The following is a 57,671-nucleotide window of genomic DNA, read 5'->3' as shown; positions in this document are numbered from 1 at the left end:
GGATTAGCCGCAAACCAAAGGATTGATGATTTAATCGAGCAGGCTCATGAATTTCGCCCGACAATCGTATCCGTAGGTAATCGCGAACTGGCGCGAAAAGTTAAAGCTCAGGTAGATGACTCCGTAATGGTTTGTTATGGAGAGAAGGGGCTGATTGATGTTGCCTGCTGTGAAGAGGCGGACCTGGTGATGAACTCTGTCACGGGAGCAACAGGTATTATACCGACGATCAAGGCTCTTCATGCAGGAAAAGACGTTGCTATTGCCAATAAAGAAACCTTGGTAGCAGCAGGCTGTGTAGTAACCAAGCTGGCCAAGGAAAAGGGCTGTAAGCTTATACCTGTTGATAGTGAGCATTCCGCCATATATCAATGTTTGAATGGAGAGTCGAGAGATCAACTGTCCAAGCTGATTATCACAGCGTCGGGAGGAGCCTTCAGGGATTTAACCAAGCAGGAAATGACGGGATTGAGGGCCAGTGATGCCCTTAAGCATCCAAATTGGAGCATGGGAGAAAAAATAACGATCGATTGCGCCACCTTGATGAATAAGGGCTTTGAGGTCATCGAGGCGCATTGGTTGTTTGAAGTCCCGTATGAGCAAATCGAAGTGTTGATACACCGGCAAAGTGTTATCCACTCTATGGTTGAATTCGTTGACGGATCTATCATTGCTCAAATGGGCATGCCCGATATGCGAGTGCCGATTCAATATGCGCTTGAATATCCCAATCGTCTTAAAAGCGATTATCCCAAACTTGATTTATCCTTGATTTCACAACTCAATTTTGAAAAACCGGATATGGCCCGCTTCCCATGCTTGAGTTACGCCTTCGAAGCGGGGAAACAAGGGGGAACGATGCCGGCTGTCCTGAATGCCGCGAATGAGGTCGTCAATTTTTCTTTTCGCAGAAACGAAGCGTGTTTTTCGGATTTTGAAAAAATATTGGATGAGGTATTGTCGAGTCATCATAATATTCAAAATCCTCAACTAGAAGATATTCTTCATGCAGATGCCTGGGCAAGAGAAAAGGCGGAATTATTAATCAAGCGGCAAAGTTGACCCTATGCAGAGAGAATTCTATTCTCAAACATCTGATGAATAGATGAATATTTAGTTTAATGATTGATTTTGAAGACTTAATCAATAGAAAGGGAGGAAGCATAAATGAAATCCAAACCTAACATAAACTCCATTCATTCGGAATCCAAATTTCCCGCCTGGCTGCTTCTCCTGGGAGTTGTTTTGATTGCGGCCAATTTACGCGCCCCGTTAACTTCGGTAGGTCCCTTAATAGGGACCATCCAGGAGGATTTAGGCATATCGTATACGTTGGCGGGCTTAATTACCACTCTTCCTCTAATCGCATTCGCTTTGATGTCGCCGTTTGCCCCGAAGATAGCCCGTAAATATGGAATATCCTCTGTTCTGTTTGGATCGATGCTCCTTCTGATTCTTGGCATTGTGCTGCGTTCAGCGTGGAATATCGGTTTAATGCTGATCGGGACGGTCTTTTTAGGTCTGGCAATAGCCATTTGCAATGTATTAATGCCAAGTCTGATCAAGGAGAAGTATCCTTTGAAAATCGGAATAATGATTGGCGTTTATCTGGTGGCGATGAATCTTGGCGGCGCTATTGCATCTGGAATTAGTGTGCCGATGGCCAACCAGACAGGTTTAGGCTGGAAGGGAGCTTTGGGTCTATGGGGACTTCTTGCTGTGATAGCCATTCTCTTATGGATTCCTCAACTGGGGCACCAGCAAGAAAAAGCGAAGATAGCGACGTCGAGCCAAAAGCGGACGAATTTGTGGAAGTCCACTCTCGCCTGGCATGTGACACTTTTTATGGGGCTGCAATCCATGCTATTCTTTATCTTTATTTCATGGTTGCCTGAGATTCTCACAACCCAAGGGATAAGCTCGGATTACGCAGGGTGGATACTTTCGATTATGCAGCTCTCTTTACTTCCCGTTACTTTTTTCGTGCCTATTTTGGCTAGGCGTATGAACAATCAAATCGGCATTATTTTCCTGACGGCACTCTTCTTCTTCGTTGGTATTGGAGGGCTGCTTTCCAGAAATCATCTGGTTATGCTTTGGGCTATTTTTATCGGAATTGGTGCAGGCTCTGCATTTAGTCTTGCGATGACATTATTCGGATTGCGAACTACTAACATGCATGACGCAACTGAATTATCCGGGATGGCTCAATCGGTAGGATATCTGTTGGCCGCGGCAGAACCTATACTTTTCGGTTATCTGCATGATTTGACCAACGGATGGAAGGTTCCGCTTATCGTGCTGCTCGTCATAACCATTCTAATGCTTATTTTTGGTATTGCTTCCGGTCGCAACCGAGTAATCGAAGAGGTAAATTCATGAGCAAATCAACGGCGTTTACGTATGCTATGAGGTCCCATCCATTTAATAAACAGTCTGTTGTTCGAGAGGTTCTGTTGTGTTATGATTCAAACAGGAGATGATTAGATGAATTCGAAAATTTCATTTCAAACCATAAGCCGTCCGAAGCTGGTAGATGATGTTGTTAATCAGCTGCAAAAGAAAATTTCCGATGGGGAGATTCAGCAGGGTAGTAAAATTCCCACTGAACCCGAATTGATGGAACAATTTGGTGTAGGCCGATCTACCGTACGCGAAGCGGTAAGAGTGTTGGTCCATGCCGGTTTACTGGAGAAGAAGCAAGGATTTGGTACGTATTTAACGACAAATTCGGGCATTCAGGAGCCTTTGTCAAACCGGTTGCGCAGAGCAGAGATTTTGGAGGTTTATGAAGTACGTAAAATGCTGGAATTGGAAATTTCAAAATTAGCTGCAGAGCGTCGTGACGACAACGATCTCGCAAACATGCGCAGCGCATTGGACCAACGGTTGCAAGCATTGCAAAAGAGCGATATGGACGCCTATATAAATGCTGACATCTCCTTTCATTTGTCGATAGCAAAGGCAAGTAAAAATAGCGTTGCTGCTGATTTGTTTCAATCCTTCTCTTCTGTGCTTTCAGATGCGCTTCAAAAATTGGCGAAGGATCCGAATATCCATGATCCGCAGCATCCTGTTCATGAGAATTTATATCAGGCTATAAAGGATAAAGATATGACTGCAGCGGCACATTGGACATTAAAAAATTTAGATAAAACGGTATTGCAGCTAAAAGCTTTTCTTCAACAGGAGTAAGTTGTTCTCTTGCAACCTGAAACGTCAGATGATATCATGAATTGAATGGATGGAATGACTAACCAAATTCATAATGAACGGGGCGGATAGGCATTTCTTTCGTTCAGGGAGAGGGTGAAATGAAAGCAAAAGATCTGTTTCGAGCCTTGAATCGACCGAAATTGGTTGACGAGGTGGTTAAACAGCTGCAAAGGAAATTTTCTGATGGTGAAATGCATTCCGGGCAGAAAATTCCGACTGAGCCTAAACTAATGGAACAATTCGGCGTAGGACGTTCGACCATCCGGGAAGCGGTAAGGGTTTTGGTCCATTCCGGGCTGCTTGAGAAAAAACAAGGATTCGGTACCTATTTGATTGCCAGGCCAGTTATTCAGGAACCGTTGCTTCACCGGCTTAGAAGAGCGGAGATTCTCGAAGTGTATGAGGTAAGGAGAATGCTGGAGCTGGAGATTTCCGGATTGGCAGCTCTACGGCGAGAAGACAAGGATATTGCGCAGATGAGAAGCGCATTGGATCAATGTGTTCTGGCGTTGCATGCAGGGGACATGAGAACTTATCTGAATGCAGATATTGCCTTTCATCTCTCTGTAGCTGTTGCCAGTAAAAACAGTATTGCAGCTGATTTATTTCGATCATTTTCATCCGTCATCCTGGATGCAAACACAATGCTGTATAAGAATCAAAGCTTTCACCAATCACAGCACTTCTTTCATGAAAACCTGTACCAGGCCATTAAGGATAAAAACGTGGGCGAAGCCTTAAAATGGACGTTGAAGAATTTGAATGAAACCATTGATCAGCAGAAGTAACCATTTGTTTATCGCGCCTTTAAACATCAGATGATATCATGAATACTATGTTGCCGGCTTTTAATCTAATGAACACATTGTGCTAACTGCAGTTCATGATGGATGAAAGGGGGAATGCCCATGATCATCAAAGGCATTTCGGCATCACCAGGTATTGAGATAGGAAAAAGCTATATGTTGAATAAGGCTAAGTTAGCCGTCCCTCAATATACAATTTCAATTTCACAGATTGAGAATGAAGCGGCGCGGCTGCAGCGTGCGATTGATGCTGCGGCCGAAGAAATAAGACAGGATAAGCAAAAGGTCTTTTCCGTAATGGGAGCTGAACAGGCGGCTATATTCGATGCTTATCTCTCTTTATTGTATGACCCGGCTATTATTGCTGAAGTTGAGCAGCGCTTATCGAAAGAGCTGATGAATGTTGAATGGACTTACGAGCATGTGACGAGAGAGTTTTCAATTATTTTTGAAAAATTGGATGACGATTATATGAAAGAACGTGCTCCAGACGTGAGGGATCTTGCACAACGTGTCATACGGAAGCTGCTGGGTATTATGCCTGCGGCTAGTCATCGCCTGACACACCCGGTGATATTAATTGCGGACGAATTGGCGCCTTCGGATGTCGCACAACTAACGATTGACAAAGTTATGGGGGTCATATTGGAAACCGGCGGACTGACCTCGCATACTGTCATCATGATGCGTTCAAAAGGAATCCCCGTTATCGTGGGGGTTGAGGGAAGCGCACTGTCACATATAAGAGATGATGAGATGATTATTGTAGACGGAGATAAGGGAGAGGTTTGTATTGAACCAACCCAAGAGGAATGGTGTAAGTATCTTGGCTGCGTTGATGGAAAACATGTGTTAGAACAACGATTAGACTTAACGAGAAAAAAACCGGCTCAAACCCTGGATGGGCAAGTCATCAGGCTTTCCGCAAATATTAGTATGCCTGATGAAATCGTGGAGGCTCTTGAATTGGGGGTAGACGGGATTGGGCTTTTTCGTACAGAGTATCTCTTCATGGATCGCTATGCCCCGCCATCTGAGGAAGAACAGTTTATCATGTATCGCAATGCGATCCAACTCTTGCAAGGAAAGCCTCTTGTGTTCCGGATAATGGACATTGGCGGGGATAAGCAAGTCCGCTTTTATTCCTTTCCCCTGGAGGAAAACCCTTCACTTGGCTACCGCGGCATACGATTTTGTCTGGGGGAGCCTGATTTACTGGAGACCCAATTACGGGCGATCCTGCGGGCCAGCATGTATGGAAAAGTGAAGGTCTTATATCCGATGATCTCATCCTTACAACAAATACGCGCAGTTAAGGTATTGATGAAGGAAGTGGAGGCACAACTCCTGAAAGAGGGGATGGCATACGACCCGCATCTGGAAATTGGCATGATGATTGAAGTTCCTGCAGCAGCCCTGCTGGCTGATTTGTTCGCACATGAAGTGGATTTTTTCAGCATTGGGACGAATGATCTGATTCAATTCACATTAGCTGTGGATCGCATGAATGATAAAATAGCCACCCCGCATGATTCGTATCATCCGGCAGTCATCCGTCTGGTTAAACGAGCATTGGATGCGGGAAAACAGTCTGGAATTCCTGTCAGTCTATGCGGTGAAATGGCAGGGGATCCAGCAGCGGTTCCTTTATTGCTAGGGCTTGGGCTGCGAGAGTTTAGCGTGGGGAATAGTTCGGTTCTAAAAGTGAAAGACAGAATCGGTGAGATATCCATTGCAGATGCTGAAGCAACTGTGAATCATATTCTTGGTCTCACCGATAGTGAGCAGGTTATGCAGCAATTGACAAGCTATATGACTAATCCTATTCCTATTGGGAGGAAATAAAGATGAGCAATCAGGTTTTTGTATTCGATACAACGCTTCGGGATGGAACGCAGGGTGAAGGTGTCAGCTTTACTGCAGAGGATAAAATAAAAATTGCGCGCAAGCTTGATGAGCTTGGCGTTCATTATATTGAGGGCGGCAATCCTGGAAGCAACAAAAAGGATATCGAATTTTTTGAACGTGCGAAGAACTTGAAGCTGCGGGCAAAAGTAACGGCTTTTGGCAGTACGCGGCGTAAGGACACAATAGCGGAGCATGATGTTAATTTAAATCGAATTATGGAATCCGAGGTCAGTACGGCAGCCCTGGTGGGCAAATCATGGGATTATCAAGTGACAACGGCTCTGCAAACCACATTGGAAGAGAATCTGGCCATGATCTATGATTCATTTCGCTATTTGAAGCATAAAGGAATGGAAACCATTTACGATGCCGAGCACTTTTTCGACGGATTTAAACGGAACCCGGAATACGCCATCGCTGCGATCCGCAAAGCCGAAGAAGCCGGTGCGGATTGGATTGTGTTATGTGACACAAATGGCGGCAGTCTTCCTGGCGAAATCGCGGAGATTGTGGCTCATGTCCGTACGCTTGTTCACACGCCACTTGGCTTGCATCCTCATAATGATTGCGATCTGGCTGTAGCGAATACGATGGCAGCTGTGCAGGCCGGAGTCCGTCAGGTTCAGGGCACCATTAACGGATACGGAGAGCGATGCGGCAACGTGAATTTATGCTCGCTTGTACCCAACCTGCAGCTCAAGCTGGGATATGAGTGTTTCAGTGATGAACAGCTCGCCTTATTAACCGGGAGTGCACGATTTGTGAGCGAGATCGCAAATGTACACATGCCTGTCAATCAGCCGTACGTCGGAGCTGCCGCTTTTGCGCATAAGGGTGGCATTCATGTATCTGCCATTATGAAGGATCCGAAAACGTACGAGCATATCGCTCCTGAGCTGGTGGGCAACAAACAGCGAATTCTTGTATCCGAGCTATCGGGGCAAAGCAATATCATTGTAAAGGCCCAGGAGATGAAATTGAACATCAATTTGGAGAGCAGCGAAACGCGGTTGATTATGAATAAAATCAAAGATTTGGAGCATCAAGGTTATCAATTTGAAGGAGCGGATGCATCCCTGGAATTGTTGCTCAGAGAGGGCAGCGGCGAAATTGAAGAAATGTTCACATTAGAATCGTTTAAAGTCCTCGTTGAAAAGGCTTCCTCCAATGGCGTCAAATCGGAGGCGATAGTGAAATTGAAAGTTCGAGGACAAACCGTTTATATGGCTGCGGAAGGTAACGGCCCGGTCAACGCGCTCGATCGTGCTCTTCGTAAAGCATTACACCAGTTCTATCCGCAAATTGAGCAGATGCACATGTCCGATTACAAAGTACGTGTGCTGGATGAGAAGGATGCTACTGCGGCTAAAGTGCGTGTATTGGTCGAATCCTCAGGTTTCGGAAGTACGTGGAGCACAGTGGGCGTATCCGGGAATGTCATCGAGGCAAGCTGGAATGCTTTGGTTGACAGCATCCGTTATGCGCTGATTGGAAGAGCGTCAGCCAGTCATTTAAATAACAAACTTAATCAAGATAGGGGTTTGGTTAACCATTAATCCCATAGAAAGAGAAGAATTTGGACTGGAGTTAAACAGAAGGGAGCAAGAATATACATGACAAAATTGATCATAAACGGTTTGAAGGCATCGATCGAAGGCAAACAAATTTTGAAAGGCATTAATCTCGAGATCAATGGAGGTGAAGTTCACGCCGTAATGGGCCCGAATGGGACTGGTAAAAGCACGCTGTCTTCTGTTCTCATGGGACATCCGAAATATGATGTAACCGATGGATTCGCGAGTCTCGATGGGGTGGATTTGCTTGAAATAGATGTGGACGAACGTGCACGGGCCGGATTGTTCCTTGCGATGCAATATCCGAGTGAGATTACCGGCGTAACCAATGCCGATTTTTTGCGAAGTGCCATGAATGCTCGCCGCGGCGAGGGTAATGAACTATCACTTATAAAATTCATTCGTCTAATGGAAGCCCGGATGAAAAACCTGGAGATGAATCCGGAGTTTGCCCACCGTTATTTGAATGAGGGATTCTCGGGCGGCGAAAAGAAACGAAATGAAATCCTCCAAATGATGCTGCTGGAGCCAAAAGTCGCCATTTTGGATGAAATTGATTCCGGTCTGGATATTGATGCACTCCGCATTGTGGCCGATGGTGTGAATGCAATGCGAACAGAGGAACGGTCTTTCTTGATTATTACTCATTATCAGCGTTTGCTGACCTATATTAAACCCGACTATGTACACGTCATGATGCAGGGACGCCTCGTTAAATCCGGCGGCCCGGAGCTTGCTCATAAGGTGGAAGCGGAGGGTTATGACTGGATTAAGGAAGAACTGGGCATCACAGATGAAACAGTTGGGCAGGTGGAATAGCGATGAAGACTTCCGTTGTCCTTCCTACAACGTCCAATGCAGCAGCCGAGTTATCCCGAAATCGGGGAGAGCCGTCCTGGATGACCGATCTTCGTCTCTGTGCCCTTGAATTGGCGGGCGAACTGGAACTTCCGGAACTGGAAAAGACACGAATAGACCGTTGGAGCCTGGATTCGTATGGTCTTTACCATACACCTGAGCTATTGGACAATTACAATGATTTGCCTGAAAAAGTAAAGGAACTAATAGGTGGAAATCCGAATTCGAATCCTGTCATGGTGCACCGTGATTCCGGGCTCCTCTGGAAGAACCAAACCGGTACATTGGAAGAACAAGGCGTTATCTTTACAGATATGGAGACGGCTCTTCGTGAACACGAAGCTCTTGTGCACACTCATTTCATGTCTGTGGTGAAGGCAGATGAGGATCGCCTTACTGCCCTGCATGCGGCATTATGGAGTGGCGGGGTATTCCTTTATGTTCCGCGAAATGTTGAGGTAACGGTGCCGCTGCAAGCGATATTCCAGTCGGAACATTCGGATGCGACCTTTGCGCCTCATATATTGATCATTGCAGAGGACAATAGCTCGGTTGTTTATGTTGATCATTATGTATCCGGCCGGAATAACAATGCCGTTCATAATGGAGTTGTCGAGGTGGTCGTCAAACCGGGCGCGCGCGTGCATGTTGCTTCCGTGCACAACTTGAGCGGAGAAACAACCGCTCTGATCTATCGCCGGGCCATGCTGGACAATGACGCCATTATGCAATGGACGATTGGAGAATTGAATGCAGGCAATACGATGTCAGATACAAGCTCCATACTGAAGGGAAATGGTTCGCGTTCAGATGCCAAGGTGATTTCAATCGGCACCGGAGCCCAGAAGCTGAATTTGACGACGCGCGCGATTCATTACGGAAGAAATACGCCAAGCGACATGCTGGTGAAGGCAGTGGTCCAAGATGAGGCCACGGCGATTATTAATGGGTATACGAGGATTGAGAAAGGGGCATCCGGAGCAGATGCGGGACAAACTGAGCGGTTGCTTATGCTCAGTGATCTGGCACGCGGCGATGCGAATCCGATTTTGCTCATCGATGAGAATGACGTTTACGCTGGCCATGGGGCAAGCATTGGGAAAATAGATGCCGAACAAATTTATTATATGATGAGTCGCGGTGTAACAAGGCGTGATTCGGAACGTCTGATCATCTTAGGTTTTTTGCTTTCCATTATTCAGGAGATACCGCTCAAGCACATCGAAGAGCAACTATACGACTGGATTGAACGGAAACTGCGCAATTGAAAGTATCCCGGGGTTTAATTAAGGCTTTATCATCTAAAGGAGTGTGCTCATGATGGCTAAAAAAATGCCTGAAATGGAAGAATACCAATACAGATTTCGAGACGAACACAAGAATATTTTTCAAAGCGGTAAAGGATTGACCGAAGAAATCGTTGAAGAAATTTCGCGTATGAAGAACGAGCCGCAATGGATGCTCGATTTTCGTTTGAAGTCGTTGAAGCAGTTTTTCAAAATGCCATTGCCCCGTTGGGGAGGGCGCTTGGATGATCTGGATTTTGACGATATTCAGTATTATGTCAAGCCTTCGGAGAACCAAGGGAAAACCTGGGAAGAGGTTCCGATTGAAATTAAGCAGACTTTTGATAAGCTGGGTATCCCTGAAGCGGAGCAGAAGTTCCTGGCCGGCGTATCCGCGCAATATGAATCCGAAGTTGTCTACCATAGCATGCAGGAGGACCTGGTGAAGCAAGGCGTAATCTTCACGGATACAGATACGGCACTGCGCGAGCATCCGGATATTTTTAAGGAGTATTTCGGCACCATTATCCCCTATACGGACAATAAGTTCGCCGCACTGAACAGCGCGGTTTGGTCTGGAGGCAGCTTTATCTATGTGCCAAAGGGGGTTAAATGTGAAATCCCCGTTCAAGCGTATTTCCGCATAAATTCGGAAAACATGGGCCAGTTCGAACGGACTTTGATTATTGCAGACGAGGGCAGCTTTGTCCATTATGTAGAAGGCTGCACGGCACCCATTTATAGTACGAATTCGCTCCATAGTGCCGTCGTGGAAATTATTTGCAAGAAAAACTCGCGAGTCCGGTACACCACGATTCAAAATTGGGCGCCCAATATTTATAATTTGGTGACAAAGAGGGCAGTTGCGGAAGAGAATGCAAATATGGAATGGGTGGATGGCAATATTGGTTCCAAGCTGACTATGAAATACCCGGCCGTTATTCTTAAGGGCCGCGGAGCAAAAGGCTCGGTGTTATCGATAGCTGTCGCTGGACGTAATCAGCATCAGGACACCGGAGCCAAAATGATACATCTGGCCCCGGACACAACGTCCACCATCATCTCGAAGTCGATCAGCAAGCATGGCGGTAAGGTGAATTACCGCGGTCTTACTTCATTAGGGCGTAATTCCCAGGGCTCAAAATCAAATATTAAATGCGATACGCTGATCATGGACAATGAATCAACCTCGGACACGATTCCATACAACGAAGTCATGAATGACAACATCACATTGGAACACGAAGCGACAGTCTCCCGGGTTTCTGAGGAGCAGCTTTTCTACTTGATGAGCAGGGGCCTAACCGATGCTGAAGCTACGCAGATGATCGTGATGGGCTTTATCGAGCCGTTTACGAAGGAATTGCCTATGGAATATGCAGTTGAAATGAATCGACTGATCAAATTCGAGATGGAGGGAAGCATCGGATAATGATCATCAGATCCGCTTATATAGCGGATTTTTTTTTGCCTACTGATCATAAAGCTTCGGCATTATCGTACTGAAGATTTTTAACAGGTGATCAAGGAGCCAAATGACATGAAATCAACAGCTGGCACACATGCAGACTGACAGTTTTCTGGAGCTTAAAAATGTTGTTGACACGACACCAAATGGTGACCTATAATCAAACAGACACCAAATAGTGTCCAATAAGAAGTTGGTCTTTTGAAATGTTTGAAATCATTATGAGGTGGAAGCAATCGAGTACGCAATATTTAGGAGAGGGTGTTGTGAACGAGGACAACCAGTTGCGGGATGTGTTTGACGCGATTGCAGATCCAACCAGGCGCCGGCTGATTCGTCTGTTAGCAGAGGCAGAGGAGATACCGCTTCATGAATTAACGGCACAGTTTCAAATGGGCCGTACAGCGGTATCCAAGCATTTGACAATTCTTAAAGAGGCTGGAATGGTGCTTGACCGAAAAGTCGGCAGAGAAACGCGATTCAGGCTGAACGCCTCCCCGCTCAGAGAAATTCAAGACTGGGTGGCTTTTTACAGCAAATTCTGGAGTACGAATATGCTGCGCCTGAACCAACTATTAGAGGAGGAAGAAGAATGAGTTTAGCATTATCCTTGGATTTTCAGTACACGACATCGATCGGGAAGGCTTGGTCCGCTTTAACCGATTCAAGCAAGCTTGCCAAGTGGATCATGGAAAATGATTTTAAGCCCGTCGTCGGACACCATTTTCAGTTTCGCACTGAGCCGTCCGAATATTGGGATGGCATTATTGACGGCGAAGTGCTTATCGTGGACGAACCAAACCGGTTGTCCTATACCTGGGCCAGTGGAGGGGAGCAGCACACGGTCACCTGGACGCTCCAGGATTTAGGAGACGGAAAGGTTAACCTTCATCTCGATCAAACCGGGTTCACAAATGAGCAAGGACTCGAAGGCGCCAGATATGGCTGGGGTAATTGGTTCGGCGGGTTTGAAAACGTGCTGGAACAATAAACGCATTCGGTTACCAAACCTTATCCTTCCCCATGCTAAATTAAAAGGGACGATAGTTGAACCCTGCTTGACCCGAATCAACATAAACCGGCTGCATGTCAACTGCTGCCGGTTTATGTCTGCTTCTGAGTGCAAGTTCGGGCTGCCCGGCTTTCTATGCACGATGAATGGTACAATGTGAAGAATAAGCAGAAATTCACGTTATCGGAAGGATGTTAAGCATGAGCGAATCCAATCAGGAGTATATCGTAATCTCGGGTGCGAGGGAAAACAATCTCAAGAACGTATCCTTGCGCATTCCCAAGCGGAAGATCACGATCTTCACCGGGGTATCCGGATCCGGCAAGTCATCGATCGTCTTCGATACGATCGCTGCAGAATCCACGCGGTTGCTGAATGAGAACTTCAGCTTGTTCGTACGCAATTTCCTGCCCCGCTATCCGCAGCCGGATACGGACGCGATCGAGAACCTGAGCATGTCTGTTATTGTGGATCAGAAGCGGCTGGGCGGCGGTTCCCATTCCACAATGGGCACGATTACCGATATCTCTCCCATTCTCCGTCTTCTCTTCTCCCGTGTGGGTCAACCCTATGTTGGACAAGCAAACATGTTCTCGTTCAACGATCCGCAAGGCATGTGTACCGAGTGCAACGGGATCGGTCGCAGGCTGGGCGTCGACATGAGCAAGGCGCTCGACAAGTCAAGGTCGTTGAATGAAGGGGCAATCATGCTGCCGGACTATGCGGTAAACGGCTGGGAATGGAACATTATCGTGCAGTCGGGGTCCTACGATCTCGACAAGAAGCTGAGCGATTATTCGGAAGAGGAGCTGGATCGGCTGCTGTTCGCCAAGGCGAGGAAAGTGGAGATGGATTTCGCCGGGAAGGCAGTGAATGTTACAGTGGAAGGCATTATCGAGAAATTCACCAACAAGTACATCAAGCAGGATGTGAAGACGAAGTCCGAGCGCACGCAAAAAACTGTTGCGCCGTACATCTCCGAGGGCCCTTGCTCCAGCTGCCGCGGCGCGAGACTCAGTCAGGCTGCGCTCAGCTGCAGGGTCAATGGACTCAACATTGCGGAGCTGTCCTCCATGGAGGTCGGACAGCTCATCCGCGTCATACGGGAGATTGACGATCGCGCAGCCGCGCCGGTCGCCAAATCGCTGACGGAGCGGCTGCAGCATCTGGTGGATATCGGACTCGACTACTTGACGCTTGACCGCGAGACGGATACGTTGTCCGGCGGCGAGTCGCAGCGCGTCAAGATGGTGAAGCATCTGAGCGGCAGTCTGGTGGATGTCACTTACATCTTCGATGAGCCCAGCATTGGCTTGCACCCCCGTGATGTACACCGGCTGGTTGGGCTGCTTCAGAAGCTGCGCGACAAGGGTAATACCGTGATTGTCGTCGAGCATGATCCCGATGTGATCAAGGTGGCGGATCATATCGTCGACGTCGGGCCTCACGCCGGCAGCCGCGGCGGTACCATCGTGTACGAAGGAAGCTTCCAAGGCTTGCTTGAGACAGGTTCGCTTACAGGCACCCATATGAAGCGGCAGCTCCGCCTGAAGGAAGATTGCAGGCAGCCGTCCGGCAAGCTGTCCATCAAGGATGCCACGCTGCATAACCTGCGAAACGTAAGTGCAGATATTCCCACCGGAGTGCTGACAGTCATTACGGGCGTCGCCGGCTCGGGCAAGAGTACGCTGATTAGCGACGTATTCCTCAGTCAGCATCCGGATGCAATCGTTATCGACCAATCGGCGGTAGGGGTATCAACACGTTCGAATCCCGCGACCTACACGGGTATTATGGATGATGTGCGCAAAGCGTTTGCTTCCGCGAACAAAGTGGGCCAAGGCTTGTTCAGTTTCAACTCCAAGGGGGCTTGCGAGAACTGCCAAGGGCTGGGTGTTGTGTATACAGACCTCGCATTCCTCGACAGCGTGAAGCTGCCATGCGAAGTTTGCGGAGGCAGACGCTTCAAGGAAGAGGTGCTCGCGTACAAGCTGAACGGCAAGTCAATAGCAGAAGTGCTGGAGATGACTGTGGAGCAGGCATTGGATTTTTTTCAGCTAAAAGAGGTTGTGCGCAAGCTCCAGGCGATGAGCGATGTGGGGCTGAACTATATTACACTCGGCCAGCCGCTCAGCACGCTCTCGGGCGGGGAATGCCAGCGCATCAAGCTGGCAAGCGAGCTTCATAAGAAGGGCAGCATCTACGTGATGGACGAGCCGACGACCGGTCTGCATATGTCGGATATCGGTCACCTTCTGGAGATCATGAACCGCCTCGTGGATGCCGGCAATACGGTGATCGTCATCGAGCACAACCTCGATGTGATCAGCCAGGCGGATTGGATCATCGATATGGGACCGGACGGAGGCAGCAAGGGCGGCCAGGTGGTGTTCGAGGGCACACCTCCGCAGATCATCCATGCGGAGCAGTCGATCACGGGAAGATACTTGATGTAATCGGGTCAAGGGATACGTTCAATGAGAATTCATAGGTGTCAAGCCAGATAAAAAAAAAGTACATTCTCTCCAGTTTCTATGGAGAGAATATACCTTTTTTCAGTAGAATCAGGGCTAGCCGCGCAAATCTCAAACCGCATTCAGAGCAATATCTTCGTCTTCGTCACGGTTAAATGCTTCGCGGTCGAACTCGCCTTCAGAGGTTGCCACGAGCAGGGAGGTAACCGTCGTCCCGGTCGCGTTAACGGCTGTGCGGCCCATGTCGATGAGTGCTTCCACGCCTGCGACGATCGCGATTCCTTCAAGAGGCAGGCCAAGTGCCGTGAGCACAACGGTCGTGGAAATAACGGCTGGACCGGGGACGCCGGCAACTCCGATCGAAGAGATGATGCTGACCAGCACGAGAATGATATAGTCGGTCGCCGTCAAATCAATGCCGAATACTTGAGCGGTGAATACCGCCACGATAGCTGGCCACACGCCGCCGCAGCCGTTGAAGTTGACCGATGCTCCCAGCGGAGCAACGAAGCTGGCGATGCGCGGGGAGACATGAAGCCGCTTTGTAATGACTTCCAGATTGACAGGAAGCGTTGCATAGCTGCTGCGGGTGGTGAAGGCGACAGCGATGGTCGGGTAAATTTTGCGGAAAAATTTAAAAGGATTCACTTTGGCGACAAGCAGCACGAGACCGCCGAATACAAGCACGAAATGGATGATTAGAGCGACATAAGAGCTGACGATCACGCTGCCGAGCTCCTGCAGGGTGTCCCATCCGTAACGCGCCGCAACTCCCGCTATTAGGGCGAATACGCCATACGGAGTCAAGCGAATGACAAATTTGACGACCTGGTGCAGCACCTGCGTCAACGATGAAATCAGATCCCGGACGGGTTTTACGGCCTCCGCGTTTTTGGAACCGACTTTAATGATTGCAACAGCGAGGAAAATCGCAAAGATCAGAATCGGGACAACTTTGCCTTCCGCAGCCTCGTTGAACGGATTAGACGGTATAAGCTGCAGAATAACTTCCGAGAAGGTCGGAATCTCGCGGGCGGCAAAATCTGCCGGTACAGTCTGCTCGATACCGGCTCCCGGATTAAACAGCAGGGCAACCAACAGGCCGATTACCGAAGCGATACCGGTTGTTCCAAGAAACCAGGCGAACGTCTTGAAGCCGATTTTACGCAAATAGTCCAGACTGGTCAGCGACGCGATACTGTTGAGCACGAGGACGAATACAAGCGGAATAACGAGCATGCGAATTAAGCTGACATAGATGCTGCCGAACGTGCTGATCCCTTTGATTTCAAAGTTTTCCAGGTTTTGAAAAAGAATGCCTACAAGCAACCCGAGCCCGAGTCCGACCAGCACCCGTGTGCCGAAGCTTACCCGTCTTCGCGCCAGGAAGAACAGAAAACCGAATACAATAAGGGATATAACGAAGCTGTACCCATTTGTTTCGATGGCAGAGAGCAAGTTATTTTCAACGTTGTCCATCTTTAAACCCTCCTAAACCCAGTGATTTTATATGAATTAAGATTTGCAAATTCAATGTACAAAGTTCCAATCAGAAAGTCAAATGTTTTTTTATTTTACTGACATATGTTGTGGAAAAGTACTAAAAATTAATTCTGCTAAAATTACTGGGTAAAATCGATAAGAGGCTATAAACAAAAAGGATGTGGCCTTAGGGCTGCATCCTTTTTACGTTGAAGGTACTTGACAAATCGAAGCTCGTCGAATGGATGATTTCCTTCAATATGATCAGCTTCTCCTTTTCTTGAGCCCACCGATCAGAACAGCTTGGTCAAAGGCAGGCAATTCGCTCCGAGAGTTTGTCTTTTCAGGCCAAAAGTTCCCGATCAGAATAGCGCAATATCATAGTCGGTTAACCAGAGAGCTTCCCACTCGACTGGAAATTATAGTATTCTAAACTGTATGAGAGGAGAGGAATATTTATGGTCAAACAACTGATAGTCGGCGATGCAACGCATGAACTGGCTAATACGCGCCGCATTCTGGAACGCTTGCCCGAGGAGCATATGTCGTGGAAACCGCATGAGAAATCGATGACGCTCGGCGGGTTGGCCACGCACCTGATCAACCTGCTGAACTGGCAAATCGCGATTTTTCAGTACCCGGAGTTCGATCTTTCGACCGTGCCGCTGCGGCGGGAGCCTTTGGAAAAACCCACTGACATTCTGGAGGAGTTCGATGCGAACGTCGGCAAGTTTGAAAAGTTGCTCGCCGAATGTGACGAGAAAACGCTCGGCGAGGAATGGATGCTGCGCCACGGCGATCATATCATCCTCCGCGAGCCGCGGGCGATCGCGCTGCGCACCTTCGGATTAAGCCACATGGTCCATCACCGGGCGCAGCTCGGGGTATACTTGCGGCTTCTCGATATTCCGGTACCGGGCATCTACGGTCCCTCGGCCGACGAGGAAGCCTAATGAACTAAGTTTCTTGATCCGATACGCGCCAAAAAGTCGCAGGCAACGGCATGACCGCCGGTACTCTGCGACTTTTTTTATTGTCAGATGTCGGGTGACAAGAACATTATCCCATCCGTGTGGATCAGTCTCATAGGTTATGTGCGCCTGTCTGCTGCATATGGTAGCTGATTTACCATGATTTTCATCAGTTATGTCGCCGGCTCTTCTTCCCCATATAGCTCGTTCAAATGAGCGATATGATCAACTCCCCAGTCATTCATAGCCTGCAATAAAGGGGTCAATCGTTGACCGTACGCCGTAATGGAATATTCGACCTTCGGAGGAATCTGATGGTAGACCTCTCGATGAATGATATCGTGATACTCCAAATCCCTTAATTGCTGCGTGAGCATTTTTCTTGTAATGTCCGGGATCGCTTTTTGAAGTTCGCTGAATCGCATGGTGCCATTTGCAAATAGGCGAAGCAGGATAACAGGCTTCCATTTCCCGACAAAGATTTCTACCGCCGTTTCAAATTTACAATAAGTCGTCATGATGGCCTCCGATGCTTTATTTGCCTTAAGTTTCTTTTTATAGACTATGTTTATTTCTAGTGCCTACTTCCAAAAAGGTTTCTTACGAAATATTATATGCCTAGGCAGTGAACATGCACAAGCAGAGGGGCTAACGAGTTATGAATATCGCACTATGGATCGTGCAAGGGATTTTAGGAGCGGGGTTTATCTTTTCCGGATGGATGAAGGCATTTCAGGTTGAAAAAGCAGCTGCATCCTGGCATTGGGTGAAAGAAGTTTCGAGAGGGTTGGTTCTCTTTATCGGGATCGCGGAATTGGTAGGCGTAATCGGATTGATTGTGCCTCAAGCGATGAATGTCGCTCCTGTACTAACGCCGATTGCCGCATTTGGGCTTGCTGCAATTGTTCTTCTCGGAGCCATATTCCATGCGAAGCGGAAAGAATATCGAGAAATTGGCCTGAACCTCGTTTTCTTGGTGTTAGCAGTATTTGTAGCAGCAGGTCGCTTGTGAGTTATGACAATCCGGCCGTGACAAACTATGTGAGAATCGGACATGAGAGTTCAGGTCCACCAAAGCCTCGCCAAACGAAGAGAAAACGTAAGCATTTTAAAAACAGAATTGACAGACCTAATTGAGAAATATTATCATTTACAAAAAGGATCTCGCTCTGAGGCCTGCGCGACAGAGTCTGCCTCGAAAGGAAGTTTCCACATTGAAGGATACACCTAACCTTGCGCCAACGATCCTTACTTTGCTTCATGCTTATCAACGCAGAGGAGAACAAGGCGTTTGGCCTCGCTTGCCTCACTCCACTGGAATAAACATGCTCCTGATTGTTACAAAATCATCTTCGGTTCAATTGGAATCCGGCAAGGCATACTTTGCTTCCGCTCCTAACACTGAATTCGACGCTTCGGATGGGGAGCTTGATAAAGTGGAAGGATTCCTATTCCTAATCGAGCGGCAAGAAGCTGCCGGCATATCCGAAGCCCTGTCTCTGCCTGCAGCTGCACCGTATATAAGGCTTTGCGAGAATATCATTACATTTGCCAACTCGGGAGATGCATTGGAACGATTCCGCGGGCACGTTTACTTTCAGGAATTGCTGTATGAGCTTTACCGGCTGCGCGAACACTGGAAGCCTGATTCCAGAACGGCGGTGGAGCGAACCCAAGCCTATATCAACAACCATTATGCCGAGGAAATTTCCATCGAAGGTTTGGCATCCATGGCCGGTATCAGCCCGGCCTATTATATGGAGATCTTCAAAAAGATAGTCGGAAGAAGCCCTATCGACTATCTGACCTCTGTCCGGATCAACGCGGCCAGAAGGCTCCTGGATGACACAGGGGCACCTGCCTACCAGGTTGCGGAATCGGTCGGGTACAAGGACCCGTTCTATTTCAGCCGCCAGTTCAAACGGGTGACGGGTGTATCGCCCTCCCGCTACGCAAGAAGGAGCTCGCTCAGAATCGCCTCCCTGCATTATCCGATGACGGGGCACATGCTGGCGCTTCAGCACATTCCTTATGCGGCGCCTCTGGACAGAGAGTTCTGCCAGTTCTATAAACAGAAATACGAGCTGCAAATTCCGGTTCATCTGAGGGACCCTGCTGTGGATACCAATATGATCTTCAACCTTAAGGCACTGCAGGAAGCAAAGCCTGATGTGGTAATTGCCGGCAATTGGCTGTCTGAAGCTGATCAATCGGAATTAAATCATATGGCTTCAACATTATATATACCTTGGTGGGAAACAGATTGGCGCGAGCATCTGCTGATTGTAGGCCAGTTCTTGGGCGTACATGCACAAGCAGAACACTGGCTGGACAAATATGACAATCAGGCTGCTAAAATTCGCGGGAGGTTAAAAAATCGTATGGGGGAGAGCAGCGTGATGGCGATTCATGTGCTGCAGGGCCAAATTCACCAGTTTGGCAGCCGTAATCTGGGCACTGTTCTTTATGATGATCTGCAGTTAAGATTTGCGGGTCAGGACCGTAGCGGTAAGGTCTACGAGCCGATTACTTGCGAGCAGCTGCTGGCCTGTAAACCCGACAAGCTTCTGGTGGCAGTCGCGGATGACCCTCTGTCGACAGCGCTGTGGGCAACAATCATGGACAAGCCGGAATGGAAGGAATTGGACGCTGTTCGTAATCACTGCGTGTATCAGATTCAACCAGACCCTTGGTTTGATTATTCCGCCATGGGAAATGAACGAATATTAAAGGCGATCGACAAGCTGTTTTCCTAGGATCGTCCATCGTATTTCCTAACATTAACCATGGATTATCCATGGTCAGGGAGATATACTTTTCCAAGTGATAGTGATTATCAATATCAGGAGGAAAACATGCATATGCAGAAGAAACTTCAGCTCGCCATCGTGCTCATCGTATTATCCGTGGCTTTGTTCGGTTGCGGCAGAACAAACAACGCTTCTTCGACAGAAGCCTCACCGGCCGCCACCGATTCACCGAACGCAACCGATTCGTCTTCCGATTTGCCTTCCGATTCCCCGGCAGCGAGTTCGACGGAGGAAGCATCGCCTCGCACCGTTGAAGACGAGCTTGGCAATAAAGTCGATATCCCGGCCGATCCGCAGCGAATCGTCGCCCCTTATCTGGAGGATGCTCTGGTCTCGCTAGGCGTTAAGCCCGCTGCCCAATGGTCGGCCGGCGCTCTTCTGTTGAATTATCTGCAGCCGCAGTTGAAGGATGTTCCCAAGCTGGACTTCATCAAGCTGCTGCCTGAAGAAGTAGCAAGCTTCGAGCCTGATCTGTTCATCGTACCGTTCGCCGTACGTGCCCAGAATGGCGCCTATGATCAGTTTGCCAAAATCGCCCCGACCTATGTCTTTCAGGACGCTACGAAGGATTGGAGAAAGACGTTGCTGACCCTTGGCGATTTACTTAATCGGACCAATAAGGCTAATGAAGTCTTGAAAGAATATGACACGAAAATGGCTGGGATCAAGCAATTCCTGCAAGCTAAAACAGCTGGAAAAACGGCAGCCATCATGCTCATTTCTGACAAGTCCTTTTCGCTTATGCAAGAGCAGACCTATAGCGGCAATGTCGTGTATGGTGCGCTTGGATTCCAAGTACCGTCAATGGCCAAAGGAAACGATTGGAAGGAGATTTCCCTGGAGGTGCTTCCAGAGTTGAATGCCGATTATATCTTCCTTATGCAGGTTGACGGAGCCGATCCGCTCCAGAATAAAGATCTTGCTTCCATTTACGAAACTTTGATTTGGAAAAATCTTAATGCCGTTGAAGCAGGTCATGTGTACAGTGTGGATCGCGATTACTGGATTAACACCGGTTTGATTGCAAACGAAAAAGTAGCCGAGGACGTACAGGAACTCGTTTCCGAATAAATCCGGTGATCGGTGAAGAAGATAGCATACTTTGGGATTCCATCTAAAGGAACCGCGAGCAAGGAACGACCAATCGCGATCAGATCGAATTCACCGTCTTCGATATTTGGCTAAAAGTCCCCCAAACGCTTTGGGATCAGAAGCGATGCCGTTAAGTGACGGATCACGTTAGTGAGGAGCTTGCCGCGCGGCAGCTTCTTTTTCGTTTGGCGTGCCCAGAAGCACGCATTATCTAGTTGGTGAAAGTCCAACCAAGGGAGGGACCAAGCCACCCTTGTAGCTAGGATGCTTGCGCATGGCGAAATCTGTGCGTAAAAGCGCATCGACAAAGTACTTGTCGGAGACAAGGCGAGCAACATACCAGGCGTAACATGAAGTGAATCCTGCCGCATCGTCAAAAAGGCCTCGCGAGAGGAAAAAGGGGAAGCCGAGTCTTGCAAACGTAGACGAAGGCCAAGGAAGCTGTGCAGAACTTGGAACAACAGCGAAGGATCTCCCGGTGTAATGGGATCGGCATGGTAGGAAAGATAATGCAGTGAACTGGGGAGACCCTCCCCTGCACGAAAGTTTTTTTTTCGTAGCGAGAGACTCTATAAGTCAAAAAGACGAAGTGAGCCATCTGCAGGAAGGGAGTCCGAGGGGTGCATAGTACCGAAGAATGCAGGACAACACAACCTGCGGGAGGGAAGGCGCCCTGCTTTGTTCAAGCTTTTCAAGGAGGTACGAGTGAGTGATTGCCAAATGGCTAACGACACCTAGGGAAAAAGTTCAACAACTCCAAGAGAAGCTAGGTCATGCTGCCAAGATCAGCAAGCGTAGAAAATTTCATGCACTGTACGACAAGGTTCATCGACTGGATGTCCTTCAGGAAGCGTGGCGAAGAGTGAGGGCAAATAAGGGTGCGGCAGGCGTAGACGGTGAGACCATGGCTGATATTGCAAAGATAGGTGAAGATCAATTCGTCGCACAATGCCAAGAACAACTGTTGAAGAATAGCTACCGTCCCCAGCCCGTTCGTCGCCACTACATTCCGAAGAAAGATGGACGAAAACGTCCGCTGGGCATTCCGACGGTGAGAGACCGCGTCGTACAAATGGCAACGAAACGGATTGTCGAACCGATCTTTGAAGCCGATTTTCAGGAATGCTCGTATGGCTTTCGACCAAAGCGCGGCGCAAAACAAGCGCTCGAGCGAATCCGCAAAGCATGCAACCGTAAAGGCAATTGGGTGGTCGACGTGGACATCCAAGGCTACTTCGACAACATGAACCAAGAGAAACTGATGAAGCTGGTGGAAATGAGAATCAGCGACAGACGTATACTCAAGCTGATCCGGCAATGGCTCGGAGCAGGCGTGATGGAGGAAGGGCAAGTAAGACGGACCGACCTTGGCACGCCGCAAGGCGGCGTGATATCGCCGTTACTTGCGAACATCTACCTGAACTACTTCGATCTATTGTGGGAGAAACATGGCAAAGGGGTCGGAGAATTGACGCGGTATGCAGACGATTTCGTCGTGGTATGCAAGACAAGGAAGGACGCGCAACATGCGTGTAAGCTTATACAAACGATTATGGCGCGATTGGAACTGACCTTGCATCCGGAGAAAACGCGGATTGTGGGGCTATGGACGGGAGAAGAAGGCTTTGACTTCCTCGGCATGCACCACCGGAAGACAAAAGCGGAAACGGGACAGAAACGTGTGTATTACACGACCCAACAATGGCTCTGCGTAAAAGCAGAGAAGCATGTACGGGAAGTCGTAAAAGAACGACTCGCTCCGCCTAAGATGCGGCACGTTTCGTTCGAAGAACACGTGAGATGGCTCAACCTGAGAATACAAGGCTGGAAGAACTATTATGCGACGCCGTACAGCACGAAGTGGATGACGAAGCTAGATTGGTACATTCGGCAACGGCTAACGAAGTGGTACGCTAAGAAGCGCCAGCGTAGCAACTGGCGCAGTTCCGGACAAGAAGTGAAGTTGCTTAGCCACATGCATAGATTAAAGGCGCTTGCGTAAATCGCATGCACATGAATGACGAACATCGGAAAGCCGTATGAGGGAAAACCTCACGTACGGTTTGATGAGGAGGGGCTGAAATTATTCAGTCCCTTACTCTAGTTGGAGTAATGGGAAGTATAACGCTACTCGCAACTATTGGAAGCGTTAAATTCAAGAGCTGTATCTTGGAATCAACGTTAACTGATTCCAATCCGCGTAAACCGCTGAGACTGACAGTTTGCATCTGGAGTTTATAAAATTCATTGACACGACACCTTATGGTGTCTTATAATAAAAGCGTCACCAAATAGTGTCCTATCAGAGAATCAACAAACAACTTAGGAGGGGGTGTTGTGAGCGAAAACAACCAGTTGCGGGATGTTTTTGACGCGATTGCAGACCCAACCAGGCGCCAACTGATTCGTCTGTTGGCAGAGGCAGAGGAGATACCGCTTCATGAATTAACGGCACAGTTTCAAATGGGCCGTACAGCGGTATCCAAGCATTTGACAATCCTTAAAGAGGCCGGACTGGTCCTTGACCGAAAAGTCGGCAGAGAAACGCGATTCAGGTTAAACGCCTCTCCACTCAGAGAAATTCAAGATTGGGTGGGCTTCTACCGCAAGTTTTGGAGTACGAATATGCTGCGCTTGAGCCAACTATTAGAGGAGGAAGAATAATGAGTTTAGTATTATCCTTGGATTTTCAGTACACGACATCGATCGAGAAACTTTGGTCCGCCATAACCGATTCAAGCAAGCTTGCCAAGTGGGTGGTCAACATCCACAGTGGTCAGGCGATGGAAAATGATTTTGAGCCCGTCGTCGGACACCGTTTTCAGTTTCGCACGCAGCCGTCCGAATATTGGGATGGCATTATTGACGGCGAAGTGCTGATCGTGGACGCACCAAACCGGGTATCTTATACATGGGCCAGCGGAGGGGAGAAGCACACGGTCACCTGGACGCTGCAGGATTTAGGAGATGGAAAGGTTAACCTTCATCTTGAACAAACCGGATTCGCCAATGTACAAGGTCTCGAAGGCGCTAGGTATGGCTGGGGAAAATGGTGCGGCGAGCTTGAAAAGGTATTGGCCTGATTTGCCTTTGTGATTACTGTGATTGCAGCGGCTCTGGCCGTCGTGCACCAGACAGTATGAAGAAGAGCGGGTCAATGAAACTCGAGTCGCCATCAGAGCCGATAAACGCAAAATCGAGGAGCCGGGCGGCTGCAGGGGAGAGAGGCTCTCCCGGCTACGCGCGCTGATCAAGCAGGCGGACCCCGAAGATCAAAGGTGAGTATGCAAATCTATTATAGCAATATGTAGAGAGCCCCTATATGGAGGCTAAGATTCTGATCGTGGAAGATGATCCATAACAAGTCGCGTACATCGCGGCTTTTTTGTTTTATGGGACCAAGTTCCTTTCATTTATGGAAGCAAGTTCTTGTCAATTGCCAATGACAAGAGGTTGATCTCATTTCCGACAAAGGCAGAAGGGAGCAAGTCAGATTGAGGTCGAAATTTTGCCGCATTCAGCATCGGAACAAATCAGCGTAATTTCCTATCGTCCACGATGCGCGGGTTTGCCTGTGAGATGTATATTTCAGGAAGATTGAAGTCATTATAGATGGTAGCGAACCGGGGTGTATATTCGGATTAAAGGAGCAGGAAAATGGGAAAACTTGATGGCAAAGTGGCATTAATTACAGGAGGCAATAGCGGAATTGGTTTGACAACCGCCAAATTGTTCATCGCAGAAGGCGCGAAGGTTGTGATTACGGGCCGGAATCAGACTACCTTGGACTCGGTGGCAGAGGAACTTGGCTCCAATGTCCTTGCGATTCAGGCGGATGCAGCCGATCCGGCAAGCATGGAGAATGCGGTGTCCCAAGCAGTCGCAGCCTTCGGCGGATTGGACATCGTCTACGCGAATGCCGGCATTGCATCTTCTACACCATTAGGAGGCACAGCGCTTTCGGTTTTCGAGGAAGTCCTTAAGGTTAACGTGACCGGCGTCTTCTTCACGGTACAAGCCGCTCTACCCCATCTGAAGGAAGGGGCTTCAGTCATCTTGACCGGCTCAACGCGCGCAACGGACGGTGCGCCGGAAAGATCCGCCTACGCAGCGAGTAAAGGAGCCATCAGCAGCATGGCAAGAGTGTTCGTATCCGAGTTGTCGCCGCGTGGCATCCGCGTAAACACGGTGGTGCCAGGGGCAACACGCACACCCATTTGGAAAAAATCGACCTCTGAAGAAACCGCGAAACTGGAAGCCGCCCAAGCGCGCACGATTCCGCTTAACCGTATGGGCGATCCGGAGGAAATAGCCGATGCTGTCTTGTTTCTGGCTTCCGATGAGTCCTCATTCGTGCAGGGAGCGGAAATTACCGTTGATGGGGGAGCTCGCTCAGCACCCTTAGGGGCTCCCATATACCGTCAATGATAAGTATGGTTATCTAATTCTTCTTGTTGAAGAGGATATCAGGATAGCTTATCCCCTCTGGGGCTTGAAGGTTTCTAAGCGCTTTTTTTTGTTTGCTGGTTTGCATTTGACTCTTTCAATTATCCTGACTCCCGCGCCTCAGACTCATAACTATCAAGGCCAATGCAATGACTGTGAGGATAACCCCGAGCAGTCGAAAACCTCCAGCGCTGAACTGCTCCCCCATAACGAAGCTAGTCAACAATGAAGATAAAATGGTACCCAGATATCTCGATGTATTGAATAGTCCGGATGCTACACCGATCATTTCTTTTGGAGAGCTATTAAACAAAGTCGCCTGCATACCTACAGCGTTCATACCGTTGCTAATGCCAAATGCGGCTAACGCCAGGCTCACACTGATAATCGGCGAAGTTTGATTCAATGTAACGATCCACACAGAACCGAATGCCATCAGCAGTGCAGATACCAGCAAGGCTGGCCTTGGTCCTGATTTATCTATCCATCGTCCTGCGATTGGAGAAATAACGATCGAGCACAAGCCTAAGGTTAGCATGAGAATCCCTGTATCGAACTCGCTGGCATGACGAACCATTTGCAAGTAAGACGGAACCCCAAAAAAGACAGCGTAAAACAGCACATTGACAAGCATGAATTGCACATTGACCCAAATCATCGCAGGATATTTGGCGAATGTGCGCAAAGGAATGAAGGGTGATGTCGTTTTTAACTCATGTCGCACGAAAGCCCCCAGTGCAGCAAGTCCTATCCCCCCGACAATGATATGCCCTAACGAAACATGCCCAGATGATTTTGCTGAAAGCAATCCGATGAGCAGGGCGACCAGAGCCACTGTAAAAAGCAGGATCCCCAAGGCATCAATCAAATTAAACCATTTACGCAAGGACATGCCTCGTGCAGCGGGTGTTGGTGTTTCATCCTTGGGAATCGCCCGCCAGGCTAACAAAAAGCTCGCCGCCACGAATGGGATATTGACAATAAAAATAACAGTCCAGTCCCACCATTGAATCAAGACCCCGCCAACAAAAGGGCCGATTGCTGCCGCTCCGGATAGGAAAATCGACAAAACGGACAGCGCGGTCGCTTGTTTCTCCTTAATATGAATTCGTACAATAGCCATTCCAACCGCAACCATCATACTGGTTCCGATCGCTTGCACAATTCGGGACACGATAAGCCATCCAAAATTTGGCGATAAAGGAGCGAGTAAAGATGAAATGAAGGATACAACAAGACCGGCAAGAAATATCTTCTTGCGGCCGAATAAATCGCTTGCCTTTCCCATGACAGGCTGAGCGACAGCACTTGAAATGTAGAAGGTGAAAATAACCCAGGAAACAACGGTGAAATCAAGTTGGAACACATTTTGCAATTTGGGAATCGCAACAGAAATCATCGAAGAATTTAATGGGTTCAATAGTACCCCCAGTCCAACGGAAATCAACAACCATCTGCTGCGAGCATTCATTTTTGGTCCCCCTAAGCTGTATTGATATCATCGTACTTGAATTCAGATATTTACTCCAACGCATTTTATGTTATGATTTAATTGACTCAAAGGAATGAATGGGGAGTGCGAAATTGGAACTTCTTCAATTGCAATATTTTCTCGCGGTAGCCCGACTGGAGCATGTGACTGAGGCTGCACGAAGTCTGCACGTTACTCAATCGTCGCTAAGCAAAACGATTCAACGCCTGGAGGAGGATCTGGGGGTTCCTCTATTCGATCGAACAGGGAGGAAGCTGCGATTGAATGAGTTCGGAAGCAGATTCCTTCGCCGGGCGGAAAGAGCTTTGTTTGAATTGGAGCAGGGGAAGCAGGAGATTAGCGATTTGTCCAGCCCGGAGCATGGCACACTCGAGTTGGCGGTGACCACCGCAAGCCCGTTGCCGAATATCCTTCGGGAGTTTCGGAAAAAGCGGCCTAATGTCCTGTTTCATGTGCAAATGCTTAGCGCGCAGAATATGGTTACGCTTCTTCATAGAGGAGAGGTCGATTTTTGCCTATCTTCACCTCCTATATATGAGGATGGTATTGATTGTCAAATCGTGTACATCGACCCAATCCTCGTAGCGGTTCCAAAAGGGCATCGACTGGCAACCCGAAGCAGCGTATCCCTGACAGAGCTAAGAAATGAATGGTTTGTCGGTGTAAAGAAAGGCTATGGCGCTCGCGATTTCGTGGACTCCTTATGCCAATCGGTTGGATTTGAACCTAAGTATGTGTATGAGGGCGATGAACCTGCAAGGCTAAGCGCTCTTGTAGAAGCCGAAATTGGAATAGCCTTCATACCAAGCACGGCAAGGAATTCGCGGGAACATATCCATTATCTCCAAGTAGAGAATCACGAATTGGTACGGGAGATCGCTTTATTATGGAACAAGAGCAGGTACATTTCTCGGGCGGCACTGGAATTCCGTGAGGTCGTTGTGGAATATTTTGAAGTGATATCCCAAAAGACCATTTAATCCTGCCCCTGGAATATAATGAGGAGGACATAGCCTAAGCGAAGGCGCGGGAGCGGGAGCATCCTTTTTATTGAACGGCCGGGCGTAAAGTTGAGTAAATAAAATAAAACATAAAGGAGATAGAGATATGACGGAATTCTGGGAATCCAGTTTTATAGAAAAACAAACGATGTGGGGATTTGAACCTACAGACTCCGCAATCGTGACGAAGGACTTTTTCCTTGAAAGGAATGTAAAGGACATACTGGTACCAGGTATTGGATATGGCAGAAATGCTAAGGTTTTTATTGACAATGGAATAAAAGTAACAGGTATTGAGATTTCAAAAACAGCGATTGATTTGGCGAGGCAAAACGGGCTTGATAGCAGTATTTTTCATGGTTCCGTAACTGACATGCCTTTTGATGACAAACTCTATGACGGTATATTTAGCTATGCACTTATTCATTTATTGAATAATCGTGAGAGAGAAAAGTTTATTAAAGATTGCTATAATCAGTTAAAGCCAAATGGATATATGATTTTTACAGCTGTTTCAAAAAAAGCCCCCATGTTTGGACAGGGCAAACAATTGGATAAAGACTATTTCGAAATCATGGAGGGCGTAAAAATGTTTTTTTATGATTCTGACTCCATAAAACAGGAATTTGAGAAATATGGACTTGTAGAATTTTCAGAAATTGACGAGCCAACCAAGGACATGAAGAATAAACCTCCAGTAAAATTTTTAATTGTAAAATGTAAGAAAGAACTATAAGCACATCTGTTTTTAAGAGTATGCAGACATACGAAGGCGTTAGAGATACTCGTAGAGTACTATTGTTAATGATCCTTCTATTAATATCTCCAAAGATAAGCGAAAATAGTTTTCGTGTTTACGATAAGCAATTAGTTGAAAGAGGTATCTGCCGACGCAGTTCATAGTTGGTCATCGGAAAACACCTCCGGGTGTTTTTTTCTTGAGGCAAGCGCATATCCAAGCGATGAAATAAAAAGTTTTCTTATTTCAGGTTTTAAGGCTGCATTCGCTACATATATTTTTAACAATGATAGGAATACGTGAATGTATAAACGCCTTGATCGACATGCCAACAGCCAAGTGCCGGAAGCCGATACCTCAACCCGGGTATTGGCTTTTTTTAAATTCCAAGAATGTATAAGTTTCACACTTATTTGGGCTTAAAGGCAGGTGCCAGCATGTTGCCAATGGACGAAAGTACGGTGCTCGTTGACGGCGGAACGATGACGATTGAACAGGTGGTCCGGGTAGCCCGCTATAAGGAGCGGGTGCAAATTAGTCAAAGCTGCCTAGATCAAATGGCGATTAGTCGGGCGTACGTCGAGAAGCTGCTTCGTGAGAAGCGGGTGGTGTATGGGCTGACGACCGGTTTTGGCAAATTCAGCGATACTTATATTTCGGCCGAAGACACGAAACGCATGCAGCTGAATCTCATTCGAAGCCATGCCTGCGGGATTGGACCGCCGCTGACGGAGGAAGCGGTAAGAGCGACCATGCTGCTGCGCGTAAATGCTTTATCGCTGGGCTATTCCGGCATCCGGCCGGGAGTTGTTCAACTGCTGGTAGATATGCTGAATGCCGGAGTGACGCCGGTCATCCCGGAGCAAGGCTCGCTTGGGGCAAGCGGGGACTTAGCGCCGTTGTCGCATCTGGCACTCGTGCTGGTTGGCGAAGGAGAAGCCTGCTTTCGCGGCGATCGGTTGCCCGGCAGCGAAGCGGTGGCCAAAGCCGGCTTACAGCCTATCGCGCTGGAGGCCAAGGAAGGTCTCGCCTTGATTAACGGGACGCAGGTGATGACGGGGATTGGAGCGCTTGCTTGCTATGATGCCGTCAATTTAGCTGGATGGGCGGATTGTGCGGCCGCGTTAACGGCTGAGGAGCTTCGCGGCATTCGCGATGCCTTCGAACCGCTTACCCACGCGCTTCGCCCGCATCCGGGGCAGGGACAATCCGCTGCGAATATCCGGCGTTTGACTCAGGGCAGCCGATTGATGACGGATCAGGGAAAGCTGCGCGTGCAGGACGCTTATTCGATCCGCTGCGCTCCGCAGGTTCATGGCGCCAGCCGGGACGCGCTGCGATATATTCAAGAGAAGCTGGAAATCGAAATGAATGCGGCAACAGACAATCCGCTCATCTTCGCTGCTGAGGATCGTGTCATTTCCGGAGGCAATTTCCACGGTCAGCCGATCGCCTTAGCGATGGATCATCTTGCCATCAGTGCTTCCGAGCTCGCCAGCATCTCGGAGCGACGTACCGAAAGACTCGTCAATCCGTCTTTGAATGAGAAGCTTCCTCCTTTCCTGGCGAAGGACGGAGGAGTCCAGTCCGGCTTTATGATCGCCCAATATACGGCGGCTGCAGTTGTGTCTGAGAATAAGTCGCTTGCGCATCCGGCCAGCGTAGACTCGATCCCCTCATCGGGGAATCAGGAGGATCACGTCAGCATGGGGACGATCGCGGCCCGCAAGGCGAATCAGATTGTGCTGAACGCCTATTCGGTGATTGCTATCGAGCTTCTGTGCGCAGCACAAGCTGCCGATTTTCGCGGTCCGGAAAAACTGGGAAAGGGAACGAAATGGATGTATGACCGGTGCCGCGAGCATGTGAGCTTCATGGATGAAGACCGCGTATTGTCAGACGATATTCGCGTCATGGCGGAATGGATGAGAAAGACGAATGTGCGGGAAGCCATCGCGTCGGTCGTCCCGATTGTATAAATTGGATTGGAGGTTTGACGCTATGAAGGAACGAGTCGTTCGCGCGCCGCGCGGCGCTAGGCTGAATACGAAGGGCTGGGTCCAGGAAGCGGCGCTGCGCATGCTGATGAACAATCTGGATCCGGAGGTGGCCGAATATCCGGGCAAGCTGGTCGTGTATGGGGGAATTGGCAAAGCCGCGCGGAATTGGGAGAGCTTCGATGCCATCGTCGATACGCTGAAGCAGCTGGAGGACAACGAGACGATGCTGGTGCAATCCGGCAAGCCGGTCGCGGTCTTCCGGACCCACCGGGACGCGCCGCGTGTGCTGCTCGCCAACTCGAACCTGGTTCCGGCATGGGCGAACTGGGATACTTTTCACGAGCTGGACCGGAAGGGGCTTATGATGTACGGCCAGATGACGGCAGGCAGCTGGATTTATATCGGCAGCCAGGGCATCGTTCAGGGTACTTATGAGACGTTCGCGGAATGCGCAAGGCAGCACTTCGGCGGCACTTTGAAAGGGACGATTACCGTAACGGCCGGCCTCGGCGGTATGGGAGGGGCCCAGCCGTTAGCCGTCACCATGAACGAAGGCGTGCTGATCGGGATCGACGTCGACAAGACACGAATCATGAAGCGAATTCATTCGCGTTACTGCGATTGCATGCTGGAAAGCCTGGATGACGCGATCTCGCTTGCGGTCGAGGCCCGGAAGGAGGGGCGTGCGTTATCCATCGGTTTGGTCGGCAATGCGGCAGAGGTACTGCCGGAAATGCTCCGCCGCGGCTTCATTCCGGATATTATAACGGATCAAACCTCGGCTCACGATCCGCTGAACGGTTATCTGCCTCAGGGCTTATCGTTGGAGGAGGGCAGCAAGCAGCGCGCAGAATATCCGACGTCTTATGTCCGGAAGGCAAAAGAAAGCATGGCCGTGCATGTAGAAGCGATGCTCGAGATGAAGCGGCTCGGCGCTATCGCCTTCGACTACGGCAATAATATTCGCCAGGTTGCTTACGATGAAGGCGTGGAAGACGCCTTTGCTTTTCCGGGTTTTGTCCCTGCTTACATCCGTCCGCAGTTTTGCGAGGGGCGGGGTCCGTTCCGCTGGGCGGCGTTATCCGGCGATCCCGAGGACATCTACAAAACTGATGAAGTGATCTTAAAGACGTTCGCCCACCGTGAACATTTATGCAAATGGATCCGAATGGCGCAGGCCAGAATCGCCTTCCAGGGCCTGCCGTCCCGGATCTGCTGGCTCGGCTACGGCGAGCGGGCGTTGTTCGGCCGCATCATTAACGATATGGTCGCCTCCGGGGAGCTGTCGGCTCCGATCGTGATCGGGCGCGACCATCTTGACGCGGGCTCCGTCGCATCGCCGAACCGCGAAACGGAGGCGATGCGCGACGGCAGCGATGCGGTCGCGGATTGGCCGATTCTGAACGCGCTCCTCAATACGGCGGCCGGGGCAAGCTGGGTATCGCTGCATCACGGCGGCGGCGTAGGCATGGGTTATTCCATTCATGCCGGGATGGTGATCGTCGCGGACGGGACGAAGGAGGCGGAGGAGCGATTGGAGCGCGTCTTGACGACGGATCCGGGCATGGGCATCGTTCGCCATGCGGATGCCGGCTATGATCTGGCGATCGATAACGCTAAGAAGATGGGGATTCGGATGCCGATGGCGGGGAGACAGGTGACCGGAGAGGAGTGACGCTGCCATATGCTTTATATCAAGAACGCGGCGCAAGTCGCAACCGTAAGCGGGGGCAGCCAAGCGCCCAAGATTGGAATAGAGATGGAGAAGCTGAACATCATTGAGAACGGCGGTGTCGTCATGGATGCCGAACGCATCGTCTTCGTCGGAGCCGACGAAGAGGCAGCGGAGTATGTCTCGCAACATGGAGGCGAAGACGTCAACGTTATTTTGGCGGAAGGAAAGACCGTCACCCCGGGTCTGATCGACCCACATACGCATGTGGTGTTCGCCGGATCGCGGGAGCATGAGCTGACGCTTCGCTTATGCGGCGCCACCTATATGGAAATCCTTCAAGCGGGCGGAGGCATTCTCAATTCAACGATCAAAACCCGCGCCGCATCGGAAGCGCAGTTAATCAGCGAGACCCGCAAGCGGCTTGACCGCTTTCTTGCCCACGGCGTTACGACGATTGAGGCGAAGAGCGGCTACGGACTGCGGCTTGCGGATGAATTGAAGCAGCTGCGGGCGGCCCGTTTTCTTCATGGCGAGCATCCCGTCGATCTCGTCTCGACCTTCATGGGTGCCCATGCGGTTCCTCCCGAGTACAAGTCGGATCCGGACTTGTTCGTCAGAATCGTAACGGAGGAAATGATACCGGCTGTCGCCAAGGAAGGGCTGGCAGAGTACTGCGACGTCTTCTGCGAGGAGGGCGTGTTCACTCCCGAACAATCGAGGACGATCCTGGAAGCCGGCCTGAAATGGGGGCTGAAGCCGAAAATTCATGCCGATGAGATCGTCCCTTACGGGGGCGCCGAGCTGGCTGCCGAGATAGGAGCCGTATCGGCCGAGCATCTGCTGCGGGCGTCGGACGCCGGCATTCGGGCAATGGCAGAGAAAGGCGTCATTGCGGTGCTTCTGCCCGGTACGGCCTTCTTCCTCATGACGAAGCCGGCCAATGCCCGGAAAATGATCGAAGCGGGTGTGCCGGTCGCCTTGTCGACCGACCGGAATCCGGGCTCCAGCCCGACGGAATCGCTTCCCTTTATGATGAACCTGGCTTGCTTAACGATGCGGATGACGCCTGCCGAAGCGCTGACTGCCTGCACGATCAATGCGGCTCATGCGATCGGACGCGCAGACCGGATCGGCAGCATCGAGGCCGGAAAGCAGGCCGATCTGGTTATTTTCGATGCTTCGAATATCGAATATATGCAGTACCATTATGCCGTTAATTTGACGGAGACGGTTATCAAGAAGGGTGTTCCCGTCATTGTGCAAGGCCGAAGGAATTACGTATGAAGCAGCTGACGATCAATGCGGCCAGATTGGAGAAAGCCATTCATGAACTGGGCCGAATCGGCGTGAATGGGCAGGGCGGCTTGGACCGGACGGCGTTTACGCCTGCGGATTTAGCGGCCCGGGATTGGGTAAAAGAGAAAGCGGCTGCTCTCGGCTTGGACGTTCGCGTCGACGAAGCGGCCAATATTTGGGCTGCCCGGAGCGGCAAGCGCAGCGAGCTTCCGGCTATAGCGTTCGGTTCCCACGTCGATACGGTGCCGAACGGAGGCAAGTACGACGGAGCGCTCGGTGTCCTGTTAGCTTTGGAGATCATGCTTGTGCTGAAAGAGCAGGGGATTCGGACCCGGCATCCGCTCGAGCTCGTTTCCTTCAGCGCGGAAGAACCGAATCCGTTCGGACTATCGACATTCGGCAGCCGGACGGTAGCCGGAAAGCTGACAAGGCGGGACTTGGAAGGCGTCCGGGACGACACCGGCAGGCTTATTATCGATGCGCTGCGCCAAGCGGGCGGGGATCCGGAGCGTTACGGGCAGGCACGCCGGATGCCGGAAGAGCTCGCTGCCTTTCTTGAGGTGCACATCGAGCAGGGGAAGAGGCTGCTGAACCGCGGCATTCCGGTCGGCATTGTCACGGCGATCACGGGCATATACCGCGAGGAAGTGACCGTCCTTGGCGTGCCGAATCACGCGGGGACGACACTTATGCAGGAACGGACCGATGCTTTACTGGGAGCGGCCGAAGCGATGCTCGCACTGGAGCGGGTATGTCTTGCGCATCCATCGGACGAAATCGTAGGGACGGTCGGGAAGATCACGAACGAACCGAATGCGCCTAATATTATTCCCGGCAAGGTGCAGTTTCATATGGAGATCCGCGGGAAAACGAGAGCCGACATCCAGGAAGCAATCGATAAATGGGAGATGCAAGCGGCTCTCATTAGCTCCAGAAGAGGAGTGCGAATCGAGCGCCGCATGCTGCTCGACCAGCATCCGGTTGGCATGGATCCGCTCGTTGCCGGGACTTGCGCTTTGCAGGCGGAGAAGCTCGGATATGCGCATGCACCGCTTGGCAGCATGGCTGGACACGATGCGGCGCATATGGCGTCGCTTACCCGTTCGGGAATGCTCTTCGTCCCCAGCCTGGATGGAAAAAGCCATTGTCCGGAAGAGGCGAGCCGGATCGAAGATATCGAGAAGGTAGGCAACGTTCTTCTTCATGCCATTTTGGCGCTGGATGAGAAATTGGATGCTTAAGGAGGATTAGCGTGAGCAAGCGGAAGCTGTATGCAGCGGATTATGTCTATGCAAACGGATCGTTTCAGAAAGATTTTGCACTCGTGGAGGAGAACGGCGTCATCATGGAGGTTGGACCTTTGCCAGAGGTATCCGCTTCGTTTCCTGAAGCCGAGCTTATCCGCTGGGAAGGGAAAGCGATCGTGCCGGGCACGGTCAATGCGCATAATCATTCTTTTCAAAGCCTGCTGCGCGGCATCGCCATCGATAAACCTTTTCTGGAATGGAGGGATCAAGCGCTGTACCGGTACACGCCGCTGCTTGATGAAGAAGCGATCTATACGGGAGCACTGCTGGCTTTCGGAGAAATGATCAGGTACGGCGTCACGACAGTCAGCGACTTTTTCTATGTTCATAACGGCAGCACAGCCTATGACGAGGCGGTCATTCAGGCTGCGAAGGACGTAGGTATCCGGCTTGTTTTTGCCCGTACGATGTACGACTGGAACGGCGCTCCCGCGGCGTACAGAGAGACGGTGGTGGAAGCGGTGGAACGGACCCGTTCTCTTGCCGTCAAATACCAGGGGGACCCGATGGTTACGGTCCATCCGGCGCCACATAGTCCGCACGCGGCTTCGCCAGAAATGATTAAGGCCGGTCATCGTCTGGCGGTCGAGCTGGATACCCCTTTCCATATTCATGTCGCGGAAGAAATGTTCGAGGTCGAGGAGACGTTAAGGGATTACGGCCTTAGGCCGATTCATTATTTGGACTCGTTAGGCGTATTGGATGAACGGATGATCGCCATTCATTTGGTGTGGCTGGATGATTCGGAGGTCGAGTTGATTGGCAGCCGCGGCATCTCGCTGGCTTATTGTCCCTCCAGCAATATGTTTCTCGCAGACGGTGTCACCCGAATCCCGGACCTCTTGAAATCCGGCGTAAAAGTTTCCTTGGGGACGGATGGAGGGTGCAGCAACAACCGGATCAGCGTGTTTGAAGAAATGCGGATGTGCGCTTTGCTGCAAAAGGTTTCCCGGTTGGATGGGACCTGCATCACCGCGAATGACGTGTTCCGGATGGGAACCGCGAGCGGCGCCGAAATGTTAAGGCTGCAGACCGGTTCGATCGAAGCCGGCAAAGCGGCGGACTTCACCGCGCTTAACATTCAGGATTTGTCGCTGGCGCCAAAACGCGAATTATTTGCGAATATGGTCTATGCCATGCAGCCGAATGCGATTGCCCATGTCGTCATCGACGGCAAACCCGTCTTTAGCAAAGACGGATTACTGACCGTAGCCGAGCAAGACATTAGCTCGCGGGTGAACCGGTTATTCGAGAGGTGGGGCGGCGCATGAATGATCTACTAACAGTATAATTCTATAATATGGTATTCTACTTACGAATAAAATCGGGACACGAAGCCGCCGAGCCGGTTATGGAGGATCCTATGGACATTACAGGTTTACACGCTGATTGGAAAGTGGAAAAGATCGAGTTCGCCAAATTAACGGGCGAACGAGCCAGAAGCGCGGGGGCCAATGGCAGAATCGGCATTCATGGCAAAAGCTGCACAGTGGACATCGCCAGAATTACGATCGATGGGCAAACGGGTTACGGCAGCTCGATTCATATGAAGCCGGAATGGGCCGAAGAGATAATAGGCTGCCGATTGCTTGACTTATTCGACGACCGGGGCAGACTGCGCGAAGCGTATCGTTTGCAATTGGAATATCCAATTCTCGATTGGTTAGGACAGAGACAAGGCAAACCAGTTTATGACCTGGTGTCGGGTGCCCACTTGGAAAGGGGAGCCCCATTGGTTGTCCCCTGCTACGATACCTCTCTGTACTTCGACGATTTGCATCTGTCCGATGAGAGAGCCGCTGTCGCGTTGATGCAAGAAGAAGCGAGACAAGGATATGCGAAGGGCCATCGCCATTTTAAGATTAAAGTTGGCCGAGGCGGACGCCATATGCCGCTCCGGGAAGGGACGAAACGAGATATCGCGATCGTACAGGGGATCTCGGAAGTGGCAGGTCCCACAGGCAAAATCATGATCGATGCGAATAATGCCTATAATCTGAACTTGACCAAAGAGGTCTTGGCGGCTTTGGCGGATGTGAATCTGTATTGGCTGGAAGAAGCGTTCCATGAGGATGAAGCCTTGTACGAGGACCTGAAGGAATGGCTCCGGCAACGTGGACAGAATGTGCTGATCGCGGATGGGGAAGGGCTTGCTTCACCGCATCTTGTTGAGTGGGCGACCCGCGGCCGTGTCGATGTGCTGCAGTACGATATCATCTGGCCCGGCTTCACGCATTGGCTGGAATTAGGCGAGAAGCTGGATGCGCATGGTTTGCGGTCTGCGCCTCATTGTTACGGCAATGCTTACGGCATTTACGCGTCGGGGCATTTGTCAGCCGCCGTGCGCAACTTCGAATTTGTGGAATACGACGACATTACTATTGAAGGAATGGATGTATCCGGGTATCGAATCGAAAGCGGAGAGATTCATATTCCGGCCACTCCGGGTTTCGGGATCGTCTTCGACGATGAACTTGTAACAAACCTTATAAAACGATCCGGCTGGTCCTTGAATAGCCGATAGTTAGCCATAGAATATAATGATATTGGAGTACGGATTTCTATTATATGGCGGATAAGCGCTGCTGCGATGCTAAAGCGATTATTACTGTGGTCAAGTGCAGCGGGGAACGCTTATCAGGTGTCGGGTGACACGAACATTATCTCATTATTGGCCGCGTAAACTGCGGCCTTTTTTGCGTTATGAGATAAAGTTCTTGCTAAATTTGAATGACAATACCCTTATCCCATTCCCGATTTTGACAAGTTGGTTAAATCCCATCTCATGAAGAAGTGGGCCGAGTCGGCTATTGCGTACCTCCATTCAAGGCCCGATTCAGTTCGTGCTCCACCGAAAGCTAGCTGGCTGCAAAATAGATCAACCAGTAAGTTCTGGTTGATCCCCTAATACGAACGGGCAGATGTCTTCTTCGGAAGGTGTCCATGTCTTTTTTTTCAAGTTGACAGATTAATATTATAATATATATTATTATAAATAATAATTTTATAATAACTAATTATAGTGTAAATATCAGAGGAGTGAGTGCATGCCTATTTTATCAGTCATGGGATGAGGAACTTTACGGGATTGGTAGAAGTGGGGAAGGACGAGGCTGCTACGACAATATCTTCCCCAAGCATGCTCAATTAATCTCGGACCACTTGTCATTTGCGATAGATGAGGAGAAGCCCGAACTTATTCGCGTGTTGAAGAAAATCGGGTATGGTATCAAGAATCGTGAAAGCCATGCTAAAAATGATGGGTCGGATATTTTCTGAAATAAGGATTTTACTTTAACTTTATATTTAGGGGGATTTGAAAATGGAAATAGGTGTAGATACGTTTGTCGAAGCAACTCCGGATGTTCAAACGGGCAAGACGATAAGTCATGCGCAGCGCTTGCGTGAGGTTGTGGAAGAAATTGTCCTTGCCGATCAGGTTGGGTTGGATGTATTTGGGGTCGGCGAGCATCATCGTAAGGAATTTGCGGATTCCGCTACTGCTGTTGTGCTGGCGGCAGCGGCGCCTATGACTAAAAGGATACGCTTAACCAGTTCTGTTTCCGTGCTCTCTGCTGCTGATCCTGTACGTTTGTTTCAGCAATTTGCCACGCTCGATGGTATTTCAAATGGACGTGCAGAGATTATCGCGGGTCGAGGCTCTATGGTCGATGCGTTCCCATTGTTTGGTTATGATTTAAATGACTATGAAGAGCTTTTTGAGGAAAAATTGGAACTGTTATTAAAATTAAGGGACTCGGAGAAGGTAACCTGGAAAGGAGGGCATCGACCTGCCTTTACGAATCTTGGTGTGTATCCGCGTCCGGTTCAGAACCCTTTGCCAGTATGGCTCGGCAGTGGGGGCAATCCGGAATCGGTAATACGAGCAGGGGTACTTGGACTGCCGCTTGTTTTGGCGATTATTGGCGGAAGCCCCTTGCAATTTGCTCCGCTCGTGCCGCTCTATAAGAACGCTGCTGCCCGTGCAGGACATGATGCATCAAAATTAAAAATAGCTGTACACTCACTCGGGTTCATTGCAGAGAGTACCTCGCTTGCGGTCGAGAAGTACTTCCCTCCCACTCAGGCATCGTTTAATTATTTTGGAAAAGAGCGCGGTTGGGGACAATATAGCCGTTCAAACTTTGATGCCTCACGCAGCTTAGAAGGCGCACTCTATGTAGGCGATCCCGAAACGGTGGCCAACAAAATTATTCACATGAGCAAACATTTAGGCTTCACACGATTTTTCCTGCATTTACCCATTGGCACCATGCCGCATGAGGATGTTATGAAAGCTATTGAACTATTGGGAACGGAAGTCGCACCGCAAGTTCGGGAAGAGATCGCAAGATGGGAAGTTGCGGAAGGGATATCGAGATGATGACAACAGTCGTCTACATTCAACTCGGTCGAACCTCCAGTTGAAATGGGGTCCGCCCGCAACTCCGATTCGGAGGATGATAAAGCGGGCGCAACCCTGTAAGGAAAGAGCTTATTGAAGTTCTTCAAACTACTGTTTAACTTCAATTTGTCCAGTGAATGGTTTGGCGAAAATTTCATAATAATAAGTTTCAGACGACGAACAAGTCCAGGTGAGGAAAATGATTAGTAGTCCCCCTTCACAAACCACAGACCAGGAGGAAAAGTTATGGGGATACTTGATAAAAAGGTTGTGCTGATCACCGGCACCGGTGGAGGTCTCGGTCGCGTTGCGGCGCTGACCTTTGCGCGAGAAGGTGCAAGGGTCGTCGGATGCGACATCAATGTTGATGCCAACAACGAGACAGTCGAACTCTTGCGTCGCTCCGGCGGTGAGATGACTGGCATTGCGCCGGTTGATCTCACCAACCCGGAACAGGCGCAGAAGATGGTTGAGGATGCTGTGGCCGCCTACGGCGGGCTCGACGTAGTCTACAACAACGCGGCCATACAATACTTCGGTCCGATGCCCAATTTCTCCATCGAAGACTGGCGGAGAACCATTGCCGGCGAACTCGACATTCCCTTCTTCGTGTCGAAATTCGCATGGCCGCACCTGGTTCAGCGCGGTGGCGGTGTCATCATCAACGTCGCGTCCATGGCAGGCTTGATCGCCGGAGAGACCCCCCCGATGGTCGGGCACAGCGCAGCGAAAGCTGGCGTCATCGCCATGACGCGACAATTCGCGCTTGAAGGCGCGCGCCATGGTATCCGTGCGGTGGCGATCAGTCCAGGGCCTTTCCTAACCCCGGCAAGTGACCGCGACCTCGGCGACAACCAGGCGGCTCGGGATGAGATAACCAAAAAGACGCTTCTCAAGCGCTTCGGTCAACCCGAAGAACTCGTGGAGCTCGCGGTATTCATCGCTTCTGACCGGGCGTCTTACATTACAGGTGCCAACTACGTCGTCGACGGTGGCGCAACCGCTTGGTAGAGCTGCAGGGAGCTCGGTAAAATCGGGACCGCAACGATGATCGATTTGAGAAGTACGTCACTTCTTTCCCTCATATTGCTTTGAAGTTTGTTATAACATATCGGGAACGAATGGTAAAGAAAAATTTTACCAATCGTTCTCGTATAGGTTGTGAATTACCAATTAACGTTACGATAAACGGTTGCTCTAACCGGAAAGTATAACCCGTTGTTCTTTTTCCCTCGTGTCAACTCACTTATACGTTTTTAACTAGCCCCTGTGATAACGTTCAAATTTCAAATGTTAAAAAACCATCGCCAAGCATTGGCGATGGTTTTTTACAGTGAATTCGTTGAAGGAGAGGTAAGGCATGAGATAAGTTTTTTTTCAATTATGACATCAAGTTCACTTGAGTGACGCGGTTTGTAAGAAATTGGCCTATTAATTAGGTGCAAACGAGATTTCCACAAATTTCCTCACCCTCAAATTATGAATTTTATGTTATATAAGTTGACAGATTCAGAATGAATAATTAATATGAGAACGATCGATCTAATATACCTGCGCAGGTACTTGAAATTAAATTCCAACAAAGAGGAGCAAAGAATGATGATGAGTAACCAAAGTAAAGCAGGTATGATGCATCGGAATGCCAACAAAGAAAATACGTTCCTATTCCTTACAGACATTAATTCAATATTGGTAAGTGGTGAGGACACAAACGGGGAGTTTTGCGTGGTGCATTGTTCGGTCAATGAAAATGATGGTCCGCCACTCCATGTTCATAGAGATGAAGACGAATCTTTTTACGTGTTGGATGGAGAATTAGAAATGACACTTGGCAATGAAACTCTTCTGGTTAAAAGTGGAGATTATGTCTTCGCTCCTCGCGGCATTCCACATACCTTTAAGGTGAGGTCAAAAAAAGCTCATTTCCTGGTTACAGCCTACCCTGCGGGATTTGATTCATTTGTAAAGGAACTGGGCGTTCCTTACGTGGAAGGAATGGAAGCGCACATTGAGCCGCCCACTCCTGAATCGATACAGAAACTAATGCAAGTATCAAAAAAATATAATATTACTTATCCTGGTCTTTAAATTTTCCCAAGCCATTATCCATTACCAGTCATACCAATTCGTTTTATCACAGAAAGAAGGGATAATCGCTTATGAGAGAATCTTTCTCCAATTCATCCATTTATGATTCCAGAGGCGCGTTAGCACTTGGCGAGCATAAGCTTTCGATCGACGGAGTGGAACAAAGCTATTATGTAGCCGGCAGAGGGCCGGTTTGTCTGGTTCATGCAGGTGGTCCCGGTTTCCATTGGGATTATATGCGTATGCCGTTGCTTGAAAAAACAATGACCGTTGTCTATATAGAGTCCATAGGCACGGGGAGTTCAGGGATGTTGCCGGACGGAGATTACAATATGTCGCGGTACGCCTATTACGCCCATAAAGTCGCAGAACACATTGGAGCTCGGAGACCATACTTCTTGGGACATTCACACGGAGGTTTTGTCGGACTTCAATATGCTCTCGATTATCCGGATGAGCTCGGAGGGCTAATCGTCTATAGCAGTGCTCCGTGTATGGGACCTGATATTGGTATGGAGCAGGTTTGGCAAATTGAGCTCTATGCTCAGCGCTGGCCGGATCGTCCTGAGGCTCAGGATGCGAAGCAGGCTTGGATGGACTTAATAACAGGCGCAGCGCAAGACAGCGAATCGACCCTAAACATTTTACGGCGGTTATTACCCGCATTCTTCGGTGATTATTGGAACCTCCCGGAAGAAGTCGAGGAGTGGAAAGCCAATCTGAATTTTACCTTCGATCCGAATCGGAAGCCGCATACGTGGGATGTTAGGGATGTTTTGCATACGATTCTTGCTCCGGCACTCATCCTGGTCGGAGAAAATGATTTCAACTGCGGCCCACGATGGGCAACGGAAATGGCTGAGAAAATTCCTGGATCGCAGCTCTATACCTTCGAAGAGGGCGGGCATATGAGTCATGTCGAGAACCCGCAGGAATTTACGAGAGTAGTGAGCGATTTCGTCTCTCAGGTAATTAGGAGCAAGTAAATATAAAAGTCTATGAGCACCAGAAATCTTAAGGAGGGCTTTATTTATGATTAAAGTTTTTAAAAAGAAAGCAGCATCTTTACTGCTGGCAACCGCAGTCGCCGCAACTCTGCCAGCGGTCGTATCCGCAAACGGAGCGGATCTTTCAGTAATGGTAAACGGAATGGCATTGACTTCGTCCGCCAACCATATTTCCGGTGGAAGGGTGTATGTGGATCTGAAGAGCTTTTCCAGCATTACTGGTATGAATTTCGACTATGACAGCAAGAAGCACACTGCAATGATCAATGGAAAAGAAATTAACGTTGTCGAAACGAAGGGAATCCCTACGGTCTATATTAAAAATCTGGCCAATGTGGTAACCGCGAACAGCCTGACCTGGAATGGCAAAACGCATACGGCGCAGCTTAGCTTTAAATCCGAGTTGGTAGTCTTAGGCGATATCGTTTCCCAAAATGCAGGCTGTGTACTGCAAAACCGTTTCACTGTAGGTGACGGTATCGTTTTCCGAATGAAAGCTCTGAATCCGATCACAGGTATGCTGGCCGAAAATGCGACGCTGCAGGTTCATCTCGGTACAGGCGAAGTACTTGATATGCAGTTGGGACAACACCCGCCTGATGCCCCGGTTGGCGAGATGTTTTGGAGCGTGAATTACAAAGTGACAGACGCGACGCCGAAAGGAACGCTTAGCTACTACGTCACCGCCGAAACGCCTACCATGAAAGGTGAATATAAGCCGTTTCAAGTAGTGCCTTCGCTCATTACGATCGTCGCACCTGAGTCCTTGGCAACGGGAGAACAAGCCAATTAACACATACCAGGAAAAACAGAGAGAAGAGGTCTATACAATTGAAACCCATGACGTATCTGGTTACGTTCCTGAGTTCGTTTCTGGTGCTTGTTTCGTTCTGGATGATGCCATCCGCTAATGCGGAACCGAATGGGCAGCCCGTTGCACCGTCCGTTCAGATCTCACAAAGCAAGGGTACCGTCGGAGCTGCCATCCATTTTTCATCGGAAGGCTTGAAGCAGAACGTTCCAGTTAAACTGCTCTGGGAAACCGAGCAAGGGAGTTACGATATTAAGGGTCTATACAGCTTTATCGGTCCGGTGTATAAGCCCGAAGTGAACACGATATTGACCGGCATGTCCGATGAACAAGGTAAATGGCAGGGAAGCTTCATTATTCCCAGAGGCTTCGGCGGAGACCATACGATTTGGTACGGAAATCACGGTACAAGCCGAGGGAATCAGCTATTCGACCATGGAAAGCAACTGGCAATTGTCATACGACAACAAGATGACGGGCTTAATCTCCGCGGTATCCACGAATGGCAGCGCGACCGCTAGGATTCGCGCCTCAGGCCCGGCCGGCAAGCATACGATCACGATTTGGCATGGCTATTTGGGCATGCCGTACATGAACTACACAGAAGCACCGAATGCCTATCTACCTGTTCCGAGCTTCACGTTTAACGTAACGGACGAGGCGCCGGTCGTCAAGAATGAAGTTGAGTCCCAGCCAAAGGCGGTTGGCGGAGGTGTGCAAATGCCTGCGCTGACGAATAAGCCAGGCGTATCTGCTTCGCTCAGCCAGTCTTCTGGGCACGTCGGGGATAACGTGACACTGAAAGCGAGCGGCATTCCGGCCAGCAAAACGGTGAACCTTGTCTGGCATACGATGGAGGGCAGCCGAATATCCGGCAAAAATTTCGAGGAAAAGACGAAGAGCCTGGGAACGGCTCAAACGGACGTTAACGGCAGACTTAGCTACGACTTCCCGGTACCTGATGACCTTGGCGGCGTTCCACACCGGATTGAATTGAAGGTCGCGGGCGTTACCTATGCTGAAACTTACCTCTCGATAACACCGTCAATTGCCAAGATCACGCCAACTTCGGGACCTGCGGGCACTGAAATTACCGTTCAAATCAAAGGCGTCGGCTGGACGGAATACGATAACGCATACTACCTGGACTACGACAATGCTTACCTGGGCTATATGTGCGGCTTCAATAGCCAGGGAACGGTAACGTTCACTATTTTCGCTTCCGGCGAACCGGGTTACCACATTCTCGATCTGTATCCCGGGATATATAAGGGCAAGCAGGCGAACCCTGATGTCTACGTCGCACCTCAGTTGACTTACGGAGAGGACCATCCGGGATCAGCCATTCCGGCCATCCGGTTGGGTGTCACAATCACAGAATAAGAGGCCCAAGAGAAGGTTTCATGCATTGTATGACAAATTGTATCGCGAAGATTGTATGCGCGAGGCATGGCGACGAGTCAAAGCCAATAAGGGAAGCTCCGGGATCGACGGGATCAGTCTCGACCATATCGTGAAGGATTACGGCGAGGAGCGATTGTTACAGGAAACAATCGACCTGCTGAAAAGTGGAATCTATCAGCCACAGCCGGTACGACGCCATGAGATTCCAAAACCTGACGGGAAAATGCGACCACTAGGTATCCCGACCGTACAGGACCGACTGGTCCAAACGGCGACGAAGATTGTGGTTGAAAGCATCTTCGAGGCGGATTTTCGGGAATGTTCCTTCGGATTCCGTCCGAAACGAAGCATGCACGGTGCACTGCAGCGGATACGGAAAACAGTTAATGAGGGAAGCGTCTATTGGGTGGTGGATGTAGACATCACGGGATACTTTGACAATATTCCTCATGACAAACTCATGGCACTGGTTGAACAGCGAATTAGTGACCGCCGCATCCTTAAATTAATCCGGAAATGGCTAGAAGCCGGGTACATAAAAGATAATCAGTTCCATGTGACGGAAATCGGCAGTCCGCAAGGGGGAGTCATCTCTCCTCTACTGGCAAACATTTACCTGAACTACTTGGATACGATATGGGAAAGAAAGTTCTCTCACTTGGGCACCCTTGTCCGCTTTGCCGACGATCTCGTCATATTATGCAATCGGAAGGAGCAATCGCTTGAAGCCATAGATGTGCTGAAGGCGGTGTTTGCGAAACTAGAACTAACGATGAACACGAAGAAATCCAAACTTGTTAACCTCTGGATAGATAAGAAGGGATTCGACTTCTTAGGCTACCACCATCGACGCCTGCCTATACTACGTGAAGGCGGAAGGGTCGCCCACATCCTGCGTAGTTTCCCGTCGAAGAAAGCAATGGAGAAGATGCGGACGCAGGTGAAAGAAGTAACGGCTCGTCGGAACCGGTTAATGTGGTCACTGAACGATATGGTTAAAGTGCTCAACCCCAAAATACAAGGGTGGAGGAACTACTATACCGCAATTGATCCAGGGGTCTCAAACGGATTTTTGCGCAAAATCGATTGGTATATTCACAAACGACTCGCTCTATTCTGGAACAAGAAACACAAGAGACGTAAGTCTTGGCACATGGACTTCAACAGAACTCTTTCGCTTTCAGGTCTGAAGTCCGTTGCTTCTTGGACGAGTACGTACTGCACAAGGTGAAGAAAGTCGGAAAGCCGTATGTGGGAAAACCGTACGTACGGTTTGATGAGGAGGGGCTGGTATCTCCAGTCCTTTACTCTACAACGGAGGTTGAAGAAATTGGCGAGCTATAATGAAGCCATTCGCGAGAACATGATTCTGGCTTTTGAACATTTGAGCCATAATAACCCGCGCATGAAATTTGAACGCACTCTGACCGCCTGCCGGGTCGAAACTGATATTCCGTATCCGATTTTCAACCGCGTATTCGATTATCAGGCTTCCAAAGAAATTGACGTTGCTGAGGATGTGAAAGCCATCGCTGATTCGTACCATAAGCGCAGAATGAAGTGCAGCTGGCACATCTATTCCCATGATCGGGATGAAGCCGTAATCGAAGCGTTGCATGCGAACGCGTTTGTCAACGTGGGCAGTATGTCCGGGATGTCGCTTTCCCTTGAAGGCCGGGCGATCAAGAATGCCGAAGTACCGGGATTGCAAATTCGCACCATTCATACGAATGAGGAACTCGAGATATTCAAACAGGTCTTTATTGCCGAATATCAGCTTACGGATGAAGTGGCAGAGGCCGCTACCCGGATTTTCGCCTATGACCAGGAACGGAAATCGACCCGCTATTACCTTGGCTATTTAAACGAGATGCCCGTCAGTACCTTAATGACCTTCAGTCAAGGAGACGTTTCGGGGATATACACGGTTGCGACTCTTCAAGAATTCCGCTCAAGAGGCATCGGCGGAGCAATCGTGGCCCATGCCTTACGCGATATACATGCCTCAGGAGCAAAGCAGGCGATTCTGCAGGCAAGCTCCATGGGTCAAAGCATTTACCGCAAGCTCGGATTTGAAGAAGAAATCACGATTGACGTTTATTCTGGGTAATTAAACGCTTGCTTCGGCACCGATTTGCCCGTATTGGCAATAATGACCGAGATAAAGCAAGCACAATAAAACAGCGGAGATCCTAGGCTTTGGCATTCAAAGTCCTGGACCTCCGCTGTTTCGTTATTTAGTCATATGTCGTATGACAAGAACTTGGTCCGATTGCCGACGATAAATCTATTTACAAAATTACCCATAACTCAGTTCAAAAGAAAGCGCGATCCAAACGGAACTTTTGTTTCCTCAAAAAACCATAGATCACATCTATCGTTTTCATAGAAAAGATAATATTGATCTATAATTTTTAATCTAATACAATGAGGCATCAGGTGAGGTTGAGTTAATCGAAAGGAGAACGATAAAGGACCATTTGCTCATTGCGGCATATGGGAGATGGCATAAAATCGAATCGGAAGATGGATACTAATATTCATAGATGTGCATCAATTTATTAAGGTATAAAGCATGACGAATCAGCCTTGGTTTGGTTATTGGCCGAACTGGGGCTGACTTATTCTCCAAGGATTTCAGAATTTCCGTATGATGTTGCCACGACAACATAGCACGAATGCACTCTACATTCGATAAACAATAATTTGTATAGAAAGTGGTGATTATCCATGCAAACCATGGCTGCCGTACAGAAACAAAAAAGTTCTGTTCAATTCTTACCCGTTAATCTATTCGCGTCGGTTATGGGAATTTCAGGTCTGTCATTGGCTTGGAGACAAGCAAGCAAGCTATTCGGCACTTCCCCTGTCATCGCTGATATTATTGGAATTGTCGCAGTTCTGGTATTTGTCGCGTTAAGCATAGGTTATATTTCAAAATGGGTTCTTTATCCACAGAAAGTCAAAGATGAATTTGCGCATCCGGTTTTAGGGTTTTTTTTCGGTACGATCACGATTTCCATTCTATTGCTTTCCTCCGTGATAGGCGCCTACAGTGAGATATCGGGGCAAGTGATTTGGGTCATCGGAATTGTACCCACATTTGCGCTTAGTTTTGTCATCGTTACACGCTTGTTGAACGGCAACCATGAGCCTGGTAACGCGGTTCCGGCCTTGTTGATTCCTGTGGTAGGGACCATTAATATAGCTGTTACCGGCGGGACAATGCCGTTCCCATGGGCGCATGAAATTAATCTGTTGTCCCTGGCGATCGGAGGAATTGTTGCTTTAGTTTTCCTTTCCTTGATCTTATCCAGATTGATCCATCAAGCTCCACTGCCAGCAGGATCAACGCCCTCCATGATGATCATGATTGCGCCGTTTGAGGTTGGTTTTCTTGGCTATACGAATTTCGAGCAGCGAATTGATCCGTTCGCCTCCATCTTGTATTACTTTGGTCTGTTCCTGTTCATTGTCTTATTCTTCAAAGTATTTAAAAAATCCATCCCGTTTGGCGCTTCCTGGTGGGCTGTAGGCTTTCCAATGGCTGCTCTCAGCAATGCCGCTTTAAAATATGCGATGTTTGTGCATTCATGGCTGTTAATCGCCATTTCCGCGGTCGTTCTGGCTTTGTTAAGCATCGTTTTGGTCGTTCTCTTTATTCGAACAATAAACATGCTATTTAAAGGGAGTCTGCTTAAAGGATAATCATTTAACGATCTTAACAAAAAATGATAAGCAAGGACTGCTCTCTGCAGGAGTAGGAATTATAATATTAACATTTGTGATAATTAGATTCCCTTTTTAAAAAATGTGGGAGGCTAGAAAGCCACCAAATAAAGATATATAAGCTAACGTATCACGACAGTGGAGGAGCTTGCTTCGGGCAGCTCCTCTTCTAATTTATTGAACTTAAAGTATGATTGGACCGGATGAGATTATTCCCGAATCGTGTTCGTTAAAAGGACTGACAAGAACCTATCTCGTTCATATAGCAATTCCCAATTTGTGTATATATACAGGATGCGTGGACATAATATTTTTAGCAAACTGCGGTCAAGAACATGGATGGCAAAATCATAAGAGAATAAGATGGGGAGGCGCTAAGTTAATGTCGAATAGAAAAAGCTACTATGCATTTGAGAATCCGTCTGGCACTTCAATTGAATTTCAAGCCACCAGCTTACAACAGGCCATGGTGATTAAAAAGAAGAAGGCCCAAGAACTGGGGATTCCTAAAGAGGCTTTTGAACTCAAAAGCATACGCAAGAAACCAAGCCAAAGCGCATAAGAACATAATCTGATGGAAGTCCGCGGAAATCGCGGGCTTTTTTTAGTAAAGGTCCGTTTTCGAAAAATTGAATTGGATGGTTATTTAAAATTTGGAAAGAATAAAAATTGATTTACTCATCGAAAGGCAAGGGGAAACAAGTAATGAATAACTTCAGGAACGTATATAGAAATCGGTATTATCAAGCCAACGTTACTGCGTTCGGTACAATTCAACTTCACCAGCGAAATCCCCTTATAGTCGCATTATGGTCCGTAGCTTTCCCTGGATTTGGCCATTTCTTGGTCCACAAATTTATGACTGGCTTTGCATTGTTTTTTTGGGAATTTTATATTAACCAATTAACCCATCTTAATACAGCCATGATGTATTCGTTTAACGGCGAAATAGACCAGGCAAAGGCAGTTTTAGACGAAAAGCACATCTACCTCTATATTCCAGTGTATTTATTTGCAATATGGGACAGCTACCGGGTTGCTATCGATGAAAATAAGATACATCTGTTGGCGAAAAGGGAAAATGCCAAGTACACGACTTTCACGATAAACCCTTTTGGGAATAACTTTTTAGACAAGAAAAAGCCATGGATCGCTTTCGCTTGGTCAATGGCATTGCCAAGTCTCGGACAACTATATATTCATCGACTCATAGGCGCTTTTTTGCTTCTGATTATGACCATAATCGTAATCCTAAATTCAAACCTGGTTGAAGGCATTCACTATTGTTTACTAGGGGACTTTTCGAAAGCCAGAGATGTAGTAGATGCTCAGTGGTCCCTTTATTTCCCATCGATTTATTTCTATGGCATATATGATTCCTACTCCAATACTGTAGAATTAGTAAAACTTTTTAATTGGGAACAAGCGGACTTTTTGAAAAAACATCATCAATCACAAAATTTTGTATTGCATAAAGGAGAAAAAATCTAATGGACATACAGTTCTTCTCTACATTTCAGCATTCACACTATGTCGAGCTTGCCATTAGCAAACTAAAAGAAAATGAAATCGATGACATCTATGCAGTTCCACTTGATAACCGTCAAATAGATACAAAACTGCTTGATTCGATGCACGGTATGGACGGAACCTCATTAGTTGATATTGGGCTCATACTTGCCATGATGGGTGGAACCATAGGGGTAGCTAGAGGATTTAATCTTGACTGGGGACCAGTGTTTTGGGGACTAATTGGATCGGCAGTCGGTTTTGCTATTGGTTTTGTATTCGATGTAATAAAGACCCTCTATAAACGGAAGAAGATAAGAACGGCTAAAACTAAACATGGTGAAGTTATAATAATTGTTCAGTGTACAAATGAACAGTCCCGGTTTGTAGAGCAGATCTTATGGAGTAACATGGCACTTGGGGTTGCTAAAACTCGAATGCAAGGAGGCGGTGAGCGGAAACAAGGACGCTATAAATTACGAGCGTTTAAAATAAACAAAACGGAAAGAAATTAGTGTAAAAACGGCTTATCAGCTGCCGGTAGCCTCAAGCCCAGACAAGCTGACTGCCAGCAGCAAAATAATATGGCGGCTTTTTTAATTTAAGGGGAACAAATTCTTGTCCCGAGCGAGGACAGAAACTTGTTCCCTTTATACAAATGATGATCTATCCTTTTGTACTAATCGCCAACAAGCGTTTTAGGTTGTCATCAATAAATTTACTATCGGCACTGTTGATTCCGCGACCGGCAAAATGGCCCCAGATCGACTTGATAGGATTAAAAACAGCATTAGGTATAAGCTTAGCCTCGTATTCGTTATCGTCCGCCGTGCAGAAGAGATCCGTGCTCCCTGGCATGATGCAGGCAAGCGCTTTAATGCTTTTGAGCGCCTCATCGAAATCACCGTTATAGGAGGGGTTTGCGCTAATATCTGCAAATTGGCCTGTCCATAACATGGCCAGGACATTGTGCGGATCCATCTTCATAAAGCTTTCTTCCCAGACGCCAGCCACAAAATCTGCCAATGAGTCATATCCCAGCTCACGATAAAGTTGCTCTCTATAAAATGCCTGCGATAAGCCCCATCCTGCATAGACACGGCCAACGGCGCGCATATCTGCAGAAGTCAACTGGTTTAGTTTGTTTGAATCGAAGCCAACTGCAGCCATGAGCGGAGCTTTCATTCCGTCCAGGACCACAGACGTATGGGGCCAGGTTTTTGCAACTCCGGCGAAAGGTGCAATTCGTTCCACCATGTCCGGATAACTTGCTCCCCATTGGAATGATTGAATGCCTCCCATTGACCATCCGACTACGAGAGCGATCTTTTGAATGCCGAATTTTTCGGTCACCAGCCGATGCTGTAATTTAACGTTGTCATAGATGGTTACCTGCGGAAAATTAGCCCGGTCGAATGGGGGTGGCGTGTTGCTGGGAGACGAAGATAAACCGTTGCCCAGCAGATTTGGAACGATAATGAAATATTTCTGCGGATCTAGTGCCATGCCGTTTCCAATCAACCATTCATTCTGAACATGCTGGTCGCCAAAAGCAGTTGGATAGACGATAACATTATCTTTCTTTTCATTCAATCTTCCATAAGTCTTATAAGCAAGAAAAGCGCTCGGTAACGTCACTCCGGATTGCAAGGTTACATCACTCAAATCAAAAATCTCATAATCCATCGTATTGTTGCTCCCTTCAAAATAAGTCCATACATTTAGAATGTATGTCTTGTGCTTAGTATAGGCCTGTGGTACTTTCAATAAAAGTGATTAGAATTCAATATAGTATTCAATAATATTGAAAGTAAAAGGGGATAGTATGATGGAATTGCGCCAACTGAATACGTTCCGAACGGTTGCATCAACTTTAAATTTCAGCCGGGCTGCGGAAGCGCTGAGCTACGTCCCCTCCAACGTCACCATGCAAATAAAAGCATTGGAGGATGAACTTGGTGTTCGTCTCTTTGACCGATTGGGCAAGCAGCTCGTTCTAACAACTGCGGGTAAACGCTTTTTAACTCATATCCAAGGCGTTCTAGACAAATTGGATGAAGCTCGCAGCGTCGTTCATGACAATGAAAATCTAAGCGGCACCCTAACGATAAGTGCCAACGAGGTTCTTTGCGCCTATCGGCTTCCAGCTGTCTTTCACCTATTTCGTTCGCGCCAACCGGGAGTGCGTCTCATCTTCCGCTCTGTTTCCAATCAGCAACTCAAGCAAACGCTCTTTGAGGGAACCGCGGATGTCGTCTTTATGTTGGACGAACCCATTCGCTCAACGGGACTTGCTGTGGAACCGTTGCTGGAAGAAACCTTCCGCTTTTTCGCCGCTGCAGACCATCCACTCGCGAAACGAACTGTGCTACAGCTAGAAGATTTTCACGGAGAAGTGTTCTTGACTAATGAAAAGGGTTGTACCTATCGAACCATGTTTGACCGAGCATTTGAGAAAGAGGGCATTGATAGTATTACGTATTTAGAGTTTCAAAATGCCGAAGCCATTAAACAATGTGCAATTGCGGGAATCGGTATTGCCTTTCTTCCTGAAATAACAGCGGAAACCGAAGTTGAACGGGGAGAACTTGTTGCTCTTCCATGGCATATTCCGGACTTGCATGTGTATACACAGATGTTATGGCATAAAGACAAGTGGCTTTCACCAATCATTTTATCTTTCATAGAAGCAGCAAGGGAGGTTATCGCTATAGAGGATCCCGACATGAAAAGATACGGGGAGCGATAACTCCATAACAACAACTTGAAGTAAAACGGCAGCATTAAGTTCTTTGTATATAGCAAAAAACCTGTCATGTAGACAGGTTAATGATTCATGGATTTGAGCAGTGCCAAGAATATGGAGCGCCTCATTTCTGTTAAAGAAGTCCAGGAGAATACCTGCTGGCTCCAAACCTATTTTGGGCGGTTATTCCCTGAGAGGTCACTGTACAAAATATATATAGCATATCTCCTGAATTTCACTCTAGCGTCGCGGTCAGACGATCACGCGGTAGTGAAGATGAACAACGCCGCTTTGGAAGAGGCGCTCACCGAGCAGCTCGAGCCGCATGCGGAGGTTGTCCGGCAATGCTCGCTTACCTCCACCCAAGACGATCGGATTAATAAGCAGATGACACTCGTCGATCAGTCCCGCGCTCATCGCCTGCCCAGCAAGCTCGGGGCCGCCAATCGTAATGTCGGCTCCTGAAGACTCCTTCAGCCTCCGGATCGCATCAGGATCGAATTCGCACTCGATCCTAGTCCTGGCGCTTGAAACCGCCTGAAGCGTCCGGGAATACACGATCTTCTCAGCCGCTCGCCAGATCTGCGCGAATTCCCGCATTACCTCCGGTTGATCGCCGGGCTTGGCGCTCGCCGTCTCCCAGTACACCATCGACTCGTACATTCGACGCCCGTATAGGTAGGTGCCAATCGGCCGCTCGAAGTCAGTCCAGAACGCAAACACCTCGTCATCGGAGATCGTCCACTCGATATTGCCGCGCTCGTCCTCAATGTAACCGTCCAAAGATACGTTACCAGCGTAGATCAGTTTAGCCATTTCAATAACGCCCTCCAATTTTCAGTTTCCAACGAGACCAAGGCCTGCCCCTCTGATTTTGAACAAAGAAACATCCATTTCTATATTAACACATATTGGAAGTATTCTGCCCGTTCAGATGTCAGCAGATATAGCAAAAATGGCGGCTGAAGGACGGGACAAACAGATGACGAGATCGGCAACATGGTTAAATTTTATAAGCTTGCTGCCGACAGAGAAAAACTGAACAAACAGGGGTATGAAGCCATTAAGGCGGATATCGAAAAAATCAAATCGTTTAACAGATTAGCTGATTTCGCAGAAGCTCAAAAACCTGATCTTAAGAGCAGTTCAGGTTTAGACAACGAAAGAACGATTCAAATGTTGATTTTCGGTTTGGTGAAATCGAGCACTGGCTTGATTTCAAACTTTGTGATCAAGACATGGAGTATTACGTATATATACGGTTAACATCCTCGCTATATCTTCGGGAGGAATTGCACGATCCGTCATAAACCAGTGTTGTATAATTCCAAATTGTGCATTTCCTAAATAAGCAATGGCATAGTCAGTAAATAGGCGGCTTTCATTGTTCATAGATGATTGATCTCGTTTCAGATTTTCATACAAGCGTGTGCCTACTAAATACTGGAGCCTTTCTCTTAATTCTGCTGGAGCTCCCGAATGGAATAGTGCTTTAAAAAAGCTGGCATGCTTATGCATGTATTGAAAAGCTTTGGTGATTGGAGGATAAGCTCCTTGTTGATCAGGATGGTGCATCAACTCCTGAATATGGACAGGTTCGAATACACTCAATAATCCTTGAATAAACGCCGTTTCCTCAATCAGATGAAAAATATCTTTATAATGCAAATAAAAGGTGCCTCGATTTATTCCTGCTCTTTCACAAAGATTTTTAACTGTCAGCCCTTTAATACCTTCTTTCTCTAAAATAGACAACAATGCGTTCTCCATTAGCTTACGACTGCGGATTACTCTCATATCCGTACTATTTTCGATCATTTGTTTACCTCCTGTTATGAATGCTGGATTTAATTATCAACACTTTTGACGTTATATCTATTAATCAACACTTGGCCTTTTATGTTCATTGATCTCATCGTTATGCTTGATTATAATTGCTTCTACAGCCTTAATCAACACAAGTTCATTATCTTTGGGCAGTATAAATTAAAGGAGGAAAACCATGGAATACCGATATCTTGGAAGGACTGGTACAAAAGTCAGCGCGTTTGCGTTAGGCGGATCAAGTTTTGGATCCAGGGCAAGCGAAGAAGAGAGCATAAAAATTATTGACGAAGCATTGGACTTTGGAATTAATCTGATTGATACATCTAATATTTACGGAAAGGGGGAATCAGAACGTATAATCGGTAAAGCTATTAAGAACAAGCGGCAGAATGTCATATTAGCTTCAAAATTTGGTGCGGAGCCTACTAATGAATTAAATCAAAGCGGTGCATCTCGTCGTTGGATACGAACTGCTGTTGAACAAAGTCTACTACGATTGCAAACCGATTATATAGACCTTTATCAACTTCATCTTCCTTTTGAATTTGTTGCCTATGAGGAAATTCTAATAACGTTGAACGATTTGGTGAAGGAGGGGAAAATTCATCATATCGGCACTTCAAATCACCTGGGTTGGCAAATTGTTCAAGCACAAGCCATCAGCGATCGATATCATATTCAGCGATTTGTAAGTGAGCAAACACCATATTCTATTATTAATCGACGAATGGAATTTGAACTTGCTGAAATAGCCAAACATTATGACCTTTCTCTATTTGTGTACAGTCCCTTGTCTGGTGGCTTACTAACTGGAAAATACACGGCTGGTCAGGCCGCGCAAAGCGATTCACGCGCTGCCACATTAAAAGGATATGTGGATACATTGGATCCCGAACTAGCTGAAAATGAATATAAGTTTAAGATAATTGCAAAGCTGCAACAGCTGGCAAATGAAGCGGGGATTCCACTTGCGGATATGGCGATAGCTTTTACCCAAAGCCATCCATCCGTCACATCAACTCTATGGGGACCACGCACTTTAGAGCAATTGAAAGCCTATATTTCCGGTGCACAGTTGAGGCTCGGCACAGATGTGTTGGATGCTATTGATGCAATTGTTCCACCTGGCAAACATATCGATGACAAAGAGCAAACCTGGACTCCTGAGTGGATGAGTACCGAACGTCGCAGGCGACACATTAATTGAAGAGTCATCCAATGATCATCATTTAGTGAACTGCACCCCAATTGTTAGACATGTTCTAACATTGGAGGTGCAGTTTTTTATGGTGGACGTTTTGGCAATGTACTGATTCGATTGCAGGATCTGAACATGTACAAATGGACCATTTAATTCAATAAAAAGGAACGATGACACGGAAATCGTGAAGGAATTTTGAGCAATCAAGAAGAAGTCCTTTGTATTTATGCGTGATAAACTATGGGTGTGGTGTGTAAGTAAAAAATAGCGAGAGGGGATAATTATATGAATCAAAATGACAACATTTCTGCGCTGCCTAAAGTGGTCGACCGGGCCGCCTGGCAGGCCGAACTGGATGAGCTGCGGATCCGGGAGAAGGTGCATACTCGCGTAGGCGATGCAATTGCGGCAGCCCGTCGGCGGCTGCCGATGGTCGAGGTGGACTCGACCATCCCGCTGATCGGCCCGGATGGCCCGGTCACGCTGCTGGAGACGTTCGAGGGCCGCCGCCAGCTGGTCGTCTACTTTCACATGTGGCACACCGGCAGGCCCGCCGCCAAGCAGTGCGAGGGCTGCACCTTCTCCACGACCCACATCAACGAGCTGTCCTATCTGAACTCGCGGGACGTGAGCTACGCGACCTTCTGTCAGGGGCCGTACGAGGAGAGCTCGCGGTATCGCCTCTTAAGCCCCGAAATTGGATTTGAGTCTAGTCTACTTAACGTAGTAAACTAGAGGCAGAGCCGATGGAGGGGATTTTTATGCAACGAAGAAGGTTCACAATCGAGTTTAAACAACAGCTTATCCAAGAAGCGAGTGAGATTGGAAATGCATCTCAGGTAGCCCGCCGGCATGGTGTGGATCCTAAAATGTTGTATCGATGGATCAAGCAGACGGAACACGCTGATTGGAAAAACACCGATCCTGCTTTGAAGGCGGTCAAGGTGTATACCCCTTCGCCCCATGAGTTTCGAAGTCTTGAAGGGGAAAATAAGCAGCTAAAGGAATTGCTCGGGGAGAAGGATCTTGAGATCGCCATTCTGCGTGATCTGATAAAAAAGCAGAACCCAGCTTATCGGACAAAATTGAAGTAGCCGACAAGTGGATCAAGCTGGGGTATGCGGTAAACCGCGTGTTAGGGATCGTCGGCGTAAGCGAGCAGATCTATTATTACCGCAAGAAAATACAGGTGGAGCCTCGCTCCGCCAAGCGCGGCGGTGGTCGCCCCGTGCCTGGTTACTCCCGGTCTCTTTTTGGAGATCCGGTCAGTGACGGGCAGATCGCCGAGTGGCTTAGTGAGCTGATTAACGGGGAAACCGGCGTGTATGGCTACCGTAAGCTGACGCTCGCCCTGCAGCAGGATTACCACCTCATCATCAACAAAAAGAAAGTGTATCGCCTGCTCAAATCCATGGACCTGTTGCATCCACAACGCCGCAAACGCGTGCATTACCCGCGAAAATTAGCAAATAATCGGATCATCCAGGCCTCCAATGAGCTGTGGGAGATGGATATCAAATATGGCTATATTGCAGGCGAACAGCGCTTCTTCTTCCTGCTCAGTGTCCTGGATGTCTACGATCGTGCGGTGATCGATTACCACATCGGGTTGTCCTGTGAGGGGAGTCACGCAGCGGCTCTTATTCCGCGTGCGCTTTGGAAACGTCAGTTGTTCCACTCGACCATTCGACCGGTTATTCGGACGGACAACGGGCCGCAGTTCATTTCTCGTGCCTTCGAAGAGGCTTGTCAGATGCATCAGACGGAACATGAGCGTATTCCGCCGAAAACGCCGAATAAAAACGCGCACATCGAAGCTTTCCACAGTCTCCTTGAGGCCGAATGTCTGTTGCGAAATGAGTTTGTAGATTACCAGGAAGCGTATCGTGTTGTAACAGAATACCTTTCGTTTTATAACGAGCGGCGCATGCATGGCAGCTTATATGATCGTTCACCCGAACAATTTCGAAAAGCGATCATGGCCCAGCAAGTTCAGCCATTCACAGTGAAAGTTTGAGTAGATTCGTGCAA

General features: G+C 48.5%; 53 protein-coding genes (1 of these 53 running past the window's edge). 47 read left to right on the top strand and 6 right to left on the bottom strand.

Going from position 1 to position 57,671, the window contains the following annotated elements; translation table 11 throughout:
• The 12 genes from ACFOLF_RS37415 to ACFOLF_RS37360 all read left to right on the top strand — a co-directional run.
• On the top strand, window positions 1-1,062 hold the 3' portion of the coding sequence (locus ACFOLF_RS37415) for a 1-deoxy-D-xylulose-5-phosphate reductoisomerase (protein ID WP_210047013.1). It extends 93 nt beyond the left edge of the window; only the last 1,062 of its 1,155 coding nucleotides appear in the window; its start codon lies beyond the left edge, outside the window; it ends in the stop codon at window positions 1,060-1,062.
• A gap of 105 nt (window positions 1,063-1,167) precedes the next feature.
• On the top strand, window positions 1,168-2,382 hold the full coding sequence (locus ACFOLF_RS37410) for a CynX/NimT family MFS transporter (RefSeq protein WP_210047014.1): 1,215 nt from the start codon (window positions 1,168-1,170) through the stop codon (window positions 2,380-2,382).
• A 105-nt stretch (window positions 2,383-2,487) separates the two neighbouring features.
• Window positions 2,488-3,195: a FadR/GntR family transcriptional regulator gene (locus ACFOLF_RS37405; protein ID WP_210047015.1), complete on the top strand. Its 708-nt coding sequence runs from the start codon at window positions 2,488-2,490 to the stop codon at window positions 3,193-3,195.
• Between the two features lie 119 nt (window positions 3,196-3,314).
• Window positions 3,315-4,004, top strand: coding sequence for a FadR/GntR family transcriptional regulator (locus ACFOLF_RS37400; RefSeq protein WP_210047016.1), 690 nt, complete (start codon window positions 3,315-3,317; stop codon window positions 4,002-4,004).
• A 120-nt stretch (window positions 4,005-4,124) separates the two neighbouring features.
• The gene (ptsP, locus tag ACFOLF_RS37395) at window positions 4,125-5,867 is read left to right on the top strand and encodes a phosphoenolpyruvate--protein phosphotransferase (protein WP_210047017.1); all 1,743 of its coding nucleotides are present in this window, start codon (window positions 4,125-4,127) and stop codon (window positions 5,865-5,867) included.
• 2 nt (window positions 5,868-5,869) lie between these two features.
• Window positions 5,870-7,486, top strand: coding sequence for a citramalate synthase (gene cimA, locus ACFOLF_RS37390; protein ID WP_210047018.1), 1,617 nt, complete (start codon window positions 5,870-5,872; stop codon window positions 7,484-7,486).
• A 57-nt stretch (window positions 7,487-7,543) separates the two neighbouring features.
• On the top strand, window positions 7,544-8,323 hold the full coding sequence (gene sufC, locus ACFOLF_RS37385) for a Fe-S cluster assembly ATPase SufC (protein ID WP_210047019.1): 780 nt from the start codon (window positions 7,544-7,546) through the stop codon (window positions 8,321-8,323).
• Between the two features lie 2 nt (window positions 8,324-8,325).
• Entirely contained in the window at window positions 8,326-9,630 is a 1,305-nt protein-coding gene (gene sufD / locus ACFOLF_RS37380) for a Fe-S cluster assembly protein SufD (RefSeq protein WP_210047020.1), read from the top strand.
• A 52-nt stretch (window positions 9,631-9,682) separates the two neighbouring features.
• On the top strand, window positions 9,683-11,080 hold the full coding sequence (gene sufB, locus ACFOLF_RS37375; RefSeq protein ID WP_210047035.1) for a Fe-S cluster assembly protein SufB: 1,398 nt from the start codon (window positions 9,683-9,685) through the stop codon (window positions 11,078-11,080).
• Between the two features lie 302 nt (window positions 11,081-11,382).
• Window positions 11,383-11,712 carry an ArsR/SmtB family transcription factor gene (locus tag ACFOLF_RS37370; protein WP_210047021.1) on the top strand — a complete coding sequence of 110 codons (330 nt, stop codon included), beginning with the start codon at window positions 11,383-11,385 and terminating at the stop codon, window positions 11,710-11,712.
• Entirely contained in the window at window positions 11,709-12,107 is a 399-nt protein-coding gene (locus ACFOLF_RS37365; protein WP_210047022.1) for an SRPBCC family protein, read from the top strand. The genes ACFOLF_RS37370 and ACFOLF_RS37365 overlap by 4 nt, the downstream gene beginning before the upstream one ends.
• Window positions 12,108-12,328: 221 nt before the next feature.
• Window positions 12,329-14,584 carry an ATP-binding cassette domain-containing protein gene (locus tag ACFOLF_RS37360; protein WP_210047023.1) on the top strand — a complete coding sequence of 752 codons (2,256 nt, stop codon included), beginning with the start codon at window positions 12,329-12,331 and terminating at the stop codon, window positions 14,582-14,584.
• Between the two features lie 129 nt (window positions 14,585-14,713).
• On the opposite strand, the gene ACFOLF_RS37355 is transcribed toward ACFOLF_RS37360, so the two are convergent.
• The gene (locus tag ACFOLF_RS37355; RefSeq protein WP_210047024.1) at window positions 14,714-16,081 is read right to left on the bottom strand and encodes a dicarboxylate/amino acid:cation symporter; all 1,368 of its coding nucleotides are present in this window, start codon (window positions 16,079-16,081) and stop codon (window positions 14,714-14,716) included.
• A 461-nt stretch (window positions 16,082-16,542) separates the two neighbouring features.
• On the opposite strand from ACFOLF_RS37355, the gene ACFOLF_RS37350 reads away from it, so the two are divergent.
• Window positions 16,543-17,037, top strand: coding sequence for a DinB family protein (locus ACFOLF_RS37350; protein ID WP_210047025.1), 495 nt, complete (start codon window positions 16,543-16,545; stop codon window positions 17,035-17,037).
• Window positions 17,038-17,228: 191 nt separating this feature from the next.
• On the opposite strand, the gene ACFOLF_RS37345 is transcribed toward ACFOLF_RS37350, so the two are convergent.
• A complete protein-coding gene (locus tag ACFOLF_RS37345) occupies window positions 17,229-17,573 on the bottom strand; it encodes a winged helix-turn-helix transcriptional regulator (RefSeq protein WP_210047026.1) in 345 nt (114 codons plus the stop codon).
• A gap of 140 nt (window positions 17,574-17,713) precedes the next feature.
• Here ACFOLF_RS37345 and ACFOLF_RS37340 point away from each other — a divergent pair, with 140 nt between their 5' ends.
• From ACFOLF_RS37340 to ACFOLF_RS37310, 7 genes are all read left to right on the top strand, one after another.
• Window positions 17,714-18,067: a DoxX family protein gene (locus ACFOLF_RS37340; protein WP_210047027.1), complete on the top strand. Its 354-nt coding sequence runs from the start codon at window positions 17,714-17,716 to the stop codon at window positions 18,065-18,067.
• Window positions 18,068-18,491: 424 nt separating this feature from the next.
• Window positions 18,492-19,811: a helix-turn-helix domain-containing protein gene (locus ACFOLF_RS37335; protein ID WP_379219774.1), complete on the top strand. Its 1,320-nt coding sequence runs from the start codon at window positions 18,492-18,494 to the stop codon at window positions 19,809-19,811.
• A gap of 105 nt (window positions 19,812-19,916) precedes the next feature.
• A complete protein-coding gene (locus ACFOLF_RS37330; protein ID WP_210047029.1) occupies window positions 19,917-20,936 on the top strand; it encodes an ABC transporter substrate-binding protein in 1,020 nt (339 codons plus the stop codon).
• A 730-nt stretch (window positions 20,937-21,666) separates the two neighbouring features.
• Window positions 21,667-22,959: a group II intron reverse transcriptase/maturase gene (gene ltrA / locus ACFOLF_RS37325; RefSeq protein ID WP_379219772.1), complete on the top strand. Its 1,293-nt coding sequence runs from the start codon at window positions 21,667-21,669 to the stop codon at window positions 22,957-22,959.
• Between the two features lie 335 nt (window positions 22,960-23,294).
• On the top strand, window positions 23,295-23,621 hold the full coding sequence (locus ACFOLF_RS37320) for an ArsR/SmtB family transcription factor (protein WP_210047063.1): 327 nt from the start codon (window positions 23,295-23,297) through the stop codon (window positions 23,619-23,621).
• Window positions 23,621-24,040 carry an SRPBCC family protein gene (locus tag ACFOLF_RS37315; RefSeq protein ID WP_210047062.1) on the top strand — a complete coding sequence of 140 codons (420 nt, stop codon included), beginning with the start codon at window positions 23,621-23,623 and terminating at the stop codon, window positions 24,038-24,040. Before ACFOLF_RS37320 ends, ACFOLF_RS37315 begins: the two co-directional genes overlap by 1 nt.
• Before the next feature lie 574 nt (window positions 24,041-24,614).
• Window positions 24,615-25,385 (top strand): SDR family NAD(P)-dependent oxidoreductase, encoded by a 771-nt coding sequence (locus tag ACFOLF_RS37310; RefSeq protein ID WP_210047061.1) that lies wholly within the window; start codon window positions 24,615-24,617, stop codon window positions 25,383-25,385.
• Window positions 25,386-25,500: 115 nt separating this feature from the next.
• Here the strand turns inward: ACFOLF_RS37310 and ACFOLF_RS37305 are convergent, their stop codons facing one another.
• Window positions 25,501-26,874, bottom strand: coding sequence for an MFS transporter (locus tag ACFOLF_RS37305; protein ID WP_210047060.1), 1,374 nt, complete (start codon window positions 26,872-26,874; stop codon window positions 25,501-25,503).
• A gap of 113 nt (window positions 26,875-26,987) precedes the next feature.
• Between ACFOLF_RS37305 and ACFOLF_RS37300 the strand changes: the two genes are divergently transcribed.
• From ACFOLF_RS37300 to ACFOLF_RS37200, 21 genes are all read left to right on the top strand, one after another.
• On the top strand, window positions 26,988-27,875 hold the full coding sequence (locus tag ACFOLF_RS37300; RefSeq protein ID WP_210047059.1) for a LysR family transcriptional regulator: 888 nt from the start codon (window positions 26,988-26,990) through the stop codon (window positions 27,873-27,875).
• A 127-nt stretch (window positions 27,876-28,002) separates the two neighbouring features.
• Window positions 28,003-28,632: a class I SAM-dependent methyltransferase gene (locus ACFOLF_RS37295; RefSeq protein WP_210047058.1), complete on the top strand. Its 630-nt coding sequence runs from the start codon at window positions 28,003-28,005 to the stop codon at window positions 28,630-28,632.
• 440 nt (window positions 28,633-29,072) lie between these two features.
• Window positions 29,073-30,614 (top strand): histidine ammonia-lyase, encoded by a 1,542-nt coding sequence (gene hutH / locus ACFOLF_RS37290; protein WP_210047057.1) that lies wholly within the window; start codon window positions 29,073-29,075, stop codon window positions 30,612-30,614.
• 22 nt (window positions 30,615-30,636) lie between these two features.
• On the top strand, window positions 30,637-32,310 hold the full coding sequence (gene hutU / locus ACFOLF_RS37285; RefSeq protein ID WP_210047056.1) for a urocanate hydratase: 1,674 nt from the start codon (window positions 30,637-30,639) through the stop codon (window positions 32,308-32,310).
• A 9-nt stretch (window positions 32,311-32,319) separates the two neighbouring features.
• Window positions 32,320-33,594 (top strand): imidazolonepropionase, encoded by a 1,275-nt coding sequence (gene hutI / locus ACFOLF_RS37280; protein ID WP_210047055.1) that lies wholly within the window; start codon window positions 32,320-32,322, stop codon window positions 33,592-33,594.
• Complete coding sequence (locus tag ACFOLF_RS37275; RefSeq protein WP_210047054.1) at window positions 33,591-34,847, top strand: Zn-dependent hydrolase; 1,257 nt, start codon at window positions 33,591-33,593, stop codon at window positions 34,845-34,847. The genes hutI and ACFOLF_RS37275 overlap by 4 nt, the downstream gene beginning before the upstream one ends.
• Window positions 34,848-34,858: 11 nt before the next feature.
• Window positions 34,859-36,184 (top strand): amidohydrolase family protein, encoded by a 1,326-nt coding sequence (locus ACFOLF_RS37270; protein ID WP_379114700.1) that lies wholly within the window; start codon window positions 34,859-34,861, stop codon window positions 36,182-36,184.
• 92 nt (window positions 36,185-36,276) lie between these two features.
• The gene (locus tag ACFOLF_RS37265) at window positions 36,277-37,437 is read left to right on the top strand and encodes an enolase C-terminal domain-like protein (protein ID WP_210047053.1); all 1,161 of its coding nucleotides are present in this window, start codon (window positions 36,277-36,279) and stop codon (window positions 37,435-37,437) included.
• Window positions 37,438-38,235: 798 nt separating this feature from the next.
• Window positions 38,236-39,297, top strand: a complete 1,062-nt coding sequence (locus tag ACFOLF_RS37260) for an LLM class flavin-dependent oxidoreductase (RefSeq protein ID WP_210047052.1) — start codon at window positions 38,236-38,238, stop codon at window positions 39,295-39,297.
• Window positions 39,298-39,564: 267 nt separating this feature from the next.
• Entirely contained in the window at window positions 39,565-40,329 is a 765-nt protein-coding gene (locus ACFOLF_RS37255) for an SDR family NAD(P)-dependent oxidoreductase (RefSeq protein ID WP_210047051.1), read from the top strand.
• 585 nt (window positions 40,330-40,914) lie between these two features.
• On the top strand, window positions 40,915-41,406 hold the full coding sequence (locus tag ACFOLF_RS37250; protein ID WP_210047050.1) for a quercetin 2,3-dioxygenase: 492 nt from the start codon (window positions 40,915-40,917) through the stop codon (window positions 41,404-41,406).
• A gap of 71 nt (window positions 41,407-41,477) precedes the next feature.
• Entirely contained in the window at window positions 41,478-42,392 is a 915-nt protein-coding gene (locus ACFOLF_RS37245; RefSeq protein ID WP_210047049.1) for an alpha/beta fold hydrolase, read from the top strand.
• 46 nt (window positions 42,393-42,438) lie between these two features.
• Window positions 42,439-43,206, top strand: a complete 768-nt coding sequence (locus tag ACFOLF_RS37240; RefSeq protein WP_210047048.1) for a hypothetical protein — start codon at window positions 42,439-42,441, stop codon at window positions 43,204-43,206.
• A 38-nt stretch (window positions 43,207-43,244) separates the two neighbouring features.
• On the top strand, window positions 43,245-43,745 hold the full coding sequence (locus ACFOLF_RS37235) for a hypothetical protein (protein WP_210047047.1): 501 nt from the start codon (window positions 43,245-43,247) through the stop codon (window positions 43,743-43,745).
• Window positions 43,660-44,607: a hypothetical protein gene (locus ACFOLF_RS37230; RefSeq protein ID WP_210047046.1), complete on the top strand. Its 948-nt coding sequence runs from the start codon at window positions 43,660-43,662 to the stop codon at window positions 44,605-44,607. The genes ACFOLF_RS37235 and ACFOLF_RS37230 overlap by 86 nt, the downstream gene beginning before the upstream one ends.
• Window positions 44,608-44,632: 25 nt before the next feature.
• Window positions 44,633-45,859, top strand: coding sequence for a group II intron reverse transcriptase/maturase (ltrA, locus tag ACFOLF_RS37225; protein ID WP_379114698.1), 1,227 nt, complete (start codon window positions 44,633-44,635; stop codon window positions 45,857-45,859).
• A gap of 99 nt (window positions 45,860-45,958) precedes the next feature.
• Window positions 45,959-46,738 carry a GNAT family N-acetyltransferase gene (locus tag ACFOLF_RS37220; RefSeq protein WP_210047045.1) on the top strand — a complete coding sequence of 260 codons (780 nt, stop codon included), beginning with the start codon at window positions 45,959-45,961 and terminating at the stop codon, window positions 46,736-46,738.
• A gap of 620 nt (window positions 46,739-47,358) precedes the next feature.
• Window positions 47,359-48,336 carry an SLAC1 anion channel family protein gene (locus ACFOLF_RS37215; RefSeq protein ID WP_210047044.1) on the top strand — a complete coding sequence of 326 codons (978 nt, stop codon included), beginning with the start codon at window positions 47,359-47,361 and terminating at the stop codon, window positions 48,334-48,336.
• A gap of 403 nt (window positions 48,337-48,739) precedes the next feature.
• Window positions 48,740-48,919 carry a hypothetical protein gene (locus ACFOLF_RS37210; RefSeq protein ID WP_210047043.1) on the top strand — a complete coding sequence of 60 codons (180 nt, stop codon included), beginning with the start codon at window positions 48,740-48,742 and terminating at the stop codon, window positions 48,917-48,919.
• Window positions 48,920-49,062: 143 nt separating this feature from the next.
• Complete coding sequence (locus ACFOLF_RS37205) at window positions 49,063-49,848, top strand: hypothetical protein (protein WP_210047042.1); 786 nt, start codon at window positions 49,063-49,065, stop codon at window positions 49,846-49,848.
• Window positions 49,848-50,381, top strand: coding sequence for a hypothetical protein (locus ACFOLF_RS37200; RefSeq protein WP_210047041.1), 534 nt, complete (start codon window positions 49,848-49,850; stop codon window positions 50,379-50,381). The genes ACFOLF_RS37205 and ACFOLF_RS37200 overlap by 1 nt, the downstream gene beginning before the upstream one ends.
• Before the next feature lie 151 nt (window positions 50,382-50,532).
• On the opposite strand, the gene ACFOLF_RS37195 is transcribed toward ACFOLF_RS37200, so the two are convergent.
• Window positions 50,533-51,552 (bottom strand): alpha/beta fold hydrolase, encoded by a 1,020-nt coding sequence (locus ACFOLF_RS37195; protein WP_210047040.1) that lies wholly within the window; start codon window positions 51,550-51,552, stop codon window positions 50,533-50,535.
• 142 nt (window positions 51,553-51,694) lie between these two features.
• On the opposite strand from ACFOLF_RS37195, the gene ACFOLF_RS37190 reads away from it, so the two are divergent.
• Window positions 51,695-52,615 carry a LysR family transcriptional regulator gene (locus ACFOLF_RS37190; RefSeq protein WP_210047064.1) on the top strand — a complete coding sequence of 307 codons (921 nt, stop codon included), beginning with the start codon at window positions 51,695-51,697 and terminating at the stop codon, window positions 52,613-52,615.
• A 249-nt stretch (window positions 52,616-52,864) separates the two neighbouring features.
• Here ACFOLF_RS37190 and ACFOLF_RS37185 read toward each other — a convergent pair whose 3' ends face one another.
• The gene (locus ACFOLF_RS37185; protein WP_210047039.1) at window positions 52,865-53,428 is read right to left on the bottom strand and encodes a dihydrofolate reductase family protein; all 564 of its coding nucleotides are present in this window, start codon (window positions 53,426-53,428) and stop codon (window positions 52,865-52,867) included.
• Window positions 53,429-53,611: 183 nt separating this feature from the next.
• Here ACFOLF_RS37185 and ACFOLF_RS37180 point away from each other — a divergent pair, with 183 nt between their 5' ends.
• Window positions 53,612-53,878 carry a hypothetical protein gene (locus tag ACFOLF_RS37180; RefSeq protein ID WP_210047038.1) on the top strand — a complete coding sequence of 89 codons (267 nt, stop codon included), beginning with the start codon at window positions 53,612-53,614 and terminating at the stop codon, window positions 53,876-53,878.
• Here the strand turns inward: ACFOLF_RS37180 and ACFOLF_RS37175 are convergent.
• Window positions 53,831-54,430, bottom strand: a complete 600-nt coding sequence (locus tag ACFOLF_RS37175) for a TetR/AcrR family transcriptional regulator (RefSeq protein ID WP_210047037.1) — start codon at window positions 54,428-54,430, stop codon at window positions 53,831-53,833. The two genes, ACFOLF_RS37180 and ACFOLF_RS37175, sit on opposite strands and share 48 nt — an antisense overlap.
• Before the next feature lie 184 nt (window positions 54,431-54,614).
• Between ACFOLF_RS37175 and ACFOLF_RS37170 the strand changes: the two genes are divergently transcribed.
• The 4 genes from ACFOLF_RS37170 (at window position 54,615) to ACFOLF_RS37155 (ending at window position 57,657) form a co-directional block, all read left to right on the top strand.
• Window positions 54,615-55,646 (top strand): aldo/keto reductase, encoded by a 1,032-nt coding sequence (locus ACFOLF_RS37170; protein ID WP_210047036.1) that lies wholly within the window; start codon window positions 54,615-54,617, stop codon window positions 55,644-55,646.
• Between the two features lie 279 nt (window positions 55,647-55,925).
• Complete coding sequence (locus ACFOLF_RS37165; protein ID WP_379114696.1) at window positions 55,926-56,375, top strand: DUF899 family protein; 450 nt, start codon at window positions 55,926-55,928, stop codon at window positions 56,373-56,375.
• A gap of 26 nt (window positions 56,376-56,401) precedes the next feature.
• Complete coding sequence (locus ACFOLF_RS37160) at window positions 56,402-56,734, top strand: transposase (protein ID WP_210045113.1); 333 nt, start codon at window positions 56,402-56,404, stop codon at window positions 56,732-56,734.
• Window positions 56,725-57,657, top strand: coding sequence for an IS3 family transposase (locus ACFOLF_RS37155; RefSeq protein ID WP_379219783.1), 933 nt, complete (start codon window positions 56,725-56,727; stop codon window positions 57,655-57,657). Before ACFOLF_RS37160 ends, ACFOLF_RS37155 begins: the two co-directional genes overlap by 10 nt.
• Window positions 57,658-57,671: the final 14 nt, after the last annotated feature.

The organism is Paenibacillus sepulcri (assembly GCF_042647105.1).
Lineage (GTDB): Bacteria > Bacillota > Bacilli > Paenibacillales > Paenibacillaceae > Paenibacillus_Z > Paenibacillus_Z sepulcri.
Note: the sequence above shows the minus strand (reverse complement) of the source record. Positions and strands in the feature narration are given on the sequence as shown.

What these genes read in the sequence shown, in the direction of transcription:
- ACFOLF_RS37200 (WP_210047041.1), top strand. Translation starts at nt 49,848, where the DNA reads ATGGACATACAGTTCTTCTCTACATTTCAGCATTCACACTATGTCGAG.
- ACFOLF_RS37345 (WP_210047026.1), bottom strand. Translation starts at nt 17,573, where the DNA reads ATGACGACTTATTGTAAATTTGAAACGGCGGTAGAAATCTTTGTCGGG.
- sufD (WP_210047020.1), top strand. Translation starts at nt 8,326, where the DNA reads ATGAAGACTTCCGTTGTCCTTCCTACAACGTCCAATGCAGCAGCCGAG.
- ACFOLF_RS37340 (WP_210047027.1), top strand. Translation starts at nt 17,714, where the DNA reads ATGAATATCGCACTATGGATCGTGCAAGGGATTTTAGGAGCGGGGTTT.
- ACFOLF_RS37175 (WP_210047037.1), bottom strand. Translation starts at nt 54,430, where the DNA reads ATGATCGAAAATAGTACGGATATGAGAGTAATCCGCAGTCGTAAGCTA.
- ACFOLF_RS37330 (WP_210047029.1), top strand. Translation starts at nt 19,917, where the DNA reads ATGCAGAAGAAACTTCAGCTCGCCATCGTGCTCATCGTATTATCCGTG.
- ACFOLF_RS37180 (WP_210047038.1), top strand. Translation starts at nt 53,612, where the DNA reads ATGGTTAAATTTTATAAGCTTGCTGCCGACAGAGAAAAACTGAACAAA.
- ACFOLF_RS37315 (WP_210047062.1), top strand. Translation starts at nt 23,621, where the DNA reads ATGAGTTTAGTATTATCCTTGGATTTTCAGTACACGACATCGATCGAG.
- ACFOLF_RS37275 (WP_210047054.1), top strand. Translation starts at nt 33,591, where the DNA reads ATGAAGCAGCTGACGATCAATGCGGCCAGATTGGAGAAAGCCATTCAT.
- ACFOLF_RS37255 (WP_210047051.1), top strand. Translation starts at nt 39,565, where the DNA reads ATGGGGATACTTGATAAAAAGGTTGTGCTGATCACCGGCACCGGTGGA.
- ACFOLF_RS37295 (WP_210047058.1), top strand. Translation starts at nt 28,003, where the DNA reads ATGACGGAATTCTGGGAATCCAGTTTTATAGAAAAACAAACGATGTGG.
- ACFOLF_RS37210 (WP_210047043.1), top strand. Translation starts at nt 48,740, where the DNA reads ATGTCGAATAGAAAAAGCTACTATGCATTTGAGAATCCGTCTGGCACT.
- ACFOLF_RS37205 (WP_210047042.1), top strand. Translation starts at nt 49,063, where the DNA reads ATGAATAACTTCAGGAACGTATATAGAAATCGGTATTATCAAGCCAAC.
- ACFOLF_RS37170 (WP_210047036.1), top strand. Translation starts at nt 54,615, where the DNA reads ATGGAATACCGATATCTTGGAAGGACTGGTACAAAAGTCAGCGCGTTT.
- ACFOLF_RS37190 (WP_210047064.1), top strand. Translation starts at nt 51,695, where the DNA reads ATGGAATTGCGCCAACTGAATACGTTCCGAACGGTTGCATCAACTTTA.
- ACFOLF_RS37250 (WP_210047050.1), top strand. Translation starts at nt 40,915, where the DNA reads ATGATGATGAGTAACCAAAGTAAAGCAGGTATGATGCATCGGAATGCC.
- ACFOLF_RS37215 (WP_210047044.1), top strand. Translation starts at nt 47,359, where the DNA reads ATGCAAACCATGGCTGCCGTACAGAAACAAAAAAGTTCTGTTCAATTC.
- sufB (WP_210047035.1), top strand. Translation starts at nt 9,683, where the DNA reads ATGGCTAAAAAAATGCCTGAAATGGAAGAATACCAATACAGATTTCGA.
- ACFOLF_RS37195 (WP_210047040.1), bottom strand. Translation starts at nt 51,552, where the DNA reads ATGGATTATGAGATTTTTGATTTGAGTGATGTAACCTTGCAATCCGGA.
- hutU (WP_210047056.1), top strand. Translation starts at nt 30,637, where the DNA reads ATGAAGGAACGAGTCGTTCGCGCGCCGCGCGGCGCTAGGCTGAATACG.
- ACFOLF_RS37310 (WP_210047061.1), top strand. Translation starts at nt 24,615, where the DNA reads ATGGGAAAACTTGATGGCAAAGTGGCATTAATTACAGGAGGCAATAGC.
- ACFOLF_RS37350 (WP_210047025.1), top strand. Translation starts at nt 16,543, where the DNA reads ATGGTCAAACAACTGATAGTCGGCGATGCAACGCATGAACTGGCTAAT.
- ACFOLF_RS37355 (WP_210047024.1), bottom strand. Translation starts at nt 16,081, where the DNA reads ATGGACAACGTTGAAAATAACTTGCTCTCTGCCATCGAAACAAATGGG.
- ACFOLF_RS37405 (WP_210047015.1), top strand. Translation starts at nt 2,488, where the DNA reads ATGAATTCGAAAATTTCATTTCAAACCATAAGCCGTCCGAAGCTGGTA.
- ACFOLF_RS37400 (WP_210047016.1), top strand. Translation starts at nt 3,315, where the DNA reads ATGAAAGCAAAAGATCTGTTTCGAGCCTTGAATCGACCGAAATTGGTT.
- ACFOLF_RS37410 (WP_210047014.1), top strand. Translation starts at nt 1,168, where the DNA reads ATGAAATCCAAACCTAACATAAACTCCATTCATTCGGAATCCAAATTT.
- ACFOLF_RS37360 (WP_210047023.1), top strand. Translation starts at nt 12,329, where the DNA reads ATGAGCGAATCCAATCAGGAGTATATCGTAATCTCGGGTGCGAGGGAA.
- hutI (WP_210047055.1), top strand. Translation starts at nt 32,320, where the DNA reads ATGCTTTATATCAAGAACGCGGCGCAAGTCGCAACCGTAAGCGGGGGC.
- ACFOLF_RS37160 (WP_210045113.1), top strand. Translation starts at nt 56,402, where the DNA reads ATGCAACGAAGAAGGTTCACAATCGAGTTTAAACAACAGCTTATCCAA.
- cimA (WP_210047018.1), top strand. Translation starts at nt 5,870, where the DNA reads ATGAGCAATCAGGTTTTTGTATTCGATACAACGCTTCGGGATGGAACG.
- ACFOLF_RS37305 (WP_210047060.1), bottom strand. Translation starts at nt 26,874, where the DNA reads ATGAATGCTCGCAGCAGATGGTTGTTGATTTCCGTTGGACTGGGGGTA.
- ACFOLF_RS37365 (WP_210047022.1), top strand. Translation starts at nt 11,709, where the DNA reads ATGAGTTTAGCATTATCCTTGGATTTTCAGTACACGACATCGATCGGG.
- hutH (WP_210047057.1), top strand. Translation starts at nt 29,073, where the DNA reads ATGTTGCCAATGGACGAAAGTACGGTGCTCGTTGACGGCGGAACGATG.
- ACFOLF_RS37165 (WP_379114696.1), top strand. Translation starts at nt 55,926, where the DNA reads ATGAATCAAAATGACAACATTTCTGCGCTGCCTAAAGTGGTCGACCGG.
- ptsP (WP_210047017.1), top strand. Translation starts at nt 4,125, where the DNA reads ATGATCATCAAAGGCATTTCGGCATCACCAGGTATTGAGATAGGAAAA.
- sufC (WP_210047019.1), top strand. Translation starts at nt 7,544, where the DNA reads ATGACAAAATTGATCATAAACGGTTTGAAGGCATCGATCGAAGGCAAA.
- ACFOLF_RS37230 (WP_210047046.1), top strand. Translation starts at nt 43,660, where the DNA reads ATGGAAAGCAACTGGCAATTGTCATACGACAACAAGATGACGGGCTTA.
- ACFOLF_RS37265 (WP_210047053.1), top strand. Translation starts at nt 36,277, where the DNA reads ATGGACATTACAGGTTTACACGCTGATTGGAAAGTGGAAAAGATCGAG.
- ACFOLF_RS37260 (WP_210047052.1), top strand. Translation starts at nt 38,236, where the DNA reads ATGGAAATAGGTGTAGATACGTTTGTCGAAGCAACTCCGGATGTTCAA.
- ACFOLF_RS37185 (WP_210047039.1), bottom strand. Translation starts at nt 53,428, where the DNA reads ATGGCTAAACTGATCTACGCTGGTAACGTATCTTTGGACGGTTACATT.
- ACFOLF_RS37240 (WP_210047048.1), top strand. Translation starts at nt 42,439, where the DNA reads ATGATTAAAGTTTTTAAAAAGAAAGCAGCATCTTTACTGCTGGCAACC.
- ACFOLF_RS37245 (WP_210047049.1), top strand. Translation starts at nt 41,478, where the DNA reads ATGAGAGAATCTTTCTCCAATTCATCCATTTATGATTCCAGAGGCGCG.